This is a genomic window from Streptomyces filamentosus (assembly GCF_014654895.1).
Classification (GTDB): Bacteria; Actinomycetota; Actinomycetes; order Streptomycetales; family Streptomycetaceae; genus Streptomyces; species Streptomyces filamentosus.
Window position 1 is genome coordinate 3808787 of sequence record NZ_BNBE01000001.1, and the last position, 57671, is coordinate 3866457.

The 57671-nt window shown below is 73.4% G+C and carries 40 protein-coding genes, 1 tRNA gene and 3 pseudogenes (2 of these 44 running past the window's edge); 17 read left to right on the forward strand and 27 right to left on the reverse strand.

Annotation, left to right across the window (positions count from 1 at the left end; genetic code table 11):
- Nucleotides 1-770 carry the 5' portion of an SUKH-3 domain-containing protein gene (locus tag IE326_RS17175; protein WP_229915375.1) on the reverse strand. It extends 67 nt beyond the left edge of the window, so 770 of the gene's 837 nt are visible here — the first part of the coding sequence; its start codon is at nt 768-770; the stop codon falls past the left edge of the window.
- A gap of 15 nt (nt 771-785) precedes the next feature.
- On the opposite strand from IE326_RS17175, the gene IE326_RS17180 reads away from it, so the two are divergent.
- The 3 genes from IE326_RS17180 to IE326_RS17190 all read left to right on the forward strand — a co-directional run bounded on the left by IE326_RS17180 (nt 786) and on the right by IE326_RS17190 (nt 4842).
- A complete protein-coding gene (locus IE326_RS17180; protein WP_229915376.1) occupies nt 786-1211 on the forward strand; it encodes a hypothetical protein in 426 nt (141 codons plus the stop codon).
- A gap of 117 nt (nt 1212-1328) precedes the next feature.
- Nucleotides 1329-2801 (forward strand): S1 RNA-binding domain-containing protein, encoded by a 1473-nt coding sequence (locus IE326_RS17185; RefSeq protein WP_229915377.1) that lies wholly within the window; start codon nt 1329-1331, stop codon nt 2799-2801.
- A 358-nt stretch (nt 2802-3159) separates the two neighbouring features.
- The gene (locus IE326_RS17190) at nt 3160-4842 is read left to right on the forward strand and encodes a DUF6119 family protein (RefSeq protein ID WP_190041953.1); all 1683 of its coding nucleotides are present in this window, start codon (nt 3160-3162) and stop codon (nt 4840-4842) included.
- 27 nt (nt 4843-4869) lie between these two features.
- Here IE326_RS17190 and IE326_RS17195 read toward each other — a convergent pair.
- From IE326_RS17195 to IE326_RS17210, 4 genes and pseudogenes are all read right to left on the reverse strand, one after another.
- Nucleotides 4870-5942 (reverse strand): annotated as a pseudogene (locus tag IE326_RS17195) (IS630 family transposase).
- A 101-nt stretch (nt 5943-6043) separates the two neighbouring features.
- A complete protein-coding gene (locus IE326_RS17200; protein ID WP_190041954.1) occupies nt 6044-8059 on the reverse strand; it encodes a P-loop NTPase family protein in 2016 nt (671 codons plus the stop codon).
- The gene (locus IE326_RS17205) at nt 8056-8634 is read right to left on the reverse strand and encodes an ABC-three component system middle component 2 (protein WP_190041955.1); all 579 of its coding nucleotides are present in this window, start codon (nt 8632-8634) and stop codon (nt 8056-8058) included. The genes IE326_RS17200 and IE326_RS17205 overlap by 4 nt, the downstream gene beginning before the upstream one ends.
- A gap of 44 nt (nt 8635-8678) precedes the next feature.
- Nucleotides 8679-9641, reverse strand: coding sequence for a serine/threonine protein kinase (locus IE326_RS17210; protein ID WP_229915378.1), 963 nt, complete (start codon nt 9639-9641; stop codon nt 8679-8681).
- A 463-nt stretch (nt 9642-10104) separates the two neighbouring features.
- Between IE326_RS17210 and IE326_RS40680 the strand changes: the two are divergent.
- Together IE326_RS40680 and IE326_RS40685 are read left to right on the forward strand one after the other, a co-directional pair.
- Nucleotides 10105-10167: pseudogene (locus tag IE326_RS40680) on the forward strand (hypothetical protein); the annotation flags it as partial.
- 227 nt (nt 10168-10394) lie between these two features.
- A complete protein-coding gene (locus IE326_RS40685) occupies nt 10395-10733 on the forward strand; it encodes an SPDY domain-containing protein (RefSeq protein WP_229915379.1) in 339 nt (112 codons plus the stop codon).
- A gap of 189 nt (nt 10734-10922) precedes the next feature.
- On the opposite strand, the gene IE326_RS17220 is transcribed toward IE326_RS40685, so the two are convergent.
- Nucleotides 10923-10995, reverse strand: a tRNA-Arg gene (locus IE326_RS17220).
- Nucleotides 10996-11290: 295 nt separating this feature from the next.
- Between IE326_RS17220 and IE326_RS17225 the strand changes: the two genes are divergently transcribed.
- The 7 genes from IE326_RS17225 (at nt 11291) to IE326_RS17255 (ending at nt 20645) form a co-directional block, all read left to right on the forward strand.
- Nucleotides 11291-12907: a dynamin family protein gene (locus tag IE326_RS17225; protein ID WP_150228243.1), complete on the forward strand. Its 1617-nt coding sequence runs from the start codon at nt 11291-11293 to the stop codon at nt 12905-12907.
- Nucleotides 12908-12926: 19 nt separating this feature from the next.
- Nucleotides 12927-14804: a YfjP family GTPase gene (locus IE326_RS17230; protein ID WP_190042277.1), complete on the forward strand. Its 1878-nt coding sequence runs from the start codon at nt 12927-12929 to the stop codon at nt 14802-14804.
- 420 nt (nt 14805-15224) lie between these two features.
- Nucleotides 15225-15719: a single-stranded DNA-binding protein gene (locus IE326_RS17235; protein WP_150228242.1), complete on the forward strand. Its 495-nt coding sequence runs from the start codon at nt 15225-15227 to the stop codon at nt 15717-15719.
- A 258-nt stretch (nt 15720-15977) separates the two neighbouring features.
- Nucleotides 15978-17432, forward strand: coding sequence for a Cys-Gln thioester bond-forming surface protein (locus IE326_RS17240; RefSeq protein ID WP_308440316.1), 1455 nt, complete (start codon nt 15978-15980; stop codon nt 17430-17432).
- A gap of 456 nt (nt 17433-17888) precedes the next feature.
- On the forward strand, nt 17889-19553 hold the full coding sequence (gene ettA / locus IE326_RS17245; RefSeq protein ID WP_150228240.1) for an energy-dependent translational throttle protein EttA: 1665 nt from the start codon (nt 17889-17891) through the stop codon (nt 19551-19553).
- Nucleotides 19554-19560: 7 nt separating this feature from the next.
- Entirely contained in the window at nt 19561-19986 is a 426-nt protein-coding gene (locus IE326_RS17250) for an acyl-CoA thioesterase (RefSeq protein ID WP_150228239.1), read from the forward strand.
- Nucleotides 19983-20645: a DUF8010 domain-containing protein gene (locus IE326_RS17255; protein ID WP_190041957.1), complete on the forward strand. Its 663-nt coding sequence runs from the start codon at nt 19983-19985 to the stop codon at nt 20643-20645. Before IE326_RS17250 ends, IE326_RS17255 begins: the two co-directional genes overlap by 4 nt.
- A gap of 71 nt (nt 20646-20716) precedes the next feature.
- Here the strand turns inward: IE326_RS17255 and IE326_RS17260 are convergent, their stop codons facing one another.
- From IE326_RS17260 to IE326_RS17350, 19 genes and pseudogenes are all read right to left on the reverse strand, one after another.
- Nucleotides 20717-21319 (reverse strand): hypothetical protein, encoded by a 603-nt coding sequence (locus IE326_RS17260; RefSeq protein WP_190041958.1) that lies wholly within the window; start codon nt 21317-21319, stop codon nt 20717-20719.
- Between the two features lie 124 nt (nt 21320-21443).
- Entirely contained in the window at nt 21444-22391 is a 948-nt protein-coding gene (locus IE326_RS17265; protein ID WP_190041959.1) for an ABC transporter ATP-binding protein, read from the reverse strand.
- A complete protein-coding gene (locus IE326_RS17270) occupies nt 22388-25258 on the reverse strand; it encodes an FtsX-like permease family protein (protein WP_229915380.1) in 2871 nt (956 codons plus the stop codon). The genes IE326_RS17265 and IE326_RS17270 overlap by 4 nt, the downstream gene beginning before the upstream one ends.
- Entirely contained in the window at nt 25258-28578 is a 3321-nt protein-coding gene (locus IE326_RS17275) for an FtsX-like permease family protein (protein WP_190041960.1), read from the reverse strand. The genes IE326_RS17270 and IE326_RS17275 overlap by 1 nt, the downstream gene beginning before the upstream one ends.
- A gap of 209 nt (nt 28579-28787) precedes the next feature.
- Nucleotides 28788-29195 (reverse strand): globin, encoded by a 408-nt coding sequence (locus IE326_RS17280; protein WP_150228234.1) that lies wholly within the window; start codon nt 29193-29195, stop codon nt 28788-28790.
- Between the two features lie 65 nt (nt 29196-29260).
- Nucleotides 29261-30139, reverse strand: a pseudogene (locus IE326_RS42030) (FHA domain-containing protein); the annotation flags it as partial.
- A gap of 1229 nt (nt 30140-31368) precedes the next feature.
- On the reverse strand, nt 31369-32694 hold the full coding sequence (locus tag IE326_RS17290) for a vWA domain-containing protein (RefSeq protein WP_190041962.1): 1326 nt from the start codon (nt 32692-32694) through the stop codon (nt 31369-31371).
- Nucleotides 32695-32746: 52 nt separating this feature from the next.
- Nucleotides 32747-34210 carry a PP2C family protein-serine/threonine phosphatase gene (locus tag IE326_RS17295; protein ID WP_190041963.1) on the reverse strand — a complete coding sequence of 488 codons (1464 nt, stop codon included), beginning with the start codon at nt 34208-34210 and terminating at the stop codon, nt 32747-32749.
- A 2-nt stretch (nt 34211-34212) separates the two neighbouring features.
- On the reverse strand, nt 34213-36765 hold the full coding sequence (locus IE326_RS17300; RefSeq protein ID WP_190041964.1) for a serine/threonine-protein kinase: 2553 nt from the start codon (nt 36763-36765) through the stop codon (nt 34213-34215).
- Nucleotides 36762-38039, reverse strand: a complete 1278-nt coding sequence (locus IE326_RS17305; protein ID WP_150228230.1) for a coiled-coil domain-containing protein — start codon at nt 38037-38039, stop codon at nt 36762-36764. The genes IE326_RS17300 and IE326_RS17305 overlap by 4 nt, the downstream gene beginning before the upstream one ends.
- A gap of 72 nt (nt 38040-38111) precedes the next feature.
- Nucleotides 38112-39137, reverse strand: a complete 1026-nt coding sequence (locus IE326_RS17310; protein ID WP_190041965.1) for a glutamate ABC transporter substrate-binding protein — start codon at nt 39135-39137, stop codon at nt 38112-38114.
- A gap of 11 nt (nt 39138-39148) precedes the next feature.
- A complete protein-coding gene (locus IE326_RS17315) occupies nt 39149-40603 on the reverse strand; it encodes a GlnX family signal transduction membrane protein (RefSeq protein ID WP_190041966.1) in 1455 nt (484 codons plus the stop codon).
- Nucleotides 40604-40881: 278 nt separating this feature from the next.
- Nucleotides 40882-41862 (reverse strand): N-acetylglucosamine kinase, encoded by a 981-nt coding sequence (locus IE326_RS17320; protein ID WP_190041967.1) that lies wholly within the window; start codon nt 41860-41862, stop codon nt 40882-40884.
- Nucleotides 41853-43118: a 6-phospho-beta-glucosidase gene (locus tag IE326_RS17325; protein ID WP_190041968.1), complete on the reverse strand. Its 1266-nt coding sequence runs from the start codon at nt 43116-43118 to the stop codon at nt 41853-41855. The genes IE326_RS17320 and IE326_RS17325 overlap by 10 nt, the downstream gene beginning before the upstream one ends.
- Nucleotides 43119-43125: 7 nt before the next feature.
- On the reverse strand, nt 43126-44004 hold the full coding sequence (locus tag IE326_RS17330; RefSeq protein WP_150228225.1) for a carbohydrate ABC transporter permease: 879 nt from the start codon (nt 44002-44004) through the stop codon (nt 43126-43128).
- A 3-nt stretch (nt 44005-44007) separates the two neighbouring features.
- Complete coding sequence (locus IE326_RS17335; protein ID WP_150228224.1) at nt 44008-45012, reverse strand: carbohydrate ABC transporter permease; 1005 nt, start codon at nt 45010-45012, stop codon at nt 44008-44010.
- 16 nt (nt 45013-45028) lie between these two features.
- Nucleotides 45029-46375 (reverse strand): ABC transporter substrate-binding protein, encoded by a 1347-nt coding sequence (locus tag IE326_RS17340; RefSeq protein ID WP_150228223.1) that lies wholly within the window; start codon nt 46373-46375, stop codon nt 45029-45031.
- An 89-nt stretch (nt 46376-46464) separates the two neighbouring features.
- On the reverse strand, nt 46465-47673 hold the full coding sequence (locus IE326_RS17345) for an ROK family transcriptional regulator (protein ID WP_150228222.1): 1209 nt from the start codon (nt 47671-47673) through the stop codon (nt 46465-46467).
- A gap of 166 nt (nt 47674-47839) precedes the next feature.
- Nucleotides 47840-48907, reverse strand: coding sequence for a mechanosensitive ion channel family protein (locus IE326_RS17350; RefSeq protein ID WP_190041969.1), 1068 nt, complete (start codon nt 48905-48907; stop codon nt 47840-47842).
- Nucleotides 48908-49165: 258 nt separating this feature from the next.
- Between IE326_RS17350 and IE326_RS17355 the strand changes: the two genes are divergently transcribed.
- On the forward strand, nt 49166-49729 hold the full coding sequence (locus IE326_RS17355) for an HNH endonuclease (protein ID WP_150228221.1): 564 nt from the start codon (nt 49166-49168) through the stop codon (nt 49727-49729).
- Between the two features lie 75 nt (nt 49730-49804).
- Here the strand turns inward: IE326_RS17355 and IE326_RS17360 are convergent, their stop codons facing one another.
- Nucleotides 49805-53080 carry a glycoside hydrolase family 84 protein gene (locus tag IE326_RS17360; protein ID WP_190042279.1) on the reverse strand — a complete coding sequence of 1092 codons (3276 nt, stop codon included), beginning with the start codon at nt 53078-53080 and terminating at the stop codon, nt 49805-49807.
- Between the two features lie 317 nt (nt 53081-53397).
- On the opposite strand from IE326_RS17360, the gene IE326_RS17365 reads away from it, so the two are divergent.
- Genes IE326_RS17365 through IE326_RS17375 form a run of 3 tightly spaced genes read left to right on the forward strand, consistent with a single transcriptional unit; the run spans nt 53398 to nt 55996 of the window.
- Nucleotides 53398-53655: a hypothetical protein gene (locus IE326_RS17365; protein WP_150228220.1), complete on the forward strand. Its 258-nt coding sequence runs from the start codon at nt 53398-53400 to the stop codon at nt 53653-53655.
- A gap of 2 nt (nt 53656-53657) precedes the next feature.
- On the forward strand, nt 53658-55745 hold the full coding sequence (malQ, locus tag IE326_RS17370) for a 4-alpha-glucanotransferase (protein WP_190041970.1): 2088 nt from the start codon (nt 53658-53660) through the stop codon (nt 55743-55745).
- Between the two features lie 20 nt (nt 55746-55765).
- Nucleotides 55766-55996 carry a hypothetical protein gene (locus tag IE326_RS17375; protein ID WP_030758910.1) on the forward strand — a complete coding sequence of 77 codons (231 nt, stop codon included), beginning with the start codon at nt 55766-55768 and terminating at the stop codon, nt 55994-55996.
- A gap of 141 nt (nt 55997-56137) precedes the next feature.
- On the opposite strand, the gene IE326_RS17380 is transcribed toward IE326_RS17375, so the two are convergent.
- Nucleotides 56138-56644, reverse strand: coding sequence for a MarR family winged helix-turn-helix transcriptional regulator (locus IE326_RS17380; RefSeq protein WP_150228218.1), 507 nt, complete (start codon nt 56642-56644; stop codon nt 56138-56140).
- Nucleotides 56645-56780: 136 nt separating this feature from the next.
- On the opposite strand from IE326_RS17380, the gene IE326_RS17385 reads away from it, so the two are divergent.
- Nucleotides 56781-57671 carry the 5' portion of an EamA family transporter gene (locus IE326_RS17385; protein WP_190041971.1) on the forward strand. The gene runs 90 nt beyond the window's last position, so 891 of the gene's 981 nt are visible here — the first part of the coding sequence; it begins with the start codon at nt 56781-56783; the stop codon falls past the right edge of the window.

Genomic DNA, 57671 nt, shown 5'->3' on the forward strand with positions numbered 1-57671 from the left:
TCCATGGCCTCGGGCATACGGCCGAATCGGCCCGGCCAGTCGTCGACGACGTACAGTTCACCGTCCTCGTCCAGGCCGAGGAACCCGCCGGCAAGTTCGCCGACCGGGAAGAGGTGGTGGCCGATCTCCTCGCCCCACTCGTCGAAGCGGTCGGCCTCGCCCAGCGCCAGGAGTGGGTCCAGATCGAAGGGTTCCCGGGCGCGTGTGATGCCGGCACCACCGTGCCCGACCACCAGTTCGCCGAACTCGCGCAGGAAGTCCTCGGCAGCGACATGAAAGCGGAAGCCGTCCTGCTCCAATTGCTGTTTCCAGCCGGTCGTATCGACAGCCCGCCCGGGATGCCAGCCCGCCTCCCGTAGAACTCGCTCCGCCTCGGACGACCATGCCCGCGGTCCCTCCGACCTCACGGCGTCATCGGTGCGCAGCAGGCCCGCTGCGAACGCGGCGGCCTTTGCCGGATCGGGCGTCGTCAGCCGGACGATCTCCCCACGCCGGTCGTGGCCCACCACCGCGTACCCGTCGGGCCGGGCGAACATCGCCGGAAGCGGGGCATGCCCCCACTCCTCCCATCTGTTCTCCGTGGACACGCTCAGCTGCTGCATCGACACCCAGGGGTACATTGCGCCGAGCGTGGCATTGCGGCCAGCTGCCTCGATCAGGCATCCCAGGGACGGCGGACCCTGTTGATCGTCAGTGGGCCGAGGACGGTACGTCTCCAGCAGCTTCGACCAGGCCGCTCTGCGACCGAGCGATGCGAGGGTGGAATCCATGCACCGACCCTGACGGTGCCGATCACCTCCGTCAATGGAGGGGACTGTGGCCACCGGCATCAGCCGTGCGACGATCCCGGTGTGAACGCTCCAGAAGACCTCTCCGCCGCCGAGCGCGCGTTCATGCTCAACGCCTTTGAGATCGACATCCTCCCGGGTGTCCGCGGAGATCTGGACGAACCCCTCGCATCGGCTCCGCCCGGAGAGCTGGTTCCCATCCTCCTACCCCTGATCGACAGGGGGTGGATCGACGTGTGCCGCGTCATCCCCTGGACGCCTCCGAGCGGGGGCGCCGGCTTCCAGCCCGGTCCGCCCCTCGCCCGCGAGGAACTGCTGAACGCCCTGGTCGACGCGGATAACTGGGAGTACCCGGAAAGCGGTGACTGGATCGGCTGCGTGACGCTCACGCACACACCGGAGGGCCGTCTCACCTCCTGGTGAGCGGCTTCCCCTCTTCGGTGGCTCGGGACGCCTGTCTCACCTCCATGGGAATTCCTCGCGGGGGCGGAAGGTAGCGTGCTGGATGATGGGACGGTGCAACTCCCCTACGTCTACCGCGTGACCAAGTACGACCCCGCCGACCGTGACGAACACGGGCATTACACCGGCAGTGAGGACACGGTCAGCGATCACGGCGAGGTCGAGGCGTCTTATCTTCAGGCGGTCGCGGCCTTCGCCGAAGACACCGGCGTCGAGCACCTGGCCGTACGTGAACCGCAGGTTCCGTCCTTCGCGCACTTCGGTTCGGAGCCTTCAGTGGACGGCTTTGGGTTGGCCGGGCTCTTCCCTGCCGGTCCGACCGGTTTTCACGACGGGGCAGAGGTACCGCTCGACACCGCGCTGGAGCTGGTGCGCGCCATGTTGCGTGACAGCGGCGCCTGGTGCCGGCTGGAGGCAGAAGGCGCGTTCGCGGTCCATGTGGGATGGGACCAGTACCTCTACATCGGCAGTAGCCGGCCCTGCGAGGAGGCGCTGGCCCGAACCCGCGCGCTGGGGCTGTTCCCGGAACGCCTGGACTCCTCTCCGTACGAGATGGAGACCGATGGCGCAGATGTCCAGCGGCCCGGCGACGACGAGTTCTGGGCCGGTCTGCGCTGGGCAGTCGCCGCATGCCGCGCCGGGCTTCTGGAAGAGACGTACGTCGAAGGCGCCTCGCGGTGGCACCGCCTCACGCGCGACTCCGTCGACACAGTTCGCGCCGGGATCGCTCCCCGCGCCCGGCTGGCCGTGTGGCCGGACCTGTGCTCCGACGTCGACGCAGTCATCGGTGCCCTCCCCGCCGAGGGCCTCGTCGAATGTGTCTGGCAGGACAAGGGCGGCCGGATCCACAGCGCTGTGGCTGACGAGGATGAGTTCGCGGAGTTGGCCGCCCGGCTGTCCGATGCCGAAGCTGCAGCGCTCCTGTCCGTGTATGCCGATGAACGTGCGCCTCTGTTCACCGCCGTCATGCCTGACGACGACGGAGTGGTACGGGCCCGCTGGCAGACCGAGCCGACGCCGAGCGACCGGAACTGGGCCCTTCTCAAGACCCTTCACCGAGGCGAGATCGTCACCGGCACGGTGACCCGCATCGCCGACTTCGGCGTCACCTTCGTGGACATCGGCGGCTTCGAAGCGATGATCAATATCCCCGAGCTGTCATGGCGCCCCTTCGACCACCCATCCGACATCGTCTCCGTCGGTCAGGAGGTCAACGCCGAAATCCTCGACGTCGATCCCGTCCGCGAACGCGTATCACTGTCCCTCAAGGCCCTGCACGAAGATCCGATGCCACTGCTGACCGTGCAGATCGGCCAGACCCTCGTCGGCCGCGTCACCAAACTCATACCGTTCGGCGTCTTCGTATGCGTGGAAGAGATGGAGAACGGTTTCGAGGGGCTGGTACACAACTCCGAACTGGCCGACGAGCACCTGGAAAACCCCCAGCTCGGCATCCAGGTGGGTGACGCGCTACTGGTCAAGATCCTTGACATCGACACGGTCCAACGTCGAATCACCCTCTCGCACCGGCAAGCTGTTTCAGGGCTTTAGCCCCAGGCTGTCTGACGATCAAGGCGACGGGACGAAAGTCGCCGACTGGTCAAGCAGGAAGGGGGAGCCGGACCCGGCAGGCTCCCAGCCCTGCGCCAGTGCCTCCTTGATACTGGCGGCAACATGGTCCGGCCTGACGGGCTCCGCTTCAACGCCCAGCCAGTTACTGGGGTGCGGCTGGCCCGTGGTGACAACCAACGTCCTGCCTGGGCGGACGTCCCAACCTCATCCCCCTCGATGCCATCAAGCCATCAAGCTTTAGGAGTCGAGCCTCTGTTCTATTTAGGAGCGCCTCGACTGAACTGCTTCACAACATGCGCCCTACCATGCTATAAATCCCCAAATATTCTCCGGGGGTGTGATCGTGGCGGAAAGAAACCCGACCCTGCGCTTTAATTGCTTCCTGCTTCGCGAGGGGCTCAAGGACTGCGAAAAGGCGCTTCGTGTTCAATATCGCCCGGGTAGTAAGTCGGAAATGCGTAAGCTCGCCAACTCCGATAATGCGCCCGATGGCTGCGTTGCTTATCTGCGCGATCGGACCGAAAATGTTCCAGCCTGGGCTCGGCTGCTCGCTCCGGCCTTCTCCGAACTTGAGGGGGTGCTGAATTTCTCCAATCGGCTCGTTATATTTCTGCCCGTGAAGAATCGGACCTTTGCCATCTGTTTTGGATATGGCAGCTCGACCCTCGAGTGGTCTTGGGTGGAAGCGAACTTTGGCCTGCGATTTGCGGCACGGAGGTTCGATAGTAAGGCGATGACGGGAGTTGGTAGTCGTCGTATCGATTCTTCTGCTAGATCACAGTGGGTGCAGATTCCCACGAATTCCTCGATATCAGATTTCGAGGTCGAACTAGACGGCGAGTTTACTCGCAAGTTGATCGGAAACCTAAGCGAAGGGGTCGAGTTCCCCGAGTTGGGTGCCGTAGTTGCGACTGATTCCGTTGCGTTTAAGCTCGAAACCGACCTGAATCGGGTTCGTGACGTTTTAGGCGTGATGCTGGAGACGGCAGAGACGGGGGATGTGACAAAAGACCTCGCTTTTATTGACTCGCTTGAGCCACTGCGGGCCAAGAGTGAGGTCGTTAAGACTCTTGAGAGGCTCCTCACTATGGAGTTCTTCGGCGATCGTGTACGGAATACGCAAGGGCCGGCGGCTGAGGGCCTGGACGTACATCTGCTCGCTTTCGCCCCTCCGGATGATCTCTCTGTAGAGAACATCCACAACTTTGTAATATACAAAGGTGAAGACAGTCAAGAGTTCGAGGAGATGAGTCTGCAATCTCTCCGAGCGGCGATACTTTCCTTCCCTGGAAAGTTTGGCGTCACCAGCCTGGCGAGCATGAAGGTCCAGGCTCGGGACTCCAATGGGGCTGCCGCCAGCATAGCGAGACCGCTGAAGCATTGGCTCATATTCGAAGCGGGAAATCAGGATCGGCGTTACCTTCTCACTCTAGGTAAGTGGTACGCACTCGCCGAAAGTTACTCCAAGAAGCTGGATGAGGACCTTGCCCAGATTGAGGATGTGACTGATGTCCTCAACCTGCGAACGTGGGACGATTGGGGGCCCAAGAAGAACTGGGAGAAGCATTTCAATGAGAGGGCCGCAGAAGGTCGGAATGACTTGATTTGCCTCGACAGGCATCCAATTTACTCGGAAGGTGACCAGATCGAGGCATGCGACCTGCTGCATGCGGATGGCTATCTAGTTCATGTGAAGAAATATACGGGCAGTCAGACCCTCAGTCACCTATTTTCGCAAGGGTTCGTTTCGGCTCAGACCCTTATCTCTGACGCCGCGTACCGCAGCGACTTCCTTGAGGCGGTCAATTCCATCAACCCGGCCTTGGTGGGGGTCGCAGGTAGCATGCCTCCTAAGTTTGTTACCTATGCAATTGCCTTCGACGACCAACAGTGGCTGCCTCAAGACCTGCCAACCTTCAGTAAAGTGAATCTTCGAAGCTTCAGTAAGAGGATCAAGCTGCTCGGATCAACAGCCACCCTTGCCCGAGTGCAGATGACCTTCAAGTCGAAGGACACCTAGCGGTGTACGGCGAGCCTGGCTCCTGAGCTAGTGACCTGGTTCGGAGATCCTGTCGCAGTATCGGCAGATGCGGTCGAGGATCTGGTCGGCGGTTTTGGTCCATCTGAAGGGTCGGGCCTGGGCGTTCCAGACCTTGATCCAGTCTTCGAGCGCCTTCTTGAGGTCGTCGAGTGAGCAGAACACTCTGCAGCGCCGTTCCAGCTCGGCGAACCACCGTTCGACCTGGTTGATCCAAGATGAGTAGGCGGGGGTGAAGTGGAGCTGGAAACGAACGGGGGTGCGCGAGGAGCCACTTGTGCACCACGGGTGCACAAGTGGCCGGAGAGGTTGTCCCAGATGACGTGGACCGCCAGGCCCTTGTCGGTCCGGCGGTCGATCTCGTCGAGTAAGTCGACCGCACGGTGCTGTGCGGATAGCTTGCTGATGACTTTGCCGGTCGCGGTGTTCAGGGCGGCGAACCGGTCGACGGTGCTGTGCCGCACGTAGCCGAAGCTGCGGCGCTCGGGCACTCCCGGGATCATGGGCAGGACCGATGCGGTCCGCTGAAGGGCATGGATCTGCGGTTTCTCGTCGACCGCGAAGACGACGGCGTTCGCCAGCGGAGCGAGAAACAGACCTACGACGTCACGGATCTTGTCGATCAGGAACGGGGCCGGGGAGATCTTGAACGTCTCGGTCCGCCACGGCTGCAGACCGAAGGCGTGCTAGATCCGCAGGACACTGGCCGGAGAGATCCCCACCGTCTTGGCCAGTTCCCGCTTGGACCAGTGCGTGCCCGCAGGAGGTGTCTCTTCCGGGGTGCGGACCACTACCTCTTCGATCTAGGTGTCGGTGATGGTCCGTGGCACTCTGTGCTGCGGCTCGTCCGCAAGTCCGTCGAGGCTGTCGCGCAGGAACCGTGTGCGCCAGCGGCGCACGGTGTCTCTGCCGACATCGAGTCGCGCGGCGACCACCGCGTTGTTCCATCCGTTCGCGCAGGCCAGCACGACACGTGCGCGAACGGCCAGCCCCTGCGCGGTCGAGCGGCGCTTTGCCCAGTTCTCCAGCGTCAGCCGCTCGGCCTCCGACAGCACGACAGGTTCCAGCCGGGTACTGCCCATGCCCATAGGACAGCGTGAACGCGCGACCGGCCGCAGGCGAACACCGCAATCTGAGACAGGGGCCGCCTCACGTGGCGACCCACGACCTCAAAACCAGACCACTAGCTGGATTCCTCCGTGCCGACCTCGTCTTCGATCAGGCCGTACGGAGGACGGTCCTCGCTGCGGCTGTACCGCACGACGACGCAGTCTTCGACAAGGTCGGGTGGGCTGTTGTCGACGACGATGACCTGGGCCCCTGCGCCCTGCTCGGCTAGCCAGGCCGTCAGGTGACGGTAGAAGTCGTCGATGGCGACGGCGTCGGCGATGGTGGAGTCCAGGGTGCCGCCGTGGCCGAGGTTCTTCTGCGGGCTGTCGATCATGAGGAAGCCCGGGTGTGCGGCTGATGTTTCGATGGCGACCTCGAAGACGGCGAGCTGCCATGCCAGCGTCAGGAGAGTTCTGGCGCCGGAAGAGGCCTCCTGGTAGGAGTCACCGCGTACGTGCGGCGTTAGGTTTGAGTCGATGAATGGCTGGCTGAGCTTGGGGTAGCGCCACTGGTGCAGGAGTTCGCCAAAGCGTCCGCTGATGCGGGCCAGGACGCGGTCACGGTCGCGGGCGGCGTCGCCCAGCTGGTCGAGTTCTTCGCGGAGGCCGGCGATCTGAGCTTCGTGTCGTTCCACGGTGGCAACGCGCTTGGCGATGCCTTCGTTGAGTTTGGCGGCGTTCTCCGCGTGCTGGGCTTGGCGCAGTACCTCTTCGCGGCGGCGCTGGAGACTATCGCGTGCGGCGAGGTAGGGCGATACCGCTGGGGAGGTCGCCTCATCCAGGGCAGCAGCCGCATGCTGTTCGGCCAGTGCCGCGTCTTCCGCGTGGAGTTTCAACTCCGTGAGCGAAGCGTCGAGCTCGTCGATGTAGGTGGTGATTTCCTTCAGGCGGGCCTTTGTGGAACGGATCTCGGCCGCGACGTCCAGGCGGTTCTCGTCCGTGCCATGCTCGGAGTCCGCCGAACCGAGAGTGAGGGGCTCCTCTCCCTCGGGAAGCGTGTGGTGACACAGGCTGCACTGGCCATCCGTCCTCGAAGGCGGGCCGGCCAGACGATGCAAGCAGGCTGGGCACGTTGTGACGCTCAGGGGGTCGAACAGCTGTCGTGCCTCGGCCAACATGCCCAGCTTGAGGAGGTCGTCGGCGTACTGCGCGCGAAGAGGCAGCATGCGGGCGAGCTGGCTCTCGCAGTCTCGCAAGACGGCTGCGGCTCGCCTGGATGTCTGGGCCGCCTGCTGATGCTCGCGGCGGAGCTGGGCAGCGAAGGCCGTACCGGCTTGGGCCTGGTGGTCGAGTGCCTGGAGCTGCTCGGCGATCTCGGCAAGCTCGAAGTGGAACGCCTGAGGGGTGAGCGCGTCTCGCAGGTCGATGGGGCCACGCTGCTCCTGTACGAACGCCCGGGCGCCGGCGAGCTCAGCCTTCGCGTTGCTGAGGCGGGTCCCGAGCTCGCGAATGCGTTGACCGAGCTCGACGGCCCGGTCGTCGTGGACGCCGAAGACGACGTCGACGACCTGCTTCAGCTTGTGCCTCTTCATGAATTGGTTCTCGAAGAGGAAGTGCTTGTCGGCTACGCGCTCGTTCGGCAGGAACGCCAACGCCATGAGGTCACGGAAGCTCAGTGGGTCCGTGCGGGACTCGCGGCTCGTGGGTGCTTCACGCAGCTGAACGCCTTCGAGCTTGCAGTGCCCCAGGAGGAGTGAGGACAAGCTGTCGGGTGCCCCGGCCGGCTCGATTGGCCTGCTCTCGGCGTTGGACAGGGCGGGGTTGTCGAGCGTTCCCCGGCGCACGTACGCGACCTTCGACGGCTCGCCGACGGAGCGCTCGATCACGTGCGGCTCGCCGGACAGCTCGACTTCGAGAAGGCAGGAGCGGACCTTCCTCAGCACTTCCGGATGCCGGGGGTGTCTCTTGGCACCGAGCCCGTACGCGATGAACTCCAGCACCGCGGTCTTGCCCGAGCTGAAGGCTCCGGCAACCACGGACAGAGGGCGCACGCGCTGCGCGTCTCTGAAGTCGACGTCATAGGTGCGATCGATGCCGGCCAGGCGCAGACGCCGGATCCGAATGCCGGGCAGAGGCTGCATGGTGATCATCCCTCCCAGGGCATGTCGGACGGGTGTGGTTCTGGGCCCAGGACGCTCATGAGTGCGGCACCGGGGCCGCCGTGGCCGTCCGGGCGCAGCCACCGCGCCGTCTGCTCCCGCAGAGCCTTGTCGCTGAGCCGGTGCAGTCGGCGCACGACGATTGACGCAGCGGTGCTGAACGAGTCGGCGTAGGTCGCGGTGAACTGCGCCCCGAGTTCGTGGCCACGGGGGCTGATGGTGTACGCGAGGGCACCCTTGTGGTTGTGGACCTCGCAGCATCCGTAGGCAATAAGGAGCGCGAGGTCGTGCTGGATCCGTTCGCGGCGGCTGGTGAACCGCTGCGAGGAGGAGGCGTAGGACAGCACCTGCGGATCGAAGCCGGCCAGTCGCAACAGGTTGGCCTCTCGGTCTTCGGACCGGATCACGAGGAACGGGTTCGCGGACAGGAAGTCGTAGTAGCCGATACGTTCCAGGCTCGCTCCGTTCGCGTCATGCCCGGCAACAGCGTCCAGGAGGAGAAGGAGCTGGGCGAGCCGGAACTGCACCTCGTCCTCCGGCATTACTACCGGACGGTGTGCTTCCACGGCGAACCCCTCGTATCGTCTTGGCGGGACAGGCACGGCGTCGCTCAGCCGTCGGAATGGTTGTCAGCGATCTGTCGCCAGTGTTTGACCCAACCCGCCTTGCGGTTGTCTACCAGCCGGTGCACCAGACCCCAGCTGTGTACCAGTTCCAGGCGCAAGTTCTTGGGCAGCTTGTCGTGCTCGTCGCGCACATCCCGCCACACACGCCGATGCAGTGCCGGGAGGGCGTCTTCGGCGCAGCACTCGTTGAACTGCATCTCCCACAATCCGTGCAACGTGGCGTCGGCTGAACTGAGTGCGGCCACCTCCGCAGGCACCGCCTTGTGCGCGATCTCGCGAGCCACCAGGTCAGCGTTGAAGAACTGCCGCTTGGCTGCGGTCAGCTCCACATGACCCGCCTCGACCATCTGCCGGACGAACAATGCCGAGTCGAGGGCGACCGCCTTCTCGTCCTCCACCTCCAACACCAGCCGAAGCTGTTCTTCAACTGCTGGCAGTGCAGACCCGTACGGCTCGTAGTAGGCACGGCGAACCTGGTCGCCTTCGGGGCTTTGAAGCCGACGCATCAGGGCTGTCTCGTCCCACAGCTCGATGACGAGGCTGTGCTCCTTCTGCATCCGCTTCTTCCAACCGTCCCACCACTTTGCTGCGGGACCATCCATGCTGGACGGGATGCACAGAACCCAGATCGTGATCGTGTGACCCTGCTCCTTGGCTGCCTTGAGAGCGTGCGAGAGCGAGTCCCGAATCTGCTGCGAATGGCTCGTGGTGGTCACCGGCATGAAGTACTTGGACTGCCACACCGTGATGGCCCCACCGAGATCACCGGCGAAGGCATCCACTCCCCAGTCACCTGGGTTGGCAGCGATCATCCGGACGTTCGGGGTGGTAGCAGCAGCCAGCTGCGCGACCATCTTCTCGAAGTCGGCGCGGGCACCGTCCGCGCTCCCAGTGCGGTACTCGTGCACGCCGAACTGGATGGGCGGCACACCAGCCGCGACGGCCATGGGGCGATCCAAGCCGGCCCACCCCGCATCCCCCTCAGGCAACACCTACGTGCCGACGTCTGCCGACCGTTCGTGCCGCGCGACACACCGTGACGAGGGCAGCGTAGTCGTCGTGGTTTTTGGCGATCAAGAGGGGCTGCGGTGGCCGTGGCCAAAGGGCCACACAGTGGCCACCCGATCTGAGGTCTGGCCACGGAAGCCGAGAATCTACAGCCTTTTGTTGTGCCAGTTCGCCGGAGGCAGACGGGGAAGGAGCCCGAAGGAACTGGAAGCACTTCCGTGGTCATGCCAAGGTAGATGGCCGCCCAAGAGCCCCAATCCCATGGAGGCACCCTGCACCGGCAGCACCAAAACGATCCCCCTCCCCGACGCGACCTACTGGGTTACCCCTCGTCACCTGGCGGGCGACGACGAGTCTCTCGCCGACCAGGTGGCCGCGACCCTCTCGTCTGCCGGCTGGCGGATGTGGCCGACTGCCCGCGACACCCTTCTCTACACGAGCCCCAACGGGCTGTGTGGTGCCGAGTGGACACGCGCCGCCTGTTCGTTCGAACTGGGAGACCTTCCGGTTGCCTGGCAGATCTCCGCCCGGTCCCATCCCGATAGCGGCCTGCCTGAGTGGAACGCGTACTTCACCGCCGGCGTCCCCCACGAGGCGCTGACCGACTTCCTTCTCGCCCTCGAGGCCCGCACGGACCCCGCCTTCTCCTTCGATGGCCCAGAGATCGTCCTCTCGGCGGCCTGTGCCCAAGGATGGGTACGCGACATCGACCGCCCGCTCATCGCCGCTCTCGCCCCGGGCTCTCCGCCGGCATCTCGCTGGAGGAAGTGCCCCCGCTCGTTCGCGATGCCGATCCGCGGCCTGGTCGCTTCGGCTGGCAGGCGTGGGCGGAACCTTCTGTCGGCACCTCGTATCTCTGGTGCGCGACCTTCAGTGGCAGCACGCCTCACGATCTGGTCGCGATCTTCGCCGCCTCGCTCGCCTCCCCCCATCCCGTGCCGCGCTCTTGCCTGCCCGCCGGCGTCGAGGGGCAGCTCGACGTCATCCACCCAGGCACCCGGCGGCGGAGGAGAGCACGCGGATCCGATTGAGGCAGGACAGCGGGCGACGTCAAAACTTCGGGAAGTTTTCGGGAAATCCAGCCGCCAGGGGCCGCCTCTGACCGGATTCAGCCGGACAGATCCAGCCACTGGGGGAGCCTTCCCCGACCCCCTCACCCCCGACCGAAAACCGCCCCTGACCAGCAAAAAGGCCCCTCCCGAAGGAGGGGCCTCGCTCTGCGCCCCCGGCAGGACTCGAACCTGCGGCCAAGTGCTTAGAAGGCACCTGCTCTATCCGCTGAGCTACGGGGGCCGGTGGTGGCCTTGGGCCTGGTGGCCCGGGTTGGGTGTGCCTGCGGGGACAAGGATAGGGCTCTTGTCGCCTCGGGCCGGTTGCTTCGCCTGCGTGGCACGATGTGGAGGTTCGGTGAAGCGAACCGATAATCGCAGGCAGGTGCGATTCGCGCAGCGCTTTTCGCGTCGTGCGCGGCGGGTGTTGTGCAGTCGTTATGCCCGGGGTTCCGTTCCCCCTCCCCTTCTTCGGCGCGCAGGGTTCTTATACGCTTCAAAAACGCTCATAAATTGGGCATTCTTCGCATGTGGTGACCTTGGACGAACGGCCTCAGCTGATCGACGCACTCTCCGCCCTGCGCGACCGAGTCGCGGCCGTGCGTCTTCCCCTTCCCCTGCCCGACGTGCCACGCGCCCGGCAGACCCGGGCCGAACTGCTCGCGCAGCTCGACGACTACCTGGTGCCGCGGCTGAAGGACCCGGACGCGCCGCTGCTCGCGGTGGTGGGCGGGTCGACGGGGGCGGGGAAGTCCACGCTGGTGAACTCGCTGGTCGGGCGGCGGGTGAGCGAGGCGGGGGTGCTGCGGCCGACGACGCGGACGCCGGTGCTCGTCTGCCACCCGGAGGACCACCACTGGTTCGCCGGGCTGCGGGTGCTGCCGCAGCTCACCCGGGTGTGGCTGCCGCAGGCCGACGAGGAGCACCCGGCCGCCGGGGCCGAGGCCGGGGACAACGCCCTGCGGGTCGAGACCGCGGCCACGCTGCCCCGCGGGCTGGCGCTGCTCGACGCCCCCGACATCGACTCCCTCGTCGTCGAGAACCGGCTGCTGGCCGCCGAGTTGATGTGCGCCGCCGACATCTGGGTGATGGTCACCACCGCGTCCCGGTACGCCGACGCCGTGCCCTGGCACCTGCTCCGTACCGCGAAGGAGTACGACGCCACCCTCGTCACCGTCCTCGACCGGGTGCCGCACCAGGTCGTCGGCGAGGTCTCCCGGCAGTACGAGGCGCTGCTCGCCAAGGCCGGGCTCGGGGACGTACCGCGCTTCACCATCCCCGAACTGCCCGAGTCCACCGGGGACGGGTGCGGGCTGCTGCCCGAGAGCGCCGTCGCCGCGCTGCGGGCGTGGCTCGCGCACCGGGCCGAGGACCCCGCCGCCCGCCAGCAGGCCGTCTCCCGCACCGCCACCGGCGTCATCGACTCCCTCGACACCCGGCTCCCCGAGCTCGCCGGGGCCGTCGCCGCGCAGTACGCCGCCGCCGTACGCCTCGGGGGCGCCGTCGAGAACGCCTACCGCGGGCAGGGCGCGCGCGTGCGGAAGGAGCTCGGGAAGGGGGCCGTGCTCGCCGGGGACGCCCGTGCCCGCTGGCGCGCCTACCCGCGCGACAGCACCGCCGAGGAACTCCTCGACGCCCTCACCGAGTCCCTCGCCGCCCTCCTCCACTGCGCCGTCTCCGCCGCCGAGGAGACGATCCGCGAGGTCCACCGCCGCGAACCCGCCGCCGGAGCGCTGCGCACCGCCCCCGGCGGCGACCGGGCGGTCGCCGAGCGGATCGGCCTGGAGGTGCGGCGCTGGCGGCGCGTCCTGGAGGAGCTGGCCGAGGAGGAGGTACGGGGCGTGGAGAAGCCCTCCGGCCGCGGCGCCGCCCGTGTCGCGCTCCCCGACGCGGAGACCGTCGCCGCCCTCCTCGCCGCCTCCCTCCTCGGCGGCCGCCGCGCCCGCCCGGCCGGCGAGCGCCTCGCCGAACTCCTCGGAGCCCAGGCCGCCCTGCGCCTGCGCGACAAGGGCGGCGACCTCGTCCTCACCCACGTCGACCGCGTCCTGCACGCCGAACGCGACCGGCGCCTCGCCCCCCTCGACGCCCTCGGCGTCACCCCCGAGCCGCAGGCGGAGCTGATCGCCGCGCTCTCCGTACTGCAGAAGGAGAAGTGACGTGGCCGAGAAGCCGGAGATGACGAAGACGCCAGGGCGGCCGGAGCGGTCGGAGCGGCCGGAGAGGTCGGAGAGGTCGGAACGGTCGAAGGCGGCTGCGGAGAAGAGCGAGCGGTGGGACGACGGGCTGATCGCCCGGCGGGCCGCCGAGCGGATCGCCCCCGGGGAGATGCCCGGGGAGACGTCCGGGGAGCCGGCGGACGACGGCGAGGGCTCCGACGCCGGCGGTTTCGGCGGGAGTTACGGGGGCGGGCTGCGCACCCGGCTCGACGCCCTGCACGAACTCGTCGGGCTCTCCCGCACCCGGGTCGAGAGCGAGGCCCTCGCCGAGGCCGGGCGGGTCCTCGACGAGGCCGCGGCCCGGCAGCGGCTCTCCTCCCGGCACACCGTCGTCGCCCTCGCCGGCGCCACCGGCAGCGGCAAGTCCACCCTCTTCAACGCCCTCGCCGGCGTCGCCGTCTCCGAGACGGGGCTGCGCCGCCCCACGACCTCCGCCCCGCTCGCCCTCACCTGGTCCGAGGGGGCCGCCGGGCTCCTCGACCGGCTCGGGGTGCCCGGCCGGCTGCGCCGCCGCCCCCTCGCGGGCGGGGCCGCCGACGCCGCGCTCCAGTCGCTCGTCCTCATCGACCTGCCGGACCACGACTCGGCCGTCACCGCCCACCGCGACCAGGTCGACCGGGCGCTCGGCCTGGTCGACGCGGTGATCTGGGTCGTCGACCCGGAGAAGTACGCCGACGCCGCCCTCCACGAGCGCTATCTGCGGCCGCTCGCCGGGCACGCCGAGGTCACCTTCGTCGTGCTCAACCAGGTCGACCGGCTCGGTGCCGAGGCCGCCGAACTGGTCCTCGACGACCTGCGCCGGCTCCTCGACGAGGACGGCATGGCCCTCGGCGAGCACGGCGAACCCGGCGCGACCGTGCTGCCCGTCTCCGCCCTCACCGGCGAGGGGGTGTCCGAACTGCGCGAACTCCTCGCCCGGTTCGTCCAGGAACGCACCGCGCCCGAGCGTCGCCTCGCCGCCGACATCGACGCCGCCGCGGCCCGGCTGCGGCCCGCGTACGTCGCGGACGGGCGGGTGGGGCTCGGCGAGCGGAGCCGCGAGGAGTTCGCGGGCCGCCTCGCCGTCGCCGTCGGCGCCCAGGCCGCCGGCGAGGCCGCCGAGCGGGTCTGGCGGCGGGGCGCCATCCGCGCCTGCGGCAGCCCCTGGCTGCGGCTCTACCGCTGGTACGAGCGGCAGCGCGCGCACGGCTCCACCGATCCGCGGCTCGCGTCGCCGGTCGAGGACGAGCTGACGGCCCGCCAGCGGGTCGAGCAGGCGGTGCGGATCGTGGCCGACGAGGCGTCGCTGGGGCTGCCCGCGCCCTGGGCACAGGCCGTGCGGGAGGCCGCGCAGCGCGGCGCCGAGGGGCTGCCCGAGGCGCTGGACGAGCTGGCCGCCGGCCTCGGCGACCCGGCCGCCCGCCCGCCCCGGCCCGCCTGGTGGCCGGCCGCCGTCCTCGCCCAGGTCCTGATGACGCTCCTCCAGCTCTTCGGCGCCCTGTGGCTGGTCGGCCAGATCGTGGGCGTCGTGCCCCCCGGGCTGCTGCCGCCGGTCCTGGTCATGCTGGCCGGGATCGTCGGCGGCCCGTTGATCGAATGGGCCTGCGAGAGCGCGGTGAAGGGACCGGCCCGGAGGTACGGGCAGGAGGCCGAGCGCAAGCTCGCGGAGGCGGCCGCCGCCTGCGGCCGGGCCCGGGTCCTCGACCCCGTCTCGGCCGAACTGCTGCGGTACCGCGAGGTGCGCGAGCAGTACGCGAAGGTGGCCGGTCCCCGTCCCTCGCCGAGGATCGTCGGCACGGGCGGCCGCGGCGGCGCCCTGCGGCTGGGCGCGACCAGGGCGGGAGCCCGCGTCCGCTGAGCGGGGAGGGGGGAAGTGCTCCGGTCCGCCTCTGCCGGTCCGCCTCTCCCGGTCCGGCCTCCCGGTCCGCCCCTCCCCGGAGGGGGAGGACGGACCGGAGCGCTTCCCTGAGGGAGGGGCCGCCTCTCTCCCGGAGGGCCGGTTCGTCTCCCTTCCGGATGGGGCGACTTGCCCCCTCTCGGACGGGGCGACCTGTCCTCCTCCCGAATGGGGCGACCCGTCCCCCCCTCCCGGATGGGACGCCCCGTCCCCCTACCGGGTGGGACGCCCCGTCCCCCCACCGGGTGGGGGAGTTGTCCACAGCCCGTCGGTCGTCCACAGGCGCCGGCGGGCTTTCCGCCGTCCGGTCAGCATGGTGTCCACCAGGACGGGAGCGGATCCCGGGGCGTGGAGCCCGCGGGGCCAGGGAGGGGCACGGACATGAACGACACGACGGTGACGCTGGTGGGGAACGTGGCGACGGCGGTGGAGTACCGGGACACCGTGGCGGGGGGCGTGGCCCGCTTCCGGTTCGCGGTGACCGCCCGGCGGTGGGACCGGGAGCGGGCGGCCTGGACGGACGGCGCCACCAGCTTCTACACGGTCTCGGCCTGGCGGACGCTCGGCGCCAACCTCGCCGCCTCCGTCTCGGTGGGGGAACCGCTGGTGGTGCACGGCCGGCTGAAGGTCCGTGAGGACGAGCGCGACGGGCAGCGCAAGACCTTCGTCGACATCGACGCGCTCGCCGTGGGCCACGACCTGACGCGCGGCACCTCGGCCTTCCGCAGGACCGTGCGGACCGAGCCGGGGCCGGGGGGCGGAACGCTCCCGGGCGAGGGCGACCTGACGGATCGCAGGGGGGTGGCGAGGGCCGATCCGAAGGGGGAGGAGGACCCCTGGACGACCGCCGCACACCAGCTGGTAACCGCCCCCTGACCATGCGTTGTGGGGATTTGTCGACCAACTCGCCGGGGGTATAACGATTCCGAGACGGAATGGTTATCTCGTCGTATGACCGGGGACCGGGCTCTTCCGCCTCCCTAGGATTCCCGAGTACTCAGTGAGGCGCATGAGCCCATTGGGTCAGTGAGGCTGCAGGCGGGCGCTCCCCCCACGCGAATCGACCACGTTCGCGGAGCGGCTCGCCCGGAGGGGAAATCAATGTTTTCAGTTCGTGGGCGCAGCGCTGCCCGCATGGCCGCCGCGACGCTGGTCTCGGGCCTGGTCGTCTCCAGCGCCATAGCCTTCGCGGGCCCGGCGATGGCCGACGAGCCCGGCACGGGCGGACACGGTGCCGCCGCGACGCTCGGCGGTCTGACCGAGTCCGGCAAGATCAAGATCGAGAGCGACCGGGGCGACTCGATCCAGTGGGGCGGCCTCTTCGACCTCACCGTCGAGGGCGGCGGCTCGCTCCAGGCGTACTGCATCGACCTGTGGACGTCGACCGACCCGGGCACGAAGTACAAGGAGACCGACTGGGACAAGTCGACGCTCCACGAGAACAAGAACGCCGGCAAGATCCGCTGGATCCTGCAGAACTCCTACCCCCAGGTGAACGACCTCAAGGCGCTCGCCGGCAAGGCGGGCGTCGGCTCCCTCACGGGTGACGAGGCCGCCACGGCCACCCAGGCCGCCATCTGGAAGTACTCCGACGACGTCACGGCCACCCCGGAGGACCCGGAGGCCAAGGCGCTCGCCGAGTACCTGGTCGCGGAGGCCGCCAAGGCCCCCGAGCAGGAGGAGCCCAAGGTCTCCCTCGCGGCCTCCCCGGCCTCCCTCGCGGGCAAGCCCGGCGAGAAGCTCGGCCCGGTCAAGGTCGCCACCACCGCCGCCGACGGCACCGTCACCGTCTCGCTCCCGGCCGACGCCCCGGCGGGCGTCAAGGTCGTCGACGGCGCGGGCCAGGCCGTCACCACCACGGGCAACGGCAAGGAGCTCTTCCTCGACGTCCCGGCGGGCACCGCCGACGGCGAGACCAAGATCAGCCTGGCCACCGAGACCACGGTCCAGATCGGCCGCGTCTTCGGCAGCGTCGAGGGCCACGAGCAGACCCTGATCCTGGCCGGCAGCAGCAAGTCGGCGGTCAACGCCGAGGTCGCCGCCTCCTGGGCCAAGACCGGCCCCGTTCCGGCCGTCACCGTCGCCGAGAACTGCGCCAAGGGCGGCGTCGACGTCACCGCCACCAACGAGGGTGACGAGGACTGGACCTTCGACGTGAAGGGCACCTCCTACACGGTCGCCCCGGGCGAGACCAAGACCGTCACGGTCCCGGTCGACGAGGACGCGGTGTACGAGATCACCGTGACCGACGCGAACGGCTTCTCGAAGTCCTTCAAGGGCGTCCTGGACTGCAAGACCGCCCCGTCCCCGGAGCCGACGGCGACCCCGTCGGACACCCCGTCGACCGGCACCCCGTCCGAGACCCCCTCGACGAGCGCCACCCCGTCGACCACCGCCACCCCGGCGCCCAGCACCACCACGGACGCCTCCACCGGCACGACCGGTACGACCGGCACCACCGGCGGTGACCTGGCCGAGACCGGCAGCTCCAACGCCACCCCGATGATCGCCGGCATCGCCGTCGCGCTCGTCCTGGCCGGCGGCGCCGCGGTGTTCTTCCTCCGCAAGAAGAAGGCCGCGGGTCAGTAAGCGGCACCGCCGGTCGGCACGGACCGAACGGCAGGGACCGAACGGCATGACGTCACGGGGGTGAGAACGCCCCGTGACGGACGGCCCCGGACGCACCCGCGTCCGGGGCCGTCGCACGTCCGCACGCCGGAAACCCCGCGTCGACCCGCCCCGGCTCCTCCCGGCCGCCGGCCGCCGGCCGCCGGTCGCCCGCCGCCGTCCCGGCCCGCCGCCCCCGACGGTCCCCGGCCCACGATGCCGGCCCGCCACCCTGCCCCGCCGCCTCGGCCTCTCCCGGCCCCGCCCCCCGGCCCCGCTCCCCGGCCCGTCCCCCCTGGCCCGTTCCCTCGGTCCGTCGCCCCGCCCGTCCCCCCGGCCCGTTCCCGACCCGGCCCCGAGGTACTGGTTTCCGCCTGGGGGCGGAGGTGCGGCAAGATGGGTGTATCTGCCCACTCACTCTTTGCCGGACGGTTTCTCTTGGCTGAGTACATCTACACGATGCGCAAGACGCGCAAGGCGCACGGCGACAAGGTCATCCTCGATGACGTGACGCTGAGCTTCCTGCCGGGTGCGAAGATCGGTGTGGTCGGCCCGAACGGTGCCGGTAAGTCCACCGTTCTGAAGATCATGGCCGGGCTGGAGCAGCCGTCCAACGGCGACGCCTTCCTCTCCCCGGGCTACTCGGTCGGCATCCTCATGCAGGAGCCGAAGCTCGACGAGTCCAAGACCGTCCTGGAGAACGTCGAGGACGGCGTCGCGGAGATCAAGGGCAAGCTCGACCGGTTCAACGCCATCGCCGAGGAGATGGCCACGAACTACACGGACGAGCTCATGGACGAGATGGGCAAGCTCCAGGAGGACCTGGACCACGCCGAGGCGTGGGACCTGGACACCCAGCTGGAGCAGGCCATGGACGCCCTGGGCTGCCCGCCCGGCGACTGGCCGGTCAACAACCTCTCCGGTGGCGAGAAGCGCCGCGTGGCGCTCTGCAAGCTCCTCCTGGAGGCCCCCGACCTGCTGCTCCTCGACGAGCCCACCAACCACCTCGACGCCGAGTCGGTGAACTGGCTGGAGCAGCACCTCGCCAAGTACAAGGGCACCGTCGTGGCCATCACCCACGACCGGTACTTCCTCGACAACGTGGCCGAGTGGATCCTGGAGCTCGACCGCGGCCGCGCCATCCCGTACGAGGGCAACTACTCGACCTACCTCCAGAAGAAGGCCGAGCGCCTCAAGGTGGAGGGCAAGAAGGACGAGAAGCGCGCCAAGCGCCTCAAGGAAGAGCTGGAGTGGGTGCGGTCCAACGCCAAGGGGCGTCAGGCCAAGTCCAAGGCGCGTCTCGCGCGCTACGAGGAGATGGCCGCCGAGGCCGACAAGATGCGGAAGCTGGACTTCGAGGAGATCCAGATCCCGCCGGGCCCGCGCCTGGGCTCCGTCGTCGTCGAGGTCAACAACCTCTCGAAGGCGTTCGGCGAGAAGGTCCTCATCGACGACCTCTCCTTCACCCTGCCCCGCAACGGCATCGTCGGCATCATCGGCCCGAACGGCGCCGGCAAGACCACGCTGTTCAAGATGATCCAGGGCCTGGAGACCCCCGACGCCGGCGAGATCAAGATCGGCGAGACGGTCAAGATCTCCTACGTCGACCAGGGCCGCGCCAACATCGACCCCAAGAAGACGCTGTGGGCCGTCGTCTCCGACGAGCTGGACTACATCAACGTCGGCCAGGTCGAGATGCCGTCCCGCGCCTACGTCTCCGCGTTCGGCTTCAAGGGCCCGGACCAGCAGAAGCCGGCCGGCGTGCTCTCCGGCGGTGAGCGCAACCGCCTCAACCTCGCGCTCACCCTCAAGCAGGGCGGCAACCTGCTGCTCCTCGACGAGCCCACCAACGACCTCGACGTCGAGACCCTCTCCTCGCTGGAGAACGCGCTCCTCGACTTCCCCGGCTGCGCCGTGGTCGTCTCCCACGACCGCTGGTTCCTCGACCGGGTGGCCACGCACATCCTGGCCTACGAGGGCGACTCCAAGTGGTTCTGGTTCGAGGGCAACTTCGAGTCCTACGAGAAGAACAAGGTCGAGCGGCTCGGCCCGGACGCGACCCGTCCGCACCGCGCCACGCACAAGAAGCTCACCCGGGGCTGATCAGGCCGTGGCGAGACACCTCTACAGCTGCCCCCTCCGCTGGTCGGACATGGACGCCTTCGGGCACGTCAACAACGTGGTCTTCCTCCGTTACCTGGAGGAGGCCCGGATCGACTTCATGTTCCGGCTGGCGCCGGGGGACGGCAGCCCGTCCTTCTCCGGGGGGTCCGTCGTGGCCCGCCACGAGATCGACTACCTGCGGCCGCTGGTCCACCGGCACGAGCCGGTGACCATCGAGTCCTGGGTCACGAAGATCGGCGCGGCGTCGCTGACGATCGCGTACGAGATCAAGGACCCCGGCGTCACCTACGTCCGGGCGTCCACGGTCGTCGTGCCCTTCGACCTGGAGGCACAGCGGCCGCGCCGCATCTCCGAGGAGGAGCGCCGCTTCCTCCAGGAGTACGTCGACGACGGGATGACGTCCGCCGCATGACCGTGCTCGCCCCGCTGCACTTCGCCGACCCCAGGGAGGCGGCGGCCCTCGCCGCCTTCCTGGGCCGGCTGGTGCACTACGACCGCGCCGCCGCCGTCCGCCTCCAGGCCGGGGGCGGCGCGCTCGCCGTCTTCGGACGGCCGCCGTCCTTCGAGGTCCTCGCGATCCGCACGGCCCGTCTGGAGGACGCCGTCGACCTCGACGTCACCGTCTCCGCCGGCGCCCTCCTCGACGGCGTGGAGGAGGCGTCCGGCAAGGCCGTCGTCCCCGACGCGGTCACCGGCCCGCCCTGGGCCGGCGTCCTCCCCCCGCGCACCGGCTGGCGGCCCGTCCCGGGTCTGCCCGCGGCCGGGGAACTGCGCGGGGCGGTCGCCGCGGCCGTCGCCGAGTTCCGCCGCCGCGACGGGGAGCTCCCCGAGGAGCTGCGCACCCGCACCGAGCGCGACCGCGTCGGCCGGGAGATCTGGTCCCGCACCCTCGGTGCCACCGGCCTGCCGCTGCGCGCCGTGCACGCCGCCCAGTCGCTGGGCTTCCTGCCGCCGCGGGACGTGCCCGCCGACCTGCTGGCCGCCGGGCCGTGGCTGCGGCTGCGCACCCCGTACGGCTCCGTGGCCCTGCGCAAGGCCCCCGCCGCGCTCACGGTCACCCCGGCCCCGTAACACCGGCTTCGCAACACCGGCCCCGGCGCCGCGAGCGACGCCCGCCCGGGCCCGCGAGCGCCGCCCCGCCGTCACCACACCCTCCGCTCCGTCCCCTCCGCCGCCAGCGCGGCCACCGAGAGGGCCGTGGAGAGCAGCAGCAGGACGGCCGGGACGGCGAGCGAGCCCCGGGCGACGTTCTCGGAGGCCGGGACGGGGTCCATGCGGCCGGCCGGGTCGTAGGCGATCTCGACGGGCTTTCCGGCCTCGCCGAGCCTCTCCTCCCAGGCGAAGTCCTTCGGACGGCCGCCGGGGCAGTCCAGGGTGTGGTGGTACAGCCGCTTCGCGTCCGGCGCGCCCTCGCCGAAGGTGGGGTGGTCGGTGACCCGCACCTTCCCCACCACCACGCAGCGCACCGTCTCCGGGCGCACCCGCGCGTCCCTGGCCTCGATCCACACCGCGCCGAGCCCCGCGAGCAGCAGCACCAGGGCGAGGACGCTGCCGCCCTCGCGGAAGAGCACGTCGTGCGCCGCCGCCGCGAGCCCGGCGAGGACGAGCCCGACGAGGACCGCGAGCGCGGTCGGCACGCCCTGCGCGGACCGCATCGACCAGGTCCCCCACAGGTGGAGCAGTACGCCCGCGCCGAGCGGCACGGCCACCGCCCCGACGTGTCCGAAGACGCGACCCTTCCCCATCCCGACCACCCCCGGTGCGGGGACGCGGCCGGGGCCGGGGCCGGTTCCGCGGCGCCCGACCCCGCCGGCGTCCGGCGTCGCCCGTGCCCGACTCCGTGCCCGGCCCGGTCCGTCCCCCGCGTCCTCAGTGTTCGGCGTCGTCGGGCCACACCCCGATGTGGTCCTGCTCCAGTTCGAGCGCCACCCGGTGCTCCATCCCCAGCGTCGTGGTGTACTCCGCCGGGAGCTGGAGCCGGCCCGCGCGGTCGAGCATCGCGTACTCCCGCGCCACCAGCGACTCCTGGCCCTCCGCGTCCACCTCCGTGCGGCGCAGCACCTCGGAGGAGGTGCGGCCGTCGCGGATGGCGACCGTGCGGCGCACCTCGGTGGCGACCGCCTGGTCGTGGGTGACGATCACGATCGTGGTGCCCAGCTCCTCGTTGGCCCGGCGGAAGGCGGCGAAGACCTGCTCGCCGGTGGCCGAGTCCAGCTCGCCGGTCGGCTCGTCGGCGAGGAGGACCTTCGGGTCGTTGGCGAGCGCGACGGCGATGGCGACCCGCTGCTGCTGGCCGCCGGACAGCTGGTGCGGACGCCGGTCCCGGCAGTGCGCGATGTCCATCATCGTCAGCAGTTCCTCGGCCCGCTCCGCCCGCTTCTTCTTGTTGCCCGCCAACTGCATGGGCAGCGACACGTTCTGGGCGGCCGTCAGATAGGGGAGGAGGTTGCGGGCGGTCTGCTGCCAGACGAAGCCGACGACCTCGCGGCGGTAGCGCAGCCGGTCCCGGCCGGTCATGGCGAGCAGGTCGCAGCCCGCGACCCGGGCCGCGCCCGCGGTGGGCACGTCCAGGCCGGCCAGGATGTTCATCAGGGTCGACTTGCCGGAGCCGGACGCCCCGACCAGGGCCATCAGCTCGCCCTCCTTGACGAGCAGGTCGAGTCCCTGGAGCGCCTGCACCTCCACCCCGTCGGTGGTGAAGATCCGCACCAGGCGGTCGCAGGCGATCAGCGCGTCGTGGCCGTACGAGGGCCGGTCCCGGTGCGCGTTCGCGCGCCGCTCCAGCTCCTCCAGGGTCGTGTTCGCGGTCGTCGTCATCGTGCGTCTCCTGCCCTGAGTTCCTTCACCGAGCTCTTCCGGCCCGTCCACCAGGCCTGGACGGCCGCCGCCGTCCCCGTCAGGAGGACCACGGCCACCGCCGGCAGCACCAGCGACCACGGGTCGACCCGCAGCGGCACCCCGGCGAGCGCCGCACCGCCCTCCGCCGTGGCGAGGGCCAGCAGGCGCAGGTCGATGCCCGGCGCGAGCAGCGGCACCGTCGCCCAGCCGGCGAGCGCCCCGCCCAGCGCGGCGAAGACCGCCGGGGGCAGCGCCTCCAGGCCGAGCAGCCGCCGTCCCTGCCGCCGGGTCAGGCCCATCGTCCGCAGCCGGGACAGCAGCACGGCCCGCTCGGGGCCGCTCTGCGTCAGCGACAGCAGCACGGCGACCACCGCGTAGGCGGCGCCCGCGCCGATCGCCGCCGCGTAGAGCGTCTCGGCGCCGGACTGGAGCGGCGAGTCCACGTAGGCCTCGCGGGTCTCCGAGGCCAGTGTCACCGTGAAGTCCCCGGACTTCCCGGACTTCCCGGCGACGGCCGCCCGCAGCGCCTTCGCGTCGGGGGCGCCGCCCACGAGGACGGCGGTCTGCCGCCGGTTGGTGACGTCGGCGGCGTTGACCACGAGGAAGTCCTCGCCGCGCACCGCCGGGGTGGAGTCGCGGACCGCGACCACCTTCACGTGGAAGCTGCCGGTCGCCGTGTTGAGCAGTGCGGGCCGGCCGGCGAAGCGGGCGGCGACCGAGGGCGAGGCGAGCGCGGGCAGCACCCGGTCGGTGTCGCCGACGGCCTCCGGGCCGCCCTTCCCGGTCGTGGCGAGCAGTCCGGGCGGGAAGGCGCCGTTGCCGGTGCGCCGCGCGAGCTTCGCGTAGGCCGCGGGGTCGACGGCGACGAGCGGGGCGCTCATCGGCGAGTCGGCGGAGCCCGGCGACGGCAGCGACACCCCGTACTCGATCTGCACGGGCAGCGCCTCGCGGACGCCCTTCGCGCCGCGCACCGCCTCCACCGTCCCGGGCGGCAGCAGCAGGCCCTCGGTGCGGCCCTCGACCCGGGCCTCGGCGCCGGTCGCCAGGATCGCCGCCCGGTCGCGGGCGTCGGTGACCCCGGCGAGGACCGAGCCGCCGAAGGCGGCCGTGGTCAGCGCGAGGACGAGCGCGAGCAGCGGCAGCACCCCGGTGGCCGAGGCGCGTCCGGCGCGGGCGAGGGCGAGCGGGCCGACGGCGCCGCGCAGCCGGCGGGCGGGGCGGGCCAGCCAGCGCAGCGGCAGCGGCTGGAACCGTACGAGCGCGAAGGCGGCGAGCACGCCGACGAGCACCGGCGCCGCGCTGACCAGGTGGTCGCCGGAGTCGGAGGTGCCGCGCAGCCGCAGCGAGGCGATCGCGGCCGCCGCGAGGACCAGCGCGGTCAGCTCGACGACGGTGCGGCGGCGGGACGTCTTGGCGTCGATCATGTCCTCGCGGGCCCCGTGGACCCGGGGCGCCCGGTGCCGGAGCACGGCCCGGACCGGCAGCACGAGGGCCGCGACCAGCGCCACCAGGACGGCGGCGAGGACGGCGGGCAGCAGCGGAGCGGAGCCGGTCAGGGCCGGGGCGCCGGGGGTGTCCGGGCCGCGGACCAGCGCCACCGCCGCCACCAGGCCGAGGGCGGCGGCCGGGCCGGCGACCACCGAGGTCTCGCCGAGCAGCCGCAGGCCGATGCCGGTCAGGGAGGCGCCGCGGGCGCGCAGCAGGGTCAGTTCGGCGTCCCGGCGGGCGAGGAACAGCCCGCCGGTCATCGCGACCACCACCACGGCGACCGCGCCGATGCCGAAGACGGCGACGGCGACGACGGGGGAGATCGCGGCCCGGGACGCGAGCTGTGCGGCGACGACCTCGTCGAGCTCGGTGGAGATCAGGCCGGTGGGCCCGGTGACCTCGCGGACCGCCGCGAGCACGGGCCCGCCGGCCAGCGAGTCCAGGGCGGCCGCGAGCGGCTCGCCGTCCCGGGCGGCGAGGCGGTCGGCGGACACCGGGTAGCGCCAGTAGACCTCGGGGACGCCCGTGGTGGAGGTGAGCACGGACCCCGACGCGGGGGAGAGCAGCAGACCGGCCTCCCAGTAGTACGTGGTCTGCATCGGGTCCGGCTTCATCGTCAGCGACGGCGTCCGCAGCAGCGGGCTCACCGCCCAGTACGACCGCTGCGGGTCGTGCGGCTCGACGACGCCGGTGACGGTGACGGCGATCGGGTCGCCGCCGATGCCGGGCACGTGCACGACGGAGCCGACCTCGATCCCGAGGGCCTTCGCCGTCGCGGCCGTCACCGCCGCCTCCGCCTTCTTCGGCGTGCCGGCGGGCATCCGGCCCCCGCGCAGCTCCGCGTGCGCGGGCAGGTCGGAGACCGAGGCGGCGAAGAACTCCACCGGTTCGCCGTCCGGCTTCGGCAGCCACGGGTCGAGACCGACGACCCGTGTCGTCGTCCGCATGCCGTGCACGGTCTGCCCCCGGTCGGTGGCCAGCGGCGCCGGCAGCAGCGCCCGCAGCTCCTCCTGCTCCTCCCGCAGGCCCTCCGGCTCGCGCGAGGCGGCCGGCGGGAGCGGGTCGGTGATCTCCAGCACGGCCCGGTGGGCGGGGGCGGTGCGCAGGGCGTGCCGCAGGCCCTCCGTCTCGTACGAGTCGACCACCCGCGGCAGCGCGGCGGCGAGCAGCGCGGTGACGAACACCAGCAGCGCCAGACCGGCCGCGGCGCCGGGTGCGGCCCGCAGCCGGGTCCGCACCCAGGGGGCGACGGCCCGGCCGGGCGCCTTCTCGGACTCGGCCGCCGGCGCGGGCCGGTGGTCGGGGGACGCGCCTGCGGACTGCATCGGGCGGGACTCCTCGCGCGGGACGTCGGACATCAGTTGTCTCCCTGGTGGCGCAGGGTGACCGCCGGATCGTTGCGGCGCAGGGCGATGGCCGCGACGACCGCGAGCGGCAGGGCGGCGACCCCGGCGAGGAGCAGGGCCACCTCGCCGAGGGGCAGTTCGACGAGGACCGGCGGCGCGGGCCGGGTGGCCCGGCCGGTCAGCACCACCAGGGGGACGACCACCCGGGCCAGCAGCGAGCCGAGGGCGACGCCCACCAGCAGGCCGACGCCGATGAGGACGCCCTGCTCGGCCGCGAGGAGCCGGGCGAGCCGGCGGCGCGGCGCGCCGATGGCCCGCAGGATCGAGAACTCGGCGGCCCGCTCCCGTACGGAACCGGCCGAACCGACCGCGAAGCCCACGGCGGCCAGCGCCGCCGCGGCCGCCGCCACCGCCATCAGGGCGGTGTGGGGGCCCGCGCCCAGCGGGTCGTCGAGCAGCCCGGAGGCGATCTCGTCGCGGACGACGAGCTCACCGGGCTCGCCGGTGGCCCCCCGCAGCTCCTTCGCGACGGCGGCGGCCCGGCCCCGCTCGGGGGTCAGCCACCACTCGGTGGGCGCCACGGGGGCGAGGCGGTCGACGGCCGCGAGCGCGCGGTTGGCGGACTTCAGGTCGACGAGCACGCCGCCGCCGTCGTCCGGCATGCCGGAGGCGGCCTCCGCGTCGCCGGGCCGGCCCTCGGTCCCCGTCGTCGGCAGGTCCTCCACGACCCGGACGATCACCGCGGACACCTGCCGGCCGCCGAACGACAGCTGCACGACGTCGCCCCGCTTCGCCCGGGACGCCGCCATGAACGCCTCGGAGGCGATCGCCGGAAGCCGCTCGGCGTGCTCGCCCACCGGCGAGGTCAGCCGCACCTCGTAGCTCTCCGCCGGGGGCGGGAAGGGGCTGGAGAAGACGTCCTCCAGCGAGTACGCGGCCTCGTACGGCGTTCCGCCGCCCGCGGCCGGACCCTGCTCCCTGATCACCAGCTTCCTCGGGTCCTGGGTCTTGCCCTCCAGCGTCTGCTCGAAGTCCGCGGTCCAGCCGGCCAGCGTGCGCGCCGGGTCGACGGTCCGCAGCTTCCCGTCCGCGCCGGTGACGCCGAGCAGGTCCACCCGGAGGGTCGCCGCGTGCTCGACGTGCTCGGAGAAGTAGGCGGAGAGCTCGATGCCCGTGAGGACCAGGCCGCCGGGGCCGCGGGCGCCGCCGGTGGTGAGCGCCGTCAGGTCGAGCGTCATCCGGTGGGTGCGGCCGTCCGGCGGCAGGACGCCCGCCCGCAGCCGGTACGGGACGCCGTGCGCGTCCTCCAGGGCGAGGGTGACCTGCCCCGGATCGACGCCCTTCGCGGCCCGGCTCCGCAGGTCCACGACGAGCGCGCGGCTGCCCTCCGGCACCGGCAGGCCGGGCCGGACGCCGTCCCGGGACGCGAGCGGGGCGAGCAGCCCGGCGGGCGAGGAGCCCGCCAGGTCCTCGCGCATCAGCAGCCCGGAGCCGAGCCGGTCGGTGGCGACGGCGAGCACGGCCGCGCCGTGCCCGGCGACGTCCAGGGACTCCCGGCGGACCGGGGCGACCTCGCGGACCCCGGGGACGGCCGCGAGCCGCGCCGTCCGGGCCGGGTCGCCGGGACCGAAGCCCAGCACCCGCACCTCGGCACCCGCCCGGAAATCGGCCTGGTCGTGCTGCGACCGCTCCCACGAACGGCTCTGCCCGACCGCCAGCATGCCCATCGCCACGGCCAGCACCAGGAGCAGCACCGGGCCCGCGCCGCGCAGCGGCCGGCGGCTGAACTGCCAGCCGGCCAGTGCTGCCGACAGGCCCCGGCCGCCGGCCGCGCGCCGCTCGGCCAGCTTCGCGGCGGGCGGCAGCAGACGCAGCGTCAGGACCGTGCCGGCGAGCAGCGCCAGCGCGGGCGCGGCGACGAGCACCGGGTCGACGGCGCCGCCGTCGGCGGCGGCCTCCGGCTGCCGCTGGAGCTGCCAGAGCGCGATGCCCGCGACCAGCAGCAGCGCGAGGTCCGCGCCCGCCCGCACCGGCCACGGCAGCGTCCCGCCGCGCGCCTTGCGCAGGGACACGGCGTCGCCGTCGCGGGAGGCGAGCGCGGGCGCCACGACCGCCGCCGCGCAGGCCAGTGCCACCCCGACGGAGACCAGCCAGACCGTGGCGCCCGGCGAGGTGTCGAGCTCCACCCCCAGCGAGGAGAGCCCGGACCGCGAGGCGAACAGCCGGGTCAGCGGGCCGGTGAGCAGCGGGGCGAGGAGCGCGGCGGGCACCGCGAGGAGCAGCGCCTCGGCGGCGGCGAGGGCGGTGATCCGGCGCCGGGAGGCACCGCGGGCCCGCAGCAGCGCGGTCTCGCCGGACCGCTCGGTGCTGAGCAGCCGGGCGACGAGCAGCAGCGCGTAGGCCGCCAGCAGCACCAGCTGCACGGCGACGACGAGGAGCGTCGAACGGGACACCGCGAGCGCGCGCTCGGTCTGCGCCAGGGCGGTCGGCAGCCCCGTGGTCACGTTGAGCGTGGTCCCGAAGGTCGTGGTGTCGGCGAGCAGCCGCTCCGGCTCCCGGGTCGCGGAGGCCCGCAGACCGGAGATCCCGTCGGTGTGGAGCCGGGAGAAGTCGGCGGTGCCGAGCCAGGAGGTCCCGCCCGGGGCGAGCGTGCCGGAGGCGAGCACCGAGGGGTCGGCGAGCAGCGGCCCGTACGTGGTGAAGGAGAGCGTCCGCACGCCCCGCCCGCCGGCCGGGTCGAGCAGCCAGTAGGGGTCGGTGGGGTCGGTCGCCCCGTAGACGCCGGTGATCCGGACCCGCAGCTTCTTCTCGGTGAGCCGGTCGGTGAGTTCGAGGACCGCGCCGGGGCCGGTCCGCAGCCGCTTCGCCGCCTGCTCGGGCAGCGCGGTCTCCACCACGCCGCCGGTGCGCGCCGCCGACGGCCAGGCGCCCCGCACCAGGGTGAGCCGCGCGCGGTCGAGCGCGGCGAACTGCGTCAGGTCCGGATCGCCCTGGCGGGCGGCGGGCGGCTGGAGCGACCGCGGCAGCGCGTACGGCCCGGAGCTCTCCAGACGCCGCACGGTGACGGGCAGTCCGTCGAAGGCGCGCCGGGCGCTGTCGGTGACCGCCCGGTCGGCGGCGGCCCGCCGGTCGGCCGGTATCTGACCCGAGACGAGCAGCGTGGAGGCGGCCGCCGAACGGTCACGCAGCCGTGCCTGGAGCGCCGCGTCGCCGATCGAGCCGGAGAAGGCGGCGAGGGCGGCGAGCACCGTCGTCGTCAGGACGACGGCGAGCAGCGCCGCGCCCAGCAGCAGCCGGTGAGCCCTGACGCGCAGAAGTACGAACCCCGTCACCCATCCCCCTGGCCGCTCCACGCGCGTCCGCAGTCACCGAACGCCTGTCGAACTTTCGAAACGTTCCGGGAATGCTTTCATCGGCCATGGGTCGCTGGAAACCGCTTGCGCACCGACCTTGATGCGATCGTGACCGTTATTCGGTGATCGGTTCCTGGAATGTGTTCATCCGGTGGCACGGAGTGGTCCGGACCGGTCGCGGGCGGTTCTCAGCCGGGAGTGTTCACCATCGAGGCCGCCGCGTACGTCATGTACCGCCACAACTGGGCGTCGTGCTCCGGCGCCAGCTCCAGGCTGTCGATCGCGGCCCGCATGTGCCGGAGCCAGGCGTCGTGCGCGGCCCGGTCGACGGCGAAGGGGGCGTGCCGCATCCGCAGCCGGGGATGGCCGCGGCGCTCGCTGTAGGTGCCGGGGCCGCCCCAGTACTGCATCAGGAAGAGCGCGAACCGCTCCTCGGCGGGACCGAGGTCCTCCTCCGGGTACATCGGGCGGAGCAGCGGGTCCCCGGCGACGCCCTCGTAGAAGCGCCGGACGAGACGGCGGAAGGTCTCCTCGCCGCCGACCTGCTCGTAGAAGGTCTGCTCCTGCACGGTGCCGTCCCCGGGAATCTCGTTCACCGTTCCATCGTCTCAGACGGACCGGACGAGGACCGGAGGTCTAGGACCCCCGGCCCCTCCCCGGCTCAGCCCCGCCGGACGGTGATCGTCGTCCAGGCGCCGACGTGCACGCGGTCGCCGTCCTGGAGCTGGACGGGGACGTACGGCTGGATCGGCTCCTCGCCGCCGTTGACCGTGGTGCCGTTGGTGGAGTTCTGGTCCACCACCGCCCACGAGCCGTCGGGCTGCTGCACCAGCACCGCGTGCTGGTGCGAGACGCCCGGATCCTCCGGCGGCACCGCCAGGTCTATGTCCGGGGCCTCGCCCGTCGAGTGCCGGCGCCGGCCGATCGACACCTGGTTGCCCTGGAGCGGCAGCTGCTTCGGCGGCGCGTACGCGGGCAGGTTCAGCCCCGACGCCTCGGGACCGCTGCGGCGCATCATCGCCATGAAGTAGTCCCGGTCCGGCCCGATGTGCGCCGTCCACCCCTGCGGGGCCTGCGGCCGCGGCGGTTGCGGGGCCTGCGGAGGCTGCGCCTGCGACGGCGGGGACAGCACCCAGTCGTCGTCCGCCCGCGGCGGCGCCTGGTGGTGGGTCGGCTCCGCCCCCAACGGCTCCGCGGGCCGGTTCACCTGCGAGGGCCGCGAGTCGTGGTACCCGAACGGGTCCTGCGGTGCGGGAGGCGCGGGCGGTGCGGGCTGCGCGGGCGGCGCCACGGGCGCGGCGGACGCCGCCGGCGTCACCGGAGGCGGCCCCAGCGGACGCTGTGCCTGCGGCGGCGCGATCGGCGTGTACGAGGTCGCGGTACCCGTCAGGAAGTTCCAGCGGCACTCCTCGCAGAACGGCGCCATGTGCTCCCGGGGCGTCCGGCACTGCGGGCACAGCTCCGCCTGCGCGGTGGCATTCGGATCCCCACCGGCACCGAAGGCACTGTTCGCGGAGGGGGGATTGCCGGGGGCGCCGGGACCGCCGGGGTAGCCGGGGCCATTGGGGCCGCCGGGACCGCCGGGGCCACCGGGACCGCCGGGGCCGTTGGGGCCGCCGGGTGCACCGGGGCCACCGGAGAAGCCGGGGCCGTTGGGACCGCCGGGCGCACCGGGGCCGTCAGGACCGCCGGGCCTGCCCGGACCGTCGGAGAAGCCGGGACCGCCCGGACCGCCAGGGGCGCCGGGGAAGCCAGGGCCGCCCTGGGCGCCGGGACCACCGGAGAAGCCGGGGCCGTTGGGGCCCCCGGGCGCACCGGGGCCGCCAGGCGCACCGGGGCCGCCTGGGTAGCCGGGACCGCCCGGAGCGCCGGGCGCACCAGGGAAGCCGGGGCCGTCCTGGCCGCCGGGGAAACCGGGACCGCCGGAGTTGCCCGGACCGCCGGGTGCACCGGGACGGCCGGGACCGTCAGGGAAGCCGGGGCCGCCCGGAGCACCGGGGAAACCGGGGTTGTTCGGGCCGCCGGGCCTGCCGGGACCATGGGGGAAGCCGGGGCCGTCGGGCGCGCCGGGACCGCCGGAGAAGCCGGGGCCGCCAGGGCCGTCGGCCCTGCCCGGAGCGTCGGGGAAGCCAGGACCGCCCGGACCACCGGGCCTTCCCGGGCCGTCGGGGAAGCCAGGACCGCCGGCTCCGCCGGGCCTGCCCGGACCGTCGGAGAAGCCCGGGCCCCCGGGGCCGCCGGGCCTGCCGGGGCCGCCCGGGTTGTCGGAGAAGCGGGGGTCGCCGGGGCCGCCGGGCGCGCCCGGGCCGCCGGGCGTACCGGGGCGCTCGGGGAAGCCGGGGCCGTTCGCTCCGCCGGGAGCGCCGGGGAAGCCGGGGCGTCCCGGAGCACCCGGGCCGCCAGGGGCCCCGGGGCCGTCGGGGAAGCCGGGGGCACCCGGACCGGGCGGGAAGCCGGGGCCGCCGGGACCTCCCGGGCCCGGGGGGTTCGGGTGCGGGTAGCCGTAGGCCGGCGGGGGAGGGGGCGGGCCCGCCGGGGCCGGGTGCGGGTGGCCGTAGGCGGGCGGGGGTCCGGGAGGGCCCGGGGGCGGGGGGACCGGGGGGCCGGGGGGCGGTGGGGGAGGCGGCGGTACGGCACCCGCCGGCGCACCCGGCCCGGTCATGCGGTGGCCGCAGACCTCGCACCAGTCGTCGGAGACCGACTGGTGTCCGTTCGGGCAGGTCGGCATGTCGGTGCTTCCCCCTCTCGTCGTCCGGCCCGGTGGCCGGGCTACCTCTTGACGCGAACGGTCTTGGTGGAACGGGTCTCGAGTGTCATCTCGTCCGCCTCCGCGACCTTCGCCTTCAACCGCACAGTACCCGCCGCCGCGTCGACCACGTCCACCACCTTCGAAAGGAGTTTCGCGGTATCCGCGTTCCCGGAGGCCGCCGCGAGCTGCACCGCGCGGCCCAGTTTCGCGGTCGCTCCGTCCCTATCGCCCGATTTGCGGGCGTCCAGGCCCTGCTGGATGGCGTCGGCGAGCTCGGCCTGGCCGGTGTAGTGGGCGACCTGCGGGTTGATGGCCGTGGCCATCGCCACGTCGTGGGTCCAGACGGCTCGTATCAGTCCTTGGGACACGGGCCGGGCCTCGCCGCCGGCCGGGTCGGGGAGGATCAGGGAGACGCGGGCGGCGAGCATCTCCTGGCCGACGGTGTTCGCCGGGACCCGGACCCGCACGTGGTAGTCGCGGGACTCGTCGCCCCAGGAGCCGGTGGGGTAGTCCCCGGCGCGCGGTCCGGTGTCGGCGCGGCGGCCGGTCAGGTCGGCGACGGCCGGGGCGACCTGCTTGACGAAGACGAGTTCCGCGCCGACCGGGGTCCACAGCCGCAGCGCCACGTCGGCGACGCCCTTGCCCATGACGTTCTCCATCATGGCCGTGAAGTCGGCGGCGAGCCCGGCGGGGTCGGCGACGATGTCGGCGGAGCCGAGCAGCGCGGAGGCGATGCCGGTGACCTCCTTGACCTCCCAGTCGGTGCCGACGCCCCGCGCGTCGCAGGTGAAGCGGCCGGCGCAGGCGTCCAGCGCGGCCCGCAGCGCCTCGGGGCTCTCGTGCTCGTTGCGTCCGTCGGTGAGGAGGACGGCGTGCCGGATGGCGAGGTCCTCGCCGCCGAGGAGCGCGTCGGCGAGCCGCAGCCAGGTGCCGATCGCGGTGCCGCCGTCCGGGGTGAGCCGGGCGAGGGCCTGCTTGGCCTCGGCACGGGTGCGGGGGCCCGCGACGGCGAGCCGCCCGTCGCCGGGGTAGACGGGGGTGGCGACGTGGGTGCCGGCGACGACGGCGAAGGAGGTGCCGTCGCGGAGGGTGTCGACGGCGGCGGCGGTGGCGGCCCGGGCGCCTTCCATCTTGGCCGGCGGGTAGTTCATGGAGCCCGAGCAGTCGACCACGATCACCACGCCGGCGGGGCCGCCCGCGGTGAAGCCCGTCGCCCCGCTGGTGCCGCCGCCGGTCGCGGTGACGGTGACGACGGCGTCGACGTCCCGCCCGCCGTCCGGCAGGTACGCGTTCTGGTAGACGTCCACCGAGAACTGCGGCACGGACGGCTTGGCGAAGTTCGCCATCGGGGTGGGGCTCCTCTGGGGTGGCGGCGGCAGCGGCGGAGGTGACGGGCGGTCAGGAGGAGCCTGCCCCCGCGGGCGGCGGGACGAACGGCAGCAGCGCGACCGTGATGTTGTCGTGTCCGCCGCCGTCGAGGGCGTGGCCGACGAGGGCCCGGGCCGCGGGCAGCGGCCGGAGCGCCGCGTCGGCGGGGAGGACGCGGGCCATGGTCTCGGCGGCCTCCGCGTAGTTCCACAGGCCGTCGGTGCAGACCACGACCACGCCGGGCCGGTCCGGTTTGAACGCGGCGGTGTGCGGCTCCAGTTCGTACGCGTCGGCGCCGAGCCAGCCGGTGATGGCGTGGGCGCGCTCGTCCGCGTACGCCTGCGCCTCGTTCATGAGGCCGGCCTTGACCATCTGGGCGGCCCACGAGTCGTCCTCGGTGAGCCGGGCGGCGGGCGCGGTGCGGTCGTCGGGCACCCAGTAGGCGCGGCTGTCGCCGACCCAGCCGACGACGAGCAGTCCGTCGGCGACGACGGAGCCGACGATGGTGCAGGCGGGGGAGTTGCCGCCGTGGAGGGAGTCGGGGGCGGTGTCGTCGCCGCCGGTGCGGGCCAGGGCGGTGACGGCCTCGGCGGCGGCGACGATCGCCTCGTGCATGGCCTGCTGCGGGTGGGTGCCGCGGGGCAGGGCCTCGCCGAGCACCCGGCCCGCGGTGCGGGCGGCGGCGGCGGACGCCTCGTCGGGACGGTGGGCGGAGGAGACGCCGTCGCAGACGACGGCGACGGCGGCGGGCCGGCCGCCGGGCAGGACGGCCTCGCGGATCGAGAACGAGTCCTCGTTGCGGTGGTGGCGCAGGCCGCGGTCGCTGACGGCGGCGACGGTGGGGAACTCCCGCTCCATGTGGTCCCGTTCGCGGGGCTGGGCGTGTCCGCAGTTCTCGCAGTAGCCGTCCCCGTCGACCCGCCCGGCCCGGCAGGCCACGCAGACCCCTTCGGGGACGTCCCCGGGGGGCACGTCTCCGGCGGCTGCGTCCCCGCCGGGGTCCGCGGTGGGGCCTCCGGCGGGGTCCACCCGGACGGCGGCCCGCGGATCGGGCGCGGCCAGCTCGAAGTCGCCCCCGCCCCGCACGGTCTCCCCGCTCGGCGGCGCGGCGGCCCCACCGGCCGGCCCGGCCGCCGGACCACCGGCGGGCTCCCCGGCCGGCGCGGCCACGGGTCCGGCGGGCGGGGCGGCCGGCCCGTCCGTCCGCACCGGCGCCGCCGGCAGCGCGTGGCCGCCGGAGTCCGTGCCCGGCAGTTCGCCGGGGTGCTGCGTCATGGTCGACAGGGAGCCGGGCTCCCGGGGCGGTGCCTCGGGCCAGACGGGCGCGGCGATCGGCATCGTCGGCCGGTCCTGCCCGGCGGGCTGTTCCACCGTGGCCGACAGGTCGTGGCCGCAGGCCCCGCAGTAGCGGTCCCTCGGGTCGACGGGTTCGCCGCACTCCGGATTCGGACAGGCGGTGAGTCCGTGCGACGGCGGCTGGGGCTTCTGGGACATCCTCACACCCACGTCCGGGGGCGGTAGCGGTTGGCCCGCTCCACCAGTTCGATCCTCTCCTCGCCCCGCTGGGCGAGCCGGGCCAGCACCCGGTAGGCGCGCTCCAGGCCGGAGCGGAGCCCGCCCTCGTCCAGCGCGCTCCCGAGCAGCGGCTGCCCGCCGCCCGGCGCGGCACCGGGACTCCCGGAGAGTACCCAGTCGAGGGCGGTACCGAGCACTTCCGCCGACAACCGCTCCCGGCGCACCGGGTCGAGGCCGAAGCCGCCGAGGGCCGAGACCTGCGCGGCGGCGGCCGTCAGGTCGGCGCCGAGCGGTTCGTTCGGGGGGCGCCGCCGCAGCCGCGCCCGGACGGCCGCGACCCGGGCCGCCGTGTAGTGGATGGACGACTCCGGTACGGATTCGAGCGCGGCGACCGCCCCCGTGCGGTCCCCGGCGGCGAGCCGCACCCGGGCGAGTCCGAAGGCGGCGCTGACGAAGCCGGGGTCGGTCGTCCACACCAGGTGGTAGTACTCGGCGGCGTTGTCGAGCTGGCCCAGCACCTCCGCGCAGACGCCGAGCGCCAGCTTGGGCGCGGGCTCGCCGGGGAAGGCGTCGTAGACCGCGTCGAAGGCGAGGGCCGCGTGCGTCAGGTCGCCGCCCACCAGCGAGGCCACGCCCCGGTGCCACACCACCCGCCAGTCGTCGGTCTCCCACTGCTCCAGGGCGCCGAGCGTCTGCCCGGCGGAGACCAGGTCCCGCAGGTCGAGCTGGGCCCGCAGGGCGCGCAGCCGCAGTTCGGGGGTGTCGGCGGGCGCGGCCCGCAGCGCGCCGAGGAGTTCGGCGGGGGCGGCGGCCGCCAGACCGGCGAGGAAACCGGCGTTGGCGTCCGCCGGGTCCACCCGGGGCACCGGCAGCGCGAGGGCGGTGGCCGCCGCGTCGAGCGGGGCGAGCAGCGCGTCGAGCCGCTGTCCGGCCGGGACGCCCGCCGCGGCGGGGGGCGCGGTGCGCCGGGCCCGGCCGGTGCGGCGGGCGCCCAGCACCGACACGTCGCCGGAGTCCTCGGCGAAGAGCGTGGTGTCGGTGACCCGGACCTCCGGGCCGAAGAGGGTGGAGAGCGCGGGGCGGGGCCGGCCCGACTGGAGCGCGACGACCTCCCGCAGCACGCCGGTCAGCTGCTCCGCCATCTCCTCGGCGGAGGCGAAGCGGCGGGCCGGGTCCGGGTCGGTGGCGCGCACCAGGAAGCGGTAGAACGACTCGTACCGCTGGAAGACCTCGATGTGCTGCGGCTCCGGCAGCGAGTCGGCGAAGACGTTGGTGTAGCCCTGGAAGTCGAAGGTGAGCACGGCGAGCGTGCGGGCCACCGTGTACAGGTCGCTGGCGACGGACGGGCCGACCTCGGCGACCTCGGGGGCCTGGTAGCCGACCGTGCCGTAGATCGCCGACTCGGCGTCGTCCATCCGCCGGACCGCGCCCATGTCGATGAGTTTGAGCTGGTCCTCGGACTGGATCGCGTTGTCCACCTTGAAGTCGCAGTAGAGGAGTTTGCGGCTGTGCAGGTGACCGAGGGCCTCCAGCGCCCCGATGCCGTACGCGCACGCCTGCTCGACCGGCAGCGGGTCGCGCCGGCCCTCCGGGGTGCGCCGGTCGTTGGCGATCTCCTTGAGCGACTTGCCGCCGACGTACTCCATGACGATGTAGCCGTCGAGGGAGCCGGTGCGCGGGTCGAGGTGCTCGACGAAGTTGTAGATGCGGACGATGTTGGAGTGCTCGATCTCGGCGAGGAAGCGGCGCTCGGAGATGGCCGCCGCCATGGCGTCCTGGTCGCCGGTGTCGAGCAGGCCCTTGAGGACCACCCAGCGGTCCGAGACCGCCCGGTCGACGGCGAGGTAGATCCAGCCGAGGCCGCCGTGGGCGAGGCAGCCCGCCACCTCGTACTGCCCGTGCACCACGTCCCCGCCGCGCAGCTTCGGGACGAAGGAGTACGGGTGCCCGCACGAGGTGCAGAAGCCCTCGGTGCGGCCCGGCCGGTCGCCGCGCGAGCGGCCCACCGGCGCCCCGCAGTCCGACCGCGAGCAGAAACGCTTCCGCTCGGGGACCTCGGGGTTCTCCATCACCGCCGCGCGCGGGTCCGGGCGCGGCACCTCCGGGACGGCGACCAGCCCCGCGCCCAGCCGCCCCCGCGTCGACTGCACGCCCGAGGAGCGGGAGCTGCGCACCGACACCGAACGGCCCGTGACCGCCCCGGACAGCGAGCGCGACAGCCGCCCCGACACCGAGCGGCGCGAGGAGGCGGAGCGGGACGAGGCCCGCGAGGACGGCCGCGAGGCGCTGCGCGCCGAGCCCGAGTCGGGCCCCCACGCCGCCGCCTCGGACGGCGTGCCGAAGCCCGCGCCCGTCCCGCCGCCGCGCTTCCCCGGCACCGCCACCCCGGTCGGATTGGCCTGGAGCCGTCCGCTGGGCGCCACCACCGGTGCGAGCCCGCACGTGTCGCAGTACAGCTCGCCGCCGCCCACGTCCTCGTACGCGCCCCCGCAGGTGGGCCGCTGGCAGCCGCCCGCCCCCGTCCGTCCGCTCACCACTGTCGTCCCTCCGTCTGGGCCGGACCGGACAGCAGGTCCGCCACCGCCCGCTGGTAGCGCAGGACGGCCTGCTCCGCCGCCCGCAGGTCGCAGGGCGCGCTCCACAGCATCCGGCGCGCCGCGTCGTACCGCTCCGTGAGGAAGGGGTCGTCCGCCCCGCCGAGCCGGACCGCCTTCGCCCGGTACGCGTCCAGCCGGCCGCGCAGCTCCGCCCGCACCGCGAGCGGCGCCGTCACCGCCGTCAGCGAGTCGCGGGCCCGCAGCAGCTCCTCCTCCGCCTCCCGCTCCAGCGCGTCGAGCAGCGGCGAGAGCCGGTGCCACCGCGCGTGCCTGCGGTGCTCGGCGGCGGCCTGGAGCCGCTCCTGGAGCGCGGTGGACGGCCCGCTCACCGCTGGCACCTCGGACGCGGCGATCTTCGCGAGGACCTCGCCGCGCGCCACCCGGGCCTCGGCGAGGGTCCGGTCCGCCCGGGACAGCACGTCCCGCAGCCTGAGCAGCCGCTCCTCGGAGTCCTGCCGGACCGCGAGGACCGCCTCGATCTCCCGCCGCACGTCCTCCAGGGCGAGCGCCGCCCGGTCGTACCGCGCGGTGTCCGGGCGTCCCCCGCCCGGCGCGGAACTGCCCGCCGCAGGCCGCCAGAACGCCAGCGGATCGCTGATCACCCGCTCCCGCAGCTCCGTCAGCTCGGCCGTGATCGACTCCAGCTCGTCGCCCGCCGGATGCTCCCCGGGCCGCACCCCGACCGAGTGCGCCAGCGAGCGGGTCCGGCCCAGCTCGGCGGCGAGCAGGTCTATCCGCGCGGGCAGCGCCGACCAGACCGCGTCCGCCGTCACCACCACGTCGAGCGAGGCCGCGTACAGCTCGTTCATCCGGCGCACCAGGCCGTCCAGGGTGAACCGCTCGGCGAGCAGCGCCCGTTCGCCGGAGCCGCCCGGCACGTGCACCGACTCGCCGCGCAGCCGTTCGGTCAGCTCGGCCAGCTCCTCCGGCTTCGGCCACGTGCGCCGCGACCGGACCTCCCGGGCCTCCCGCAGCGCCGTCGTGTACGCGTCGAAGCAGGTCCAGAGCACGGTGATGGTCCGCTCGGCCGTCGCCCAGCGCTCCCGGGTGGTGCCGGTGAGCCCGGCGCCTTCGAGGAGCCGCCGCCCGGCGTGGTCCTGGAGCGCGAGGAGCGAGTCCTCGACCGCCTTGTGCTCCGCGCCGAGGCGCGCAAGCGCACGGTCCACCTCGTCCCGGTCCATCACCGGACCGGGGGGTCCCGCGACGCTCATCGCTCTCCTCATCTCCTTCTGCTCGTCCGGCGGGCCGTGCCCGTCCGGCGGTCCCCGCCCGTGCGGCGGTCCCTACTTGTACAGCGGGGCGGGCGGCCCGGCCTTCCCGAGCCCCGCCTCCAGCCAGATCCCGTACGCCTCCTGCCAGGGGCCCCTGCGGTAGTCCTCCAGGACCTTGTTGACCCGGCGCACCAGGTCGTCGTTGCCCAGCTTCGCCGCCACCCCGTAGTACTCCTCGGTGAACGGCTTCCCCTTGAGCTCCACCGCCGGGTCCTGCGCGGCCTGTCCGGCCGCCAGGGCGTTGTCGGTGACGACGGCGTCGACCTCGCCCATCTGGAGCCGGGCCAGGCAGTCCAGCTGGTTCGGCACCGTCAGCAGGTTCCGGTCCGCGGGGGTGCCGTCGCCCTCGTCCCTGAAGACCGCGCCGAAGGACTGCTCCTCCAGCGCCTCGTAGGCCGTGGAGCCCTCGGCGGTGCAGACCCGGCGCCCCTTCAGGGAGGCGTCGTGGCCGGTGACGGGCGAGGTCTTCGGCGCCAGCACCTGCTGCCCGGCCCGGAAGTAGGCGGTGGAGAACGCCACCTGCTTGATCCGCTTGCAGTTGATCGTCATCGTGCGGACCACGAGGTCCACCTTGCCGCTGTCGAGGGCCGCGATCCGCTGGTTGGTGGGCACGGTGCGGAAGACGACCGCGTCCTCGCTGCCCAGCAGGTCCTTCGCGATGGCCCGCGCCAGGGTGATGTCGAAGCCCTCCAGGGTGCCGCTCTCCGGGTCGCGGAAGCCCCAGCGGTAGCTGGACTGGTCGACGCCGACGATCAGCTTGCCCCGCCGCTTGATCGCGGAGACCGCGGGGCCGTCGGCCGTCGAGGGCCGCAGCGACGCCTCCGGGTGCTCGCAGGTGTCGACCTTGACCTGCACGCCGGTGCCCACGCCGGGCCCCGGGCCGAAGGGGCCGGCGGGCGCCTCGGGGGCCGCCGCGTGGGTCAGCGGCAGCAGGGTGAGGGAGGCGGTCAGCGCGCAGGCCGCGCCCATCGCGGCCACGCCGCCCCAGCCCCGCAGCCGCCGGGCCGCCCGGCGCGCCGCCGGCTCGTCGTGTGCCATGCCGCCCCCTCTCACCGGTACTCCGCCAGTCTTCGGTTGATGCCGAGCACCGCGGCCAGCGCGCCGAGCGCGCCCAGCGCCGCCGCGCCCAGTGGCAGTCCGCCGAGCGCGTCCACCGCCCCGCGCGCGGAGCGCGTGAACTCGTCCTGCTCGTGCGCGAGCGCCCGCTCCAGGGCCGCGTCGACCTGGTCGAAGGACCAGCCGGCCGAATCCTTCGGCTCCTCCGCGCCCTTGGGCCCGACGATCAGGTCGAGGGCCGCCCGGTACTCGCCCGCCTCGCCGAGCTCCCGCGCGGCGGCGTGCCGCTCGCGCCACTCGCCGGCCCGTGCGGTGGCCTCGGCCAGCGGGGCCCGGCCCGCCTCGTCGTCGGCGAGCCGGGTGGCCCGGCCGAGCGCGTCGGTCAGCGCGCCCATGCCGGTCTCGTACTCCGCCTCGTACTTGTCGTTCTTCCCGTCCTCGGTGAGCACCGCGCCCCGGGCGACCTGCGTCAGGTTCTCGTTGGCGCGGGCCTTGAGGGAGCTGATCCGGGCCTCGGTGAGGAGCTGGAGCGACTCCTGGCCCTCGCTCTGCGCGGAGCCGAGGCCGGCCCTGGCCACGGTGTGCGCCCCGGCCAGCCACAGCAGCACCACCACGGAGGCGGCGGTGGCGGCGAGCAGGCCCCGGCTGAACACCCGGTTCGTCCGCCGGTACTCCCGGCGCTGCGCCCACACCAGGAGGCCGAGCGCGAGGACCCCGGCGCCGAGCGCCGGGTAGGGCCAGGCGCGGGCGTCCGCGTCGTCCCGGTGCAGCCGGTCGGTCTCCGCCGCGTACAGCCGCTCGGCGGCGGGAAGCAGCCGGGTCGTCATCTCCTGGTTGGCGTACCGCAGATAGGCGCCGCCGAGGGGCAGCCCCTGGCGGTTCGCCGCCCGGGCCCGCTCCATCAGGCCGGTGTAGCGCGGCAGCAGTTCGTTGAGGGCGGTGATCTCGCGGGCGGACTCGCCCGAGCCGTCCGTGTTCGCCGCGGCCTTCACCAGGAGCCGGGAGGCGGTGGCGATGTCCCGGTCGTAGCGGGCGCGGGATTCGGCCGGTTCGAGCGTGCCGGCGAGGAAGCCGGCCGCGGCGGTCGAGTCGGCGTCGGCGAGGGAGCGGTAGATCGCGGCGGCGTCGGCGCTCAGGGGCTGGCTGCGGCCGACGACGTCCTCGGCGGCGGCGGAGCGGTCGGCGGCCTCCAGGCCGGCGACCGTGCCCAGCGCCAGGACGAGCAGGGCGAGGACGGCCCCGAGGATCCGCAGCCGTCCCGGCTCGGTCGTCGCGGCGGTCCGCAGCACCTCGCGCCCGGTGGCCCAGGCCCCCCGCGCGGGCGGCGGAGCGGCGCCGGGGGCGCCGGCGGCGGGCGGGCGCGAGCCCTGCGGCGGCACCGTCGGCCGCGCGGACGCGGGCGCCCCGGCCCGCGCCGCCCCGGCGGGCGCGCTCGGCGGGTGTGTCACGTGACCTCCCCCTCGGTCTCGACGTCGATCGACCCCGGCGAGCAGTATGGCCGCAGGGGACCCGCCCGCACACCGGGAATGACACGATCTTGTGCCTATCGTGCCGCACTCCCGCGGGACTTCCGAGGGCGAACCCCCCTCGCCGCCGCGCCGGGACCTCCCGGTCCCTCCCCGAGCCCTCCCCGAACTCCCCTCGAACACCCCTCACTCTGAATACGACGGATCCCCCGGATCGGTTCCACCCGGGGGATCGCTCGAACAGGTGAACATGCGCGGGGTCAGCCCGCGTAGTGCGCCCGCAGCCGCTCCGCCGCCCCCGGGACCGCGCCCCACTGGTCCAGGGCGAGCAGCCCCGCGCCCAGCACCGGAGGCGCCGTCACGAAGCGGACGACCGCCTTCGGTGCCCGCTCCGCGAGGAGTTCGCGCAGCCGGTCCTCCAGCTGCGGGTGCCGGGCGGCGAGCACGCTGCCGCCGAGGACCACCGGCGCCTCCTCGTCCAGCAGGTCCAGCCGCCGCAGCGCGACCGTCGACAGCGCCACGACCTCCTCGGCCATCCGGTGCACCAGCGACAGCGCCACCGGGTCGCCCTCCGCCGCCACCCGGAAGAGCACCGGGGCCATCTCGTGCCGCCGGGCGTGCGTGATCCGGCCCAGGTGCACGGCCTCGATCAGCGCGTACATGCTGTCCAGGCCGAAGTGCGCGGGCAGCGCGCGGGCCAGCTCCGTCGGCTCGCCCCGGCCGTCCTCCGCGCGCGCCGCGAACCACATGGCCTCGTCGGAGAGTCCGCCGCCCCCGCCCCAGTCCCCGGATATCTTCCCGATCGCCGGGAAGCGGGCGGTCCGCCCGTCCGGGGTCATGCCCACGCAGTTCACGCCCGCGCCGCACACCACCGCGACCCCGCGCGGCTCGTCGAGCCCGGCCCGCAGGATCGCGAAGGTGTCGTTGTGGACCCGTACCGAGCGGCTCAGGTCCCGCGCGTACAGGGCCCGTTCCAGCTCCAGCTCCTCGACCGGCAGGTCGGCGTTGGCCAGACAGGCGGTCACGTGGGCGAAGGCGGGGGGCACGCCCGCGTCGGCGGCCGCCCGCCCCACGATCTCCGCCAGCGCGCCGACCGCCTCGGCCACCCCCACCACCGGGGGCTGGAACCCGCCGCCGCGCGCGGAGCCCAGGACGGTCCCGTCCGCGGCGAGCACCGCCACGTCGGTCTTGCTGTTCCCCGCGTCGACCGCGAGGAGCACGTCGTCCGGGTTCACGCCCACGCCAGGTGCTCCCGGTTGTGGGCGATCAGCCGGTCGGTGAGCTGCTCGGCGTACGCGTACTGGCCGACCAGCGGGTGCGCGAGCAGCGCCTTGAAGACCCGCTCCCGGCCGCCCCGCAGGGCCGCGTCGAGCGCCAGGTCCTCGTAGGCCGTCACGTTCGCGATCAGCCCGGCGTACAGCGGGTCCACCGGCGCGACCGGCAGCGGCACCGCCCCGCCGGGGCCGACCGCCGCCTGCGTCTCGATGACGGCGTCGTCCGGCAGGAACGGCAGCGTGCCGTTGTTGTACGTGTTCACCACCTGGTACGGCGAACCCCCGCCGCCCAGCAGGGACGCCGCCAGGTCCACGGCCGCCTCCGAGTAGAAGGCGCCGCCGCGCTTGGCGAGCAGCTCCGGCTTCTCGTCGAGCGCCGGGTCCCCGTACATCTCCAGGAGTTCCTTCTCCATCGCGGCGACCTCGGCGGCCCGCGACGGCTTGGTGCGCAGCTCCGCCACGACCTCGTCGTGCGCGTAGTAGTAGCGCAGGTAGTACGAGGGGACGACCCCGAACCGGTCCATCACCAGGCGCGGCAGGTGCAGGTCGCCGGCGAGGGCGTCGCCGTGCTCGGCGAGCAGCCGCGGCAGCACGTCCTCGCCGGCCGGGCCGCCGAGCCGCACGCCGGTCTCCCAGGTGAGGTGGTTGAGGCCGACGTGGTCGAGGTGGACCTCGGACGGGGCCACGCCGAGGAGCTTCGCGAACTTCCGCTGGAAGCCGATGGCGACGTTGCACAGGCCGACGGCCTTGTGCCCGGCGTTCAGCAGGGCGCGGGTGACGATGCCGACGGGGTTGGTGAAGTCGATGATCCAGGCGTCCGGGTTGGCGCGCCGGACCCGCTCCGCGATGTCGAGGACGACGGGGACCGTGCGCAGCGCCTTGGCGAGGCCGCCGGCGCCGGTGGTCTCCTGGCCGACGCAGCCGCACTCCAGCGGCCAGGTCTCGTCCTGGTTCCGGGCGGCCTGGCCGCCGACGCGGAGCTGGAGGAGGACGGCGTCGGCCCCCTCGACGGCGGCGTCGAGGTCGGTCGTCGTGGTGATCGCCCCGTCGTGCTCCTGCTTGGCGAAGATCCGCCGGGCGAGGCCGCCGACGAGGTCGAGCCGGTCGGCGGCGGGGTCGACGAGGACGAGTTCGGTGATGGGCAGGGTGTCGCGCAGCCGCGCGAATCCGTCGATCAGTTCGGGGGTGTAGGTGGAACCGCCCCCCACGACAGCGAGCTTCATTCTCGTATCAGCCCTTCACTCCGGTCAGTGTGACTCCCTCGACGAACGCCTTCTGGGCGAAGAAGAACACGAGGATCACGGGGGCCATGACCAGGACGGTCGCGGCCATGGTCAGATTCCAGTCGGTGTGGTGCGCGCCCTTGAAGGACTCCAGGCCGTAACTGAGCGTCCAGGCGCCGGGGTTCTCGGAGGCGTAGATCTGCGGCCCGAAGTAGTCGTTCCAGCAGTAGAAGAACTGGAAGAGGGCGACGGCGGCGATGCCGGGCTTCGCCATCGGCAGCACGATCCGCAGCAGGGTGCGCAGTTCGCCGCAGCCGTCGATGCGGGCCGCCTCGACGTACTCGTCGGGGATGGTGAGGAGGAACTGCCGCAGCAGGAAGACGGCGAAGGCGTCGCCGAAGGCCATCGGGACGATCAGCGGCCACAGCGTGCCCGACAGGTCCATCTGCTTGGCCCAGAACAGGTACATCGGGATGATCACGACCTGCGGCGGCAGCATCATCATCGCGATGACGAGCAGCATCGACAGGTGCCGGCCGCGGAAGCGGAACTTGGCGAGGGCGTACGCCACCGGGACGGACGACACCACGACGAGGAGGGTGCCGAGTCCCGAGTAGAGCAGCGAGTTCCGCCACCAGGTGAGGAAGCCCTCGGTCTCGAAGACCTTGGTGTAGTTCTCCCAGTGCCAGCTGTCCGGGGTCAGGTCCCGGGTGAGCGCCTGCTGGTCGCTCATCAGGGAGGTGAGGAGGACGAAGACGAAGGGCAGCACGAAGAAGAGGGCCGCGGCGACGCCGAGCGCGTGCACGGCGATCCACTGGAGCAGCGCCTTGCGGCGGGCCCGCAGGGCGGCGGGGCTCGTGGCGGAGGGGGCGGTTGCGGTGGTCATGGTTCAGTCCCCCGAGCCGATCAGGCCGCCGCGCCGGCGCATGAGCAGGGCGGTGAAGGCCATGGAGAAGGCGAAGAGCACGAGCGCGATCACACAGGCCGCGCCGTAGTTGAACTGGCTGAAGCCGAGGTTGTAGACGAGCTGCGGCAGGGTGAGCGTGGAGTCGTCCGGGTAGCCGGGGACGAAGACCTCGCCGGAGCCGCCCATCTTCCCCGAGGCGACCTTGGCGGCCACGATCGGCTGCGTGTAGTACTGCATCGCGCTGATGATCCCGGTGACGACGGCGAAGAGGATGATCGGCGAGATGTTCGGCAGCGTGATGTGCCGGAACCGCTGCCAGGGGCCCGCGCCGTCGAGCTGGGCGGCCTCGTACTGCTCCTTCGGCACGTCCAGCAGGGCGGCCATGAAGATGACCATGAGGTCGCCGACGCCCCACACGGCGAGGACGGTGAGGGCCGGCTTGGCCCAGGCGGCGTCGTTGAACCAGGCGGGGGCGGGCAGCCCGGCCGCCTCCAGGAGCGAGTTGACCGGCCCGGTGCCGGGGTTGAGCAGGAAGACGAAGGCGAGGGTCGCCGCCACCGGCGGTGCCAGGTAGGGCAGGTAGAAGAGGGTCCGGAAGACCCCCGCCCCCGACTTGATCTTGGTGATCAGCAGGCCGATGCCGAGGCCGAAGAGGACCCGGCAGCTCACCATGACCACGCAGAGCCAGAGGGTGTTCTGGAGGGCGGGCCAGAACTGGGGGAAGTCGGAGAAGACGTACGCCCAGTTGTCGAGGCCGCGCCACTGCGGCGGGTTGAGGCCGTCGTACCGCATCAGCGAGAAGTAGACGGTGGAGGCCATCGGATAGACGAAGAAGAAGCCGAAGCCGATCAGCCACGGCGACATGAAGGCGAGGGTGCGCAGCGCGTCGCGCCGGCGCTTCGACCGCAGGGTGTTGCGCCCCCGGGCGACGGGGCCGGAGGCGGCCGGGGCGGCCGCCTCCTTCGCGGGCAGGATGTCCGTGCTCATGGGTGGGGTCCGGCCGTCACTTCGCCGCGGCGATGTCGCGGTCGATCTGGGCCGCGGTGTCCGCGAGGCCCTTCTTCAGGTCGGGGACCTGGCCCTTCTCGTACTGCTGGGCGAACTTCTGGAGGGTGTCCTGGTAGGCGGAGCCGTTCACCGCGCCGTCCGAGGTGGTGGACTTCGGGTGGCGGGCGATGTCCAGGAAGGTCTTGAAGCGGGCGTCGAACTTCAGGTCGGGGGACTTCAGGGCGTCCAGGGTGGAGGGGACGTTCCCGATGGCGTTGGCGAAGCCCACCACGGCCTCGGTGTCCGTGGTCATGTACTTGACCAGTTCCCAGGCGGCGTTCTGCTTCTTGCTCTGCGGCGCGATGCCCATGATCGTGCCGGAGAGGTAGCCCTTGCCGTACTCGGCGGCCTCGTCGTCCGCGACGGGCAGCGGCGCGACGCCGACCTCGAAGGGGACCTTGGCCTCCTTGATGAAGTTCAGCCGCCACTCGCCGTCCAGCTGCATGGCGACCTGGCCGGTCTGGAAGGGGTGCTTGGCGCCCCACTCGTCGCCGAAGGTGGTGCGGTACCTGTCGAGCTTCGCGAAGCCGCCGAGCGCGTCCACCAGCGACTTCTGGTACGTCATCATCTCGGCGAAGGCCGGGTCGGTGCCCACCGCGGACTTGCCGTCCTCGCCGAAGTAACCGCCGTGGCCCCACTGCGACATGTAGTGCGAGACGACCGTCTCGTAGCCGAGGTAGGTCGGCATGAAGCCGAGCCGCTCGTACGAGTCGCCCTTCTCCTTCGTCAGCTTCTTCGCGACCGCGGTGAACTCGGACCAGGTCTTCGGCGGGGCCTCGGGGTCGAGCCCGGCCTTCCGGAAGGCGTCCTTGTTGTAGTAGAGGCCGTACGCGTCGGAGAGCAGCGGCAGGGTGCAGCGCTTGCCCTCGAACTGGGTGTAGTCCTGGAGGACCTTCGGGAAGGTCTTGTCGAGGTCCAGCCCGTCCTTCTCGATGAAGGGCTTCAGGTCCGCGAGGGCGCCCGTGTGGCAGAACTTGCCGACGTTGGCGGTGGTGAACGAGGCGACCACGTCGGGGCCGTTGGAGCCGCCCGCGCGCAGCGCCTGGCCGAGCTTGTCGTCGTTGATGTTGCCGACGATCTTCACCTTGATGTTCGGGTGGGCCTTGGTGAAGCGGGCGACGTTCTCCTCGATCGCCTTGACCTCGGAGGGGGCCGTCCAGCCGTGCCAGAAGGTGAGGGTGGTCTCCGCCTTCGGGTCGTCCGCCGCCGCGTTGTTCGCGGAGCCGGTACAGGCGGAGGCGAAGAGGGCGATCGAGGCGGTGGCGGCGAGCGCGGCGGCGCTCCTGCGGGTGCGTGCGGGCATGGCGGGGTCTCCCTGGAGGGTGGGACGTGGCGGGGGCCGGTCCCGGGCGAGGAGGTGCCCGGGACCGTCGTACGGGGGACGGGGACGGGTCAGCGCGAGGTGTCGAAGACCTCGTCGCGGGTGGTGGCCAGCGCGCTCTCCAGCGCGCCGCGCAGCACGGGTTCACGGGGGACGGAGGTGAGGACGAGGCGCGGCCGGGAGGCCGCGAGGTCGGCGAGCTCGGCCTGGACGCGGGCCCGCAGGGGTTCGCCGCCGGCGACGAGGACGTCTCCGGACAGCACGACCAGAGCGGGGTCGAGGACGGCGACGAGCGAGGCGAGACCGGTGGCGAGCCGCTCGGCGTAGCGGTCGAGCAGCTCCGCGTGCGGGCCCTCGCCGGGGGACGCGGCGGCCCGGGCGAGCAGCCCGCACGCCACCTCCACATAGGGGTGGTCGGGGGTGTCGAGGCCGGCCGCGCGGGCGATCCGGGGCACCGACTGGACGCCGGCGAGCTCCTGGAAGCCGCCGGAGTTGGCCTTGGCGACCTGGCGGACCAGCGGGGTGCCGGGGACCGGCAGGAAGCCGACCTCGCCGGCGCCGCCGGTGAAGCCCCGGTGCAGCCGGCCGCCGAGGACGAGGGCGGCGCCGAGGCCCTCCTCGTTCCACAGCAGGACGAAGTCCTCGTGGCCGCGGGCCGCGCCGACCGCCCGCTCCGCGACGGCCACCAGATTGACGTCGTTCTCGTACTCGAAGGGCATCGGCAGGGCCGCGGCCAGCTCCTCCAGGAGGGTGGGGGAGTGCCAGCCGGGCAGGTGGGAGGCGTAGCGGAGGCGCCCGGTGGCCGGGTCGAAGGCGCCGGGGGTGCCGATGACCAGGCGGCGGACGTCGCCGGGGGCGAGCCCGGCGGCCGCGACGGCCCCGTCGAGGGCCTCCGTGACCTGCCGGACCACGCCCGCTCCCGTACGGCCCTCGGTGCGGAGCTCGTACTCGCCGGCGACGGCGCCGGTGATGTCGGCGACGGCGGCGCGGATGCGGTGCTGGTTGACGTCGAGTCCGGCGGCGTGTCCGGCGCGCGGGTTCAGCGCGTACAGCTGGGCGCTGGGTCCGGGGCGGCCCGCGGTGGTGCCGGTGGCGACGACGAGCCCGGCGGCTTCGAGGCGGGCGAGGAGCTGGGAGGCGGTCGGCTTGGACAGGCCGGTGAGCTTGCCGATCCGGGTCCGCGAGAGGGGGCCGTGCTCCAGGAGCAGGTCGAGCGCGGCGCGGTCGTTCATGGCCCGCAGGACGCGCGGGGTGCCAGGGGTGCCCTGGATGCCTGCCATACCGCTCTCCTCGTCGCGCCGTGGCGCTCTCCACACTGTTAGGAAAGTTTCCTATCCGGTGGGAGGACGGTAGGACGGGCGTTGCCGGGCGTCAATACCCGCAGACGCACGACACCCCCGACGGCAACCGAAGCGTTACCGGCGGGGGTGTCCGAGGGCTTGCGGGTCAGGGCTTGGAGAGGTCCGACCGCGGCAGCGGGGTGGCCGCCGCCGACTGCGGCGAGGCGGCGTTCGAGAACACCGAGGGCGCCGCCATGCCCGCCGTCGGATCGGCCGGCGCGTCCTCCGCCGCCTGCGGGGGCAGCCCGCCCACGATCCGGATGCCGGCCTCGTCCAGACCGCGCTTGATCCGCCACCGCAGCTCGCGCTCGACGCCCAGCTTCTTGCCCGGCATCGTCTTCGCCGAGACCCGGACCGTCATCGAGTCCAGGAGCACCTCGGTCAGACCGAGCACCTCCACCGGACCCCACAGCCGCTCGTTCCACGGCTCGTCCTTGGCCATCGCCTCGCCCGCCGCCGCGATCACCGACTGCACCCGGTCCAGGTCCTCCGTCGGCCGGACCGTCACGTCGACCGCCGCCGTCGCCCAGCCCTGGCTGAGGTTCCCTATCCGCTTGATCTCGCCGTTGCGCACGTACCAGATCTCGCCGTCGACCCCGCGCAGCTTCGTCACCCGCAGCCCCACCTCGACGACCTCGCCGGAGGCCACGCCCGCGTCGACCGAGTCACCGACGCCGTACTGGTCCTCCAGGATCATGAAGACGCCGGACAGGAAGTCCGTCACCAGGTTCCGCGCGCCGAAGCCGATCGCCACGCCGGCCACACCGGCCGAGGCGAGCAGCGGCGCCAGGTCGATGGCGAAGGCGCCGAGCACCATCAGCCCGGCGGTGCCCAGGATCAGGAACGACGCCACCGACCGCAGCACCGAGCCGATCGCCTCGGACCGCTGCCTCCTGCGCTCGGCGTTGACGAGCAGTCCGCCGAGCGCCGTCCCCTCCACCGCCTGGGCGGAGCGGTTCATCCGCTCGATCAGCTTCGTCAGGGCGCGCCGGACGGCCCACCGCAGCATCAGGGCGACGATCACGATCAGCAGGATGCGCAGACCGGTGTTCAGCCAGGTGGACCAGTTCTCCTCCACCCAGCTCGCCGCGTTGGTGGCCTTCTCCGCCGCCTCGTCCAGAGACACCGGGATGGGCTCGGGCTCGGTGGCGGCCGCCAGGACGGACCAGGACACGGGACAACCTCCAGGCATCGCGTACGCAGGCCATCCACCCTAACGGGGCGTCGGACGTGCACCCGTGGCCCTGTTCGAGGGAGAGACCGACCTCACCCGGGCACATACCCGGAAGACATGCCGGTGTGGTCGAGAACACGTCCGGCGCGGCCCCGCCGATCGCGGGAACGTGGTGGCGCTCCGACCAGGCATGAGGAGAGACTGAGAGCAGTTCGTCCCGGCGCGAGCCACGCGCCGCCGGCGCCATAGGAGGCATCCGTGCCGCATGTCCTGGTCCTCAACGCGTCGTACGAGCCCCTGGGCGTCGTACCGCTCCGCCGCGCACTCGTCCTCGTACTGGAGAACAAGGCCCTCTGCATCGAGGAGTCCGGCGCCTTCCTGCACAGCGAGCACCAGGTCGTCCCCGCGCCCAGCGTGGTACGACTGAAGCGCTTCGTGCGGGTCCCCTACCGGGGTCCCGTCCCCCTGACCCGCAGGGCCCTCTTCGCACGCGACGGCGGGCGCTGCATGTACTGCGGGGGAGTGGCGACCAGCGTCGACCACGTCATCCCGCGCAGCAGGGGAGGGACGCACGCCTGGGAGAACGTGGTGGCGGCCTGCCGCCGCTGCAACCACCTCAAGGCCGACAAGCACCTGCGGGAGATCGGCTGGCGACTGCGCCACCAGCCCGCGCCGCCGACCGGCCTGGCCTGGCGGATCATCGGCACCGGCCACCGGGACCCCCGGTGGCTGCCCTACCTCCAGCCGTACGGCGCCGAGGCCGCGATGGCCCGGATCGACTCCGTCGCCGACACCCCCGCGGGGGCGCTGACGACGGGCTGATCCGGGCCCTTCGCGTCTCCGGGCCCCCGCGTCCCCAGGAGGGACGCGGGGAGGGGCACGGAGCCGGGGCGCCGCTCAGGGAGCGGCGCCCCCCTCCGGCGCGCCCTCCTCCGGTGCCTCCCCCTCCGGCGCGTCCTTCTCCCTGATGGATTCCGTGGATTCCCTGGATTCCGTGGACTCCGTGTCCTCCTGCCGGGTCCCGGACGCCGGGGTCCCTATCTTCGGGGTCCCCCCTTCCGGGGCGTCCTCCGCCCCCGCCGACGGGTCCCGGGGGGCCCGGGGGTCCTTCCGGTCCTGCGGGACCACCGCGTACGTCTCCACCGACCAGAGCGAGTAGCCGTACGGGGTCGCCCGCTTCTCGCCCCGCACCCGCAGGAAGCGGGTGTCCGCCGCGTCCATCCGCACCGACTCGGTGCCGCCGCGGCCGTCCGTGACGGTCGCCGCGGTCCGCCAGTTCCGGCCGTCGGCCGAGACCTGCACCCGGTAGCGGGAGGCGTGGGCGTCCTGCCAGCGCAGGACCACCCGGCCTATCCGGGCCGGGGCGGCCAGCTCCAGCTGGAGCCAGGCGTCGTCCTCGGCGGGCGAGGACCAGCGGGTCCCCGGGTCGCCGTCCACGGCCAGCGCGGCCGGGAAGTCGGGCGTCTCGTCGCCGGACGAGGAGGCCGTCGCCGTCCGGGCCAGGTCCGGGCCGCCGGTGCGCGGGAAGGCGCGGACCGTCAGCACCCGCTCCTCGCCCGCGAACGCCACCGGCACCCGGTACTCCCCGGCGGGGGTGCCCGGCGCCACCGACACCTCCAGCGGCACCGTGCTCGTCCCGCCGCGCTCCACCACGGCCTCCTTCGGCAGCCGCACGGCGATCCCCTCCGGCGCCCGCGCGGTCAGCGGGCCCCGCACCCCGGCCGCCCGCCGCCCCGTCAGTTCCAGGTCCACCCGGGCCGCCGGGCCGCCGATCTCCAGGTCCGTCTCCGTGCGGGCCAGCTCCAGACCGGCCTTCGGCCCGTCCGCGAACCACGGCACCAGCGAGCGCACGTCCGGCGCCGGGCCCGCGGCGTCCCAGACGATCCGCAGCGCCTCGGCGCGCAGCCCCTTCAGCTCGGTCTGCGTCCAGCCGGAGGAGGAGAGCGGCCCCAGCGACCGCCAGCCCTCGCCCGTCACGTACGCCTCCACGCGCGCGCGGGGCGCCCGCTTCCCCGCCGGGTCCGCCTTCTCGCCGGCGGGCTCCTTCGGGGCCTTCCCGGCCAGCACCGTCACGGCCTCCACCGGCCGCGCCCGGTCCAGCCGCAGCGTGTACGAGCCGGTGGCCCGGTCCACCTCGCGCTCCGGGTCCTTGTCGGCGCCCGTCCAGGCCGCCGCCTCCTTCGCCGCCCGGTCGAGGAACGGGTCGAGGACCCCGTCGCCGACCGTCGCCCCGCTCGCCGCGAGCCGGGGCCGCAGCGGCTCCAGGCGCAACTGCGCCTGCCAGGCCGCGGGACCGTCGCCGCGCGCCTGCGCGAGGAGCATGTCGACGGCCGCCTCGCCCGCCGCGCCGTAGCGGGACAGCTGCTCCAGCCAGGGCCCCGACTCGGCGCGCAGCGCGCCGTCCGCGGTGTCCCCCAGCCGCTCCGGCGCCTCCCGCATCACGGTGAACGCGCCCCGCAGCGCCCGGCCCGCCCGCTCCCGCTCCGCCGCCGTCCCCGTCGCCCGCGCCGCCCAGAAGGCGCGCAGCAGCGGCTTCAGGCCGGGCGCCCCGGCGTCCGGGGCGAGCAGCGAGGAGGCCGCGGTGCCCGCCAGCGCGCCGAGCGCCTCCCGGGCGGCCGGATCGGGGCCCGCGAGGTCGGCGACGGCCGCCCGCCAGGACTCCCCGGAGCGGTAGCCGCGCGGGTTCCAGGCGAAGTCGGCGGTGGTGAAGAGCGGGATCCGGGATGCGGCGGGCTGCTCCATCGCCTGCGCCAGGTAGGCGGCGGAACCGGTCGCCACCGCCGGCTCCCGGCCCGTCGCCGGACCCAGGAAGAGCCGGTCCTGCGCGTAGTCGTTCACCGGGTAGTTGTCCATGGTGACCAGCGGGCGCTGCCCCAGGGCCGCCCGCACCCCGGCCAGTTCGGCGCCCGTGATGGCGCGCGGCACGACCCCGACGCCCGTCCAGGCCACCCGGACGCGCGCGTCCAGCGCCCGCGCGAGCGCCGACCGGTACTCGCTGGTGCCCGCCTGGAAGTACTCCGTCGGCAGCACGGTCAGCGGCTCGCCGTCCGGGTCCCGCCCGGCCAGGTGCCGGGCCACCGTGTTCGCCACGCGCGCGTGCGCGCGGGCCGCGCCCGCCGCGTCCCGGCCGAAGGCGTCGGCGTCCTCGTCGCAGGTCCACTCGCCGTACCCGGCGTCGGGGAACTGGAGCTGGAAGGAGCGGAAGCCGAGCTCCCGCATCGCGTCCAGCTTCCGCGTCAGCGCCGCCACGTCCGCGTCCGAGGACAGGCACATCGACTGGGCCGGGGCCACCGCCCAGCCCAGTGCCACGTGGTTGGCCCGGGCCCGCTCGGCCAGCTCGCGGAAGGCGGCCCGCTGCTCCTCCGGGTACGGCTCGCGCCACCGCGCCGCGCGGTACGGGTCGTCACCCGGCGCGTACAGGTAGCGGTTCTGCTTGGTGCGGCCCAGGAAGTCGAGCAGCGACAGGCGCTGCGCGGTCGTCCACGGCGTGCCGTAGAAGCTCTCCGCGACCCCCCGCTCGGCGGTGCCGGGCCAGTCCCGCACGAGGACGCCGGGCACCTCCCCGCCGACGCCGTCCGGTCCCTCGCCGAGGAGCTGACGGAGCGTCTGCACCGCGTGGAAGAGCCCCTCGCCGTCCGCCCCGTCGAGGGCCACCGTGTCCCGGCCGCCGAAGCGGCCGGCCGCCAGCCGGTAGCCGCCGTCCGGCAGGCCGTCCCGTCCGGCCGCCCCGAGGGCCGCCAGCGCCTCCCGCGCCGCCGTCCCGGACGGGCCCGAGACCCGCAGCACCGGGCCCGCGCCCGGCAGCCCCTCGTGCACGGCGCGCACCCCGGCGCCGGCGAGCAGCCGCCGCAGCGCCGCCAGGGCGTACGGATCGGCGTCCCCGTCCGCCACCAGCGTCACCCGCTCCCCGAGCCGCACCGGGGACCCGGCGGCGGTCAGCGACTGCGGCCGGGGCCACACGGAGGGCGCCGCCACCCGCGCGGCGGTCCGGGGCGAGGGCACGGCCGGGGCGGCGGCGAGCGGCCCGGCGGGGGCGAAGGCCGGTGGGGCCAGGTCGGGCACCGCCACCGGACGGGGGGCGGCCTGCGCCGCGCCGGGCACGGCACCGCCGAGGAGGCCGCCGAGGACGGCGGCGACGGCGGTCGCCGTACGCGGTCCGCGTCCCGGACGCACAGGGGTCACGGGGTCTCCCTTCGCCGGGGCCGGGACCCGCCGGACCGTCAGCGGCGGGCCCCGCCCGGCCGGTTGGTAACGAGCGGGTTACGACCCCACCACCCGTCGCACGGAGGTGTCAATGCGACGGGGCGAAGTGTCGGCTTTGCCCGGTGATCCTCCGGCGAGCTGCCGCCCTTTCGCCTTCTTCTCCCGGTAAAAGGGGCAAAGGGAGGAGGGATGGGTAGGACTGTCACTCGTCGTACCCGAGGCCGCCGGCCACCCGCCGAACCCGTCGAACCCGTCGGCCACCCGCCGAGACCCACCGGGAGACCCCCGTGACCACGACTGCCCGCCCGCAGACCGGACGGATACGGATCCCGCGCCAGGCCGCCCCCGGCGCCCCCGACCGGCTCCCGGCCGCGCCGCTGACCAGCGAACCCGCCGGGGACGCCGCCGCGCCGCTGACCAGCGAGCCGCCCCTGGCCGGCGCCGCGCCCCTCACCAGCGAGCCGCCCCTCACCGGCGCGGCCCCCCTCACCAGCGAGCCCCCGGCCCCCGCCGCCTGGGGCGCCACGGAGTCCCCCGGAGTGTAGAAGTGACCCTGGCCCGCCTCGCCGCCCGTCACGGCGTCGCCACCGAGTTCAGCCCGTCCGAGGGCGTCACCGTGCCCGTGCCCGAGGCCACCGTGGTCGCGGTCCTCGGCGCCCTCGGGGTCGACGCGGGCACCCCGGAGGCGGTCGCCGCCGCCCTGGGCGCTGCGGAGCGGGCCGACCGGGAGCGGCTGCTCCCGCCCACCCTCGTCCGGCACGCCGGAGACGGGCCGCCCGCGCCGCCCGCCGGGCTGCCGGAGGGGACCCGGCTGCGGGTCACCACCGAGGACGGCGCCGTCCACCCGGGCGACGACTGGGCGGGGCTGCCGCTCGGCGTGCACGCCGTGGACGCCGAGGCCCCCGACGGGCGGACCGCCCGCGCCACCCTGATCGTCGCCCCCGCGCGCGTCCCGGAGCCCGGCGCGCGCGCGTACGGCCTGCTCGTCCAGCTCTACTCGCTGCTCTCCGAACGCTCCTGGGGCATGGGCGACCTCGGCGACCTGCGCGACCTGGTCTCCTGGGCGGGCCGCGCGCACGGAGCCGGCTTCGTGCAGGTCAACCCGCTGCACGCGGGCGTGCCCGGCGCGCCCTCGGACCCCTCGCCGTACCGCCCCTCCTCGCGCCGCTTCCCGGACCCCGTCCACCTGCGGATCGAGCGGATCCCCGAGTACGCCCACCTCGACCCGGGCCGCCGCGAGGAGCTGGACCGGATCCTCGCCGCCGCCGCCGAACTGCGCGAGGGCGTCCTCGCCAAGGGCGCCGAGATCGACCGGGACGCCGTCTGGGCGCTCAAGCTCCGCGCCCTGGAGCTCGTCGCCGCCGTCGAACCCGGCCCCGGGAGGCGGGCCGAGCTCCACGACTTCCTCGCCGAGCGCGGCCGCGCCCTGGAGGACCACGCCACCTACCAGGCCCTCGCCGAGCGCCACGGCCCCCGCTGGCGCTCCTGGCCCGAGGAGCTGCGGACCCCGGACGGCGCGGCGGCGGCGGTCCGCGCCGACGCGGAGCTGACCGCCCGGGTCGACTTCCACTGCCGGCTCGCCTGGCTGACGGACCGGCAGCTCGGCGAGGCCGCCGACGCGGCCAGGGAGGCCGGGATGGCGGTCGGGATCGTCCACGACCTGGCCGTCGGCGTCCACCCGGAGGGCTCCGACACCTGGGCCCGGCAGGGCGACTTCGCCGCCGGGATGTCGGTCGGCGCCCCGCCCGACGCCTTCAACTCCCGGGGCCAGGACTGGGGCCTGCCGCCGTGGCGGCCCGACGCCCTCGCCGCCGCCGGCTACGCCCCGTACCGCGGGCTCCTGCGCGAACTCCTGCGGCACGCGGGCGCACTGCGCATCGACCACGTGATGGGTCTCTTCCGGCTCTGGTGGGTGCCGGAGGGCAAGGAGCCCACCGAGGGCACCTACGTCCGCTACGACGCCGAGGCGATGCTCGCCGTCCTCGTCCTGGAGGCCCACCGGGCGGGCGCCCTCGTCGTCGGCGAGGACCTGGGCACGGTCGAGCCCGGCGTCCGCGAGGCGCTGGCCGCGCGCGGCGTGCTGGGCACCTCGGTCCTCTGGTTCGAGCGGGACTGGGCGGCCGGCGGCGCCCCGCTGCCGCCGGAGGCGTGGCGGCCCGGCTGCGTGGCCACCGCCACCACCCACGACCTGCCGTCCACCGCCGCCCGGCTCTCCGGCGACCACGTGCTGCTGCGCCACCGCCTCGGGCTGCTCGGCGGGGACCTGACGCGCGAGCGGGCCGCCGACGCGGCGGAGACGGCCGAGTGGCTCGCCCTCCTCCAGCGGCTCGGGCTGCTCCCGGAGGGGCCGGGGGACGAGGCGGCCGAGATCCGGGCCGTGCACCGCTTCCTGGCGCGCACCCCGGCCCGGCTGGTGGGGGTGTGGCTGCCGGACCTGGTGGGCGACCGCAGACCGCAGAACCTGCCGGGCACCTGGGACGAGTACCCCAACTGGCGGCTGCCGGTGGCGGGTCCCGGCGGGCAGCCGCTCACCCTGGAGCGGATCGCCTCCTCGCCCCGCGCGCACGCCCTGCTGCGGACCGCCGCGGAGGGGGTGGGAGCCCGTACGGCACCCCCGGGCGCGCGGGCCGTTTAGGTGTTCGCTACTTTTGCACCGTGGACAAGAAGAACGCCCTGCGCGCCGGCGCCGTCGCGGCCGGTACGACGCTGATGATGCTGCTCATGTCGTCCCCCGCGCTCGCGCTGACCCGCGACGACGGTGACGACCCGGCCCCCAAGCTGGAGGTCGTCGAGACCCTCGGCCTCTTCGTGCTGGCCCCGCTGGTGCTGTTCGGAGTCATCGCCGGCCTGGTGATGGTCCTCGACAAGTCCCGCAAGAAGGCGTAACCGCCTCCTCCGTCCGTCAGAGGGCGCCGCACGGCCGCACCGGCCGTGCGGCGCCCTCGCGCGTTCCCGGCCGGGCGTTCCCGGTGCCGCCGGGCCCCCGGCGCCGTACGGGCCCCCGGCGCTTCCGGGAGCCCTCCGCGCTCACGCCGTCGTCGCGAGGAGCTTCCTGAGCAGGCCGGTCAGCTGCCGGGCCTCCTCGGGGGTCAGCGCGGCCTCCAGGGCCTCCCGCTGCCGCTCCAGGCCCGCGCCGACGGCCTGGTCCACCAGCTCCCGGCCGCGCTCGGTGAGCGTGACGCGCAGTCCGCGCCGGTCGTTCGGGTCGGGGCTGCGGGTGAGCAGCCCGGCCTTCTCCAGCTTGTCCAGCCGGCCGGTCATCCCGCCGGTGGTGATCATCAGCGTGGCGGTCAGCTCGCGCGGCGAGAGCGTGTACGGCGCTCCGGACCTGCGCAGGGTCGCGAGCACGTCGAACTCCCCGAGCGCCATGCCGTAGGGCGCGTACGCCTTGTCCACCTGGGCGCGCATGGCCGCGGACAGCCGGTAGATCCGCCCGAAGACCGCCATGGGGAGCGTGTCGAGGTCGGGGCGGACCACGGCCCACTGGGCGGCGATGGCGTCGACGGGGTCGTGCGGGGGCGGCTGCGTGTTCATGACCTCAGTGTTCCGTCCTCTCTCGGTCGATGGCAAGAAAGTCACTTGCAAGCAAGTAGCTTAGTGCTAAGTTAATTACCGCCAAGCCAGTCGCGCTCCGGACCGCCGGGACGCAACGCCCAGGGGGAGTCCCGTCATGTCACGCAAGGCCGCCGTCGTCGCGCTCACCGCCCTGGCCCCGATCTCCTGGGGCTCGACCTACTTCGTGACCACCGAGTTCCTGCCGGCCGACCGGCCGCTCTTCACCGGCCTCATGCGGGCCCTCCCGGCCGGCCTGCTGCTCCTCGCGCTGACCCGCAAGCTCCCGAGGGGCGCCTGGTGGTGGAAGTCGGCGGTCCTCGGCGCCCTCAACATCGGCGCGTTCTTCCCGCTCCTCTTCCTCGCCGCCTACCGGCTGCCCGGCGGCGTCGCCGCCGTCGTCGGCTCCGTCGGCCCGCTCTTCGTCGTCGGCCTCGCGGCCCTCCTCCTCGGCGAGAAACCCACGACGAGGACGCTGCTCACCGCCGTCACCGCGGCCTTCGGGGTCAGCCTCGTGGTCCTCAAGGCGGGCGCCGCCTTCGATCTGATCGGCGTCGGGGCCGGACTGCTCTCCTCCCTGTCGATGTCCGCGGGCGTCGTCCTCACCAAGCGCTGGGGCCGCCCCGAGGGCGTCGGCTCGCTCGCCCTCACCGGCTGGCAGCTCACCGCCGGCGGCCTGGTCGTCCTCCCCGTCGCCTTCCTCGCCGAAGGGGCCCCGCCCGCCCTCACCGGCACGAACCTCGCCGGCTACGCCTACCTCGCCCTCGGCAACACCGCGATCTCCTACTTCCTCTGGTTCCGCGGCATCGAGCGGCTGAGCGCCTCCTCGGTCACCCTGCTCGGCCCGCTCTCCCCGATCACCGCCGCCGTCATCGGCTGGGCCGCCCTCGGCCAGGCCCTCGGCCCGGTCCAGGTCCTCGGCATGCTGATCGCCTTCGGCGCCACCCTCTTCGGCCAGCTCGCCCCGGCGAAGCCGCAGGCCCCGGCGGAGCCCCAGGCCCCCGCCGGG

Excerpts from the sequence above, each read along its gene's own strand:
- IE326_RS17230 (WP_190042277.1), top strand. The coding sequence starts at position 12,927 with ATGACGAAGACGCCAGGGCGGCCGGAGCGGTCGGAGCGGCCGGAGAGG.
- IE326_RS17335 (WP_150228224.1), bottom strand. The coding sequence starts at position 45,012 with ATGAGCACGGACATCCTGCCCGCGAAGGAGGCGGCCGCCCCGGCCGCC.
- IE326_RS17305 (WP_150228230.1), bottom strand. The coding sequence starts at position 38,039 with ATGAGCGTCGCGGGACCCCCCGGTCCGGTGATGGACCGGGACGAGGTG.
- IE326_RS17290 (WP_190041962.1), bottom strand. The coding sequence starts at position 32,694 with ATGGCGAACTTCGCCAAGCCGTCCGTGCCGCAGTTCTCGGTGGACGTC.
- IE326_RS17325 (WP_190041968.1), bottom strand. The coding sequence starts at position 43,118 with ATGAAGCTCGCTGTCGTGGGGGGCGGTTCCACCTACACCCCCGAACTG.
- IE326_RS17340 (WP_150228223.1), bottom strand. The coding sequence starts at position 46,375 with ATGCCCGCACGCACCCGCAGGAGCGCCGCCGCGCTCGCCGCCACCGCC.
- IE326_RS17345 (WP_150228222.1), bottom strand. The coding sequence starts at position 47,673 with ATGGCAGGCATCCAGGGCACCCCTGGCACCCCGCGCGTCCTGCGGGCC.
- IE326_RS40685 (WP_229915379.1), top strand. The coding sequence starts at position 10,395 with ATGGGTACGCGACATCGACCGCCCGCTCATCGCCGCTCTCGCCCCGGG.
- IE326_RS17380 (WP_150228218.1), bottom strand. The coding sequence starts at position 56,644 with ATGAACACGCAGCCGCCCCCGCACGACCCCGTCGACGCCATCGCCGCC.
- IE326_RS17255 (WP_190041957.1), top strand. The coding sequence starts at position 19,983 with ATGACCGTGCTCGCCCCGCTGCACTTCGCCGACCCCAGGGAGGCGGCG.
- IE326_RS17270 (WP_229915380.1), bottom strand. The coding sequence starts at position 25,258 with ATGTCCGACGTCCCGCGCGAGGAGTCCCGCCCGATGCAGTCCGCAGGC.
- IE326_RS17295 (WP_190041963.1), bottom strand. The coding sequence starts at position 34,210 with ATGTCCCAGAAGCCCCAGCCGCCGTCGCACGGACTCACCGCCTGTCCG.
- IE326_RS17210 (WP_229915378.1), bottom strand. The coding sequence starts at position 9,641 with ATGGCCGTCGCGGCTGGTGTGCCGCCCATCCAGTTCGGCGTGCACGAG.
- IE326_RS17310 (WP_190041965.1), bottom strand. The coding sequence starts at position 39,137 with ATGGCACACGACGAGCCGGCGGCGCGCCGGGCGGCCCGGCGGCTGCGG.
- IE326_RS17260 (WP_190041958.1), bottom strand. The coding sequence starts at position 21,319 with ATGGGGAAGGGTCGCGTCTTCGGACACGTCGGGGCGGTGGCCGTGCCG.
- IE326_RS17330 (WP_150228225.1), bottom strand. The coding sequence starts at position 44,004 with ATGACCACCGCAACCGCCCCCTCCGCCACGAGCCCCGCCGCCCTGCGG.
- IE326_RS17200 (WP_190041954.1), bottom strand. The coding sequence starts at position 8,059 with ATGATCACCATGCAGCCTCTGCCCGGCATTCGGATCCGGCGTCTGCGC.
- IE326_RS17240 (WP_308440316.1), top strand. The coding sequence starts at position 15,978 with ATGGCCGCCGCGACGCTGGTCTCGGGCCTGGTCGTCTCCAGCGCCATA.
- IE326_RS17235 (WP_150228242.1), top strand. The coding sequence starts at position 15,225 with ATGAACGACACGACGGTGACGCTGGTGGGGAACGTGGCGACGGCGGTG.
- IE326_RS17265 (WP_190041959.1), bottom strand. The coding sequence starts at position 22,391 with ATGACGACGACCGCGAACACGACCCTGGAGGAGCTGGAGCGGCGCGCG.